Origin of the sequence: Escherichia sp. R1, from assembly GCF_003000935.1 — a bacterium.
GTDB lineage: Bacteria > Pseudomonadota > Gammaproteobacteria > Enterobacterales > Enterobacteriaceae > Escherichia > Escherichia coli.
This window is the reverse complement of sequence record NZ_PSRU01000014.1, coordinates 1-57,671: the sequence shown is the minus strand read 5'-3', so window position 1 is coordinate 57,671 and position 57,671 is coordinate 1. Positions and strand designations below refer to the sequence as shown.

Annotated in this window: 47 protein-coding genes and 5 pseudogenes (1 of these 52 running past the window's edge); 39 read left to right on the top strand and 13 right to left on the bottom strand. The window is 49.6% G+C overall.

The window, feature by feature from the left end; translation table 11 throughout:
• A protein-coding gene (gene ldhA, locus C4F37_RS17160) for a D-lactate dehydrogenase (protein ID WP_000762229.1) crosses the window boundary here: on the bottom strand, positions 1-950 show its 5' portion. It extends 40 nt beyond the left edge of the window; the window shows 950 of its 990 coding nt (coding positions 1-950); the start codon lies at positions 948-950; the stop codon falls past the left edge of the window.
• A 207-nt stretch (positions 951-1,157) separates the two neighbouring features.
• Between ldhA and C4F37_RS17155 the strand changes: the two genes are divergently transcribed.
• The 9 genes from C4F37_RS17155 to C4F37_RS17115 all read left to right on the top strand — a co-directional run bounded on the left by C4F37_RS17155 (position 1,158) and on the right by C4F37_RS17115 (position 15,954).
• Positions 1,158-3,797 (top strand): YdbH family protein, encoded by a 2,640-nt coding sequence (locus C4F37_RS17155; RefSeq protein WP_001538724.1) that lies wholly within the window; start codon positions 1,158-1,160, stop codon positions 3,795-3,797.
• Positions 3,794-3,979 carry a YnbE family lipoprotein gene (locus C4F37_RS17150; protein ID WP_000698145.1) on the top strand — a complete coding sequence of 62 codons (186 nt, stop codon included), beginning with the start codon at positions 3,794-3,796 and terminating at the stop codon, positions 3,977-3,979. The genes C4F37_RS17155 and C4F37_RS17150 overlap by 4 nt, the downstream gene beginning before the upstream one ends.
• Before the next feature lie 7 nt (positions 3,980-3,986).
• Positions 3,987-4,313: a YdbL family protein gene (locus C4F37_RS17145; protein WP_001350251.1), complete on the top strand. Its 327-nt coding sequence runs from the start codon at positions 3,987-3,989 to the stop codon at positions 4,311-4,313.
• 374 nt (positions 4,314-4,687) lie between these two features.
• Positions 4,688-10,006, top strand: coding sequence for a BigA/YdbA N-terminal beta-barrel domain-containing protein (locus C4F37_RS17140; RefSeq protein ID WP_032153976.1), 5,319 nt, complete (start codon positions 4,688-4,690; stop codon positions 10,004-10,006).
• A gap of 208 nt (positions 10,007-10,214) precedes the next feature.
• On the top strand, positions 10,215-11,075 hold the full coding sequence (gene pdxI, locus C4F37_RS17135) for a pyridoxine 4-dehydrogenase (protein WP_001538727.1): 861 nt from the start codon (positions 10,215-10,217) through the stop codon (positions 11,073-11,075).
• A gap of 298 nt (positions 11,076-11,373) precedes the next feature.
• Positions 11,374-11,979 carry a CDP-alcohol phosphatidyltransferase family protein gene (locus C4F37_RS17130; RefSeq protein ID WP_001538728.1) on the top strand — a complete coding sequence of 202 codons (606 nt, stop codon included), beginning with the start codon at positions 11,374-11,376 and terminating at the stop codon, positions 11,977-11,979.
• Positions 11,979-12,875 carry a phosphatidate cytidylyltransferase gene (locus C4F37_RS17125; protein WP_001538730.1) on the top strand — a complete coding sequence of 299 codons (897 nt, stop codon included), beginning with the start codon at positions 11,979-11,981 and terminating at the stop codon, positions 12,873-12,875. Before C4F37_RS17130 ends, C4F37_RS17125 begins: the two co-directional genes overlap by 1 nt.
• A 15-nt stretch (positions 12,876-12,890) precedes the next feature.
• Positions 12,891-14,648, top strand: coding sequence for a bifunctional alpha/beta hydrolase/class I SAM-dependent methyltransferase (locus C4F37_RS17120; protein ID WP_001773912.1), 1,758 nt, complete (start codon positions 12,891-12,893; stop codon positions 14,646-14,648).
• A 13-nt stretch (positions 14,649-14,661) separates the two neighbouring features.
• A complete protein-coding gene (locus tag C4F37_RS17115) occupies positions 14,662-15,954 on the top strand; it encodes a phosphatase PAP2/dual specificity phosphatase family protein (protein WP_024186838.1) in 1,293 nt (430 codons plus the stop codon).
• Between the two features lie 53 nt (positions 15,955-16,007).
• Here C4F37_RS17115 and azoR read toward each other — a convergent pair whose 3' ends face one another.
• Positions 16,008-16,613 (bottom strand): FMN-dependent NADH-azoreductase, encoded by a 606-nt coding sequence (gene azoR / locus C4F37_RS17110; protein ID WP_000048941.1) that lies wholly within the window; start codon positions 16,611-16,613, stop codon positions 16,008-16,010.
• A gap of 200 nt (positions 16,614-16,813) precedes the next feature.
• On the opposite strand from azoR, the gene hrpA reads away from it, so the two are divergent.
• The 3 genes from hrpA to aldA all read left to right on the top strand — a co-directional run bounded on the left by hrpA (position 16,814) and on the right by aldA (position 23,425).
• The gene (gene hrpA, locus C4F37_RS17105; protein ID WP_000139619.1) at positions 16,814-20,716 is read left to right on the top strand and encodes an ATP-dependent RNA helicase HrpA; all 3,903 of its coding nucleotides are present in this window, start codon (positions 16,814-16,816) and stop codon (positions 20,714-20,716) included.
• Positions 20,717-20,988: 272 nt separating this feature from the next.
• Positions 20,989-21,789: a DUF218 domain-containing protein YdcF gene (gene ydcF / locus C4F37_RS17100; RefSeq protein WP_001027934.1), complete on the top strand. Its 801-nt coding sequence runs from the start codon at positions 20,989-20,991 to the stop codon at positions 21,787-21,789.
• A gap of 196 nt (positions 21,790-21,985) precedes the next feature.
• On the top strand, positions 21,986-23,425 hold the full coding sequence (gene aldA, locus C4F37_RS17095; protein ID WP_000115979.1) for an aldehyde dehydrogenase: 1,440 nt from the start codon (positions 21,986-21,988) through the stop codon (positions 23,423-23,425).
• Positions 23,426-23,466: 41 nt separating this feature from the next.
• Here the strand turns inward: aldA and gap are convergent, their stop codons facing one another.
• Positions 23,467-24,468: a type I glyceraldehyde-3-phosphate dehydrogenase gene (gene gap / locus C4F37_RS17090; protein WP_000048688.1), complete on the bottom strand. Its 1,002-nt coding sequence runs from the start codon at positions 24,466-24,468 to the stop codon at positions 23,467-23,469.
• A 188-nt stretch (positions 24,469-24,656) separates the two neighbouring features.
• On the opposite strand from gap, the gene cybB reads away from it, so the two are divergent.
• The 3 genes from cybB (at position 24,657) to C4F37_RS27895 (ending at position 25,684) form a co-directional block, all read left to right on the top strand.
• Entirely contained in the window at positions 24,657-25,187 is a 531-nt protein-coding gene (cybB, locus tag C4F37_RS17085; protein ID WP_001350640.1) for a cytochrome b561, read from the top strand.
• Positions 25,188-25,431: 244 nt separating this feature from the next.
• Entirely contained in the window at positions 25,432-25,605 is a 174-nt protein-coding gene (locus C4F37_RS17080) for a hypothetical protein (protein WP_000731859.1), read from the top strand.
• 25 nt (positions 25,606-25,630) lie between these two features.
• Positions 25,631-25,684 carry a hypothetical protein gene (locus C4F37_RS27895; protein ID WP_212735803.1) on the top strand — a complete coding sequence of 18 codons (54 nt, stop codon included), beginning with the start codon at positions 25,631-25,633 and terminating at the stop codon, positions 25,682-25,684.
• On the opposite strand, the gene hokB is transcribed toward C4F37_RS27895, so the two are convergent.
• Positions 25,677-25,826: a type I toxin-antitoxin system toxin HokB gene (gene hokB / locus C4F37_RS17075; RefSeq protein ID WP_001309484.1), complete on the bottom strand. Its 150-nt coding sequence runs from the start codon at positions 25,824-25,826 to the stop codon at positions 25,677-25,679. The two genes, C4F37_RS27895 and hokB, sit on opposite strands and share 8 nt — an antisense overlap.
• 389 nt (positions 25,827-26,215) lie before the next feature.
• Here hokB and trg point away from each other — a divergent pair.
• Positions 26,216-27,855: pseudogene (gene trg / locus C4F37_RS17070) on the top strand (methyl-accepting chemotaxis protein Trg).
• 37 nt (positions 27,856-27,892) lie between these two features.
• On the opposite strand, the gene C4F37_RS17065 reads toward trg, so the two are convergent.
• Entirely contained in the window at positions 27,893-28,816 is a 924-nt protein-coding gene (locus tag C4F37_RS17065; RefSeq protein WP_000414563.1) for a LysR substrate-binding domain-containing protein, read from the bottom strand.
• A 216-nt stretch (positions 28,817-29,032) separates the two neighbouring features.
• Between C4F37_RS17065 and hglS the strand changes: the two genes are divergently transcribed.
• The 4 genes from hglS to rimL all read left to right on the top strand — a co-directional run bounded on the left by hglS (position 29,033) and on the right by rimL (position 33,222).
• Positions 29,033-30,376, top strand: coding sequence for a 2-oxoadipate dioxygenase/decarboxylase HglS (hglS, locus tag C4F37_RS17060; RefSeq protein ID WP_001538734.1), 1,344 nt, complete (start codon positions 29,033-29,035; stop codon positions 30,374-30,376).
• Between the two features lie 224 nt (positions 30,377-30,600).
• Positions 30,601-32,256, top strand: coding sequence for a glucan biosynthesis protein OpgD (gene opgD, locus C4F37_RS17050; protein ID WP_000375944.1), 1,656 nt, complete (start codon positions 30,601-30,603; stop codon positions 32,254-32,256).
• 139 nt (positions 32,257-32,395) lie between these two features.
• Complete coding sequence (locus tag C4F37_RS17040) at positions 32,396-32,620, top strand: YdcH family protein (protein WP_001296056.1); 225 nt, start codon at positions 32,396-32,398, stop codon at positions 32,618-32,620.
• Between the two features lie 62 nt (positions 32,621-32,682).
• Positions 32,683-33,222: a 50S ribosomal protein L7/L12-serine acetyltransferase gene (gene rimL, locus C4F37_RS17035; protein ID WP_001298095.1), complete on the top strand. Its 540-nt coding sequence runs from the start codon at positions 32,683-32,685 to the stop codon at positions 33,220-33,222.
• Here the strand turns inward: rimL and ydcK are convergent.
• Positions 33,214-34,194, bottom strand: coding sequence for a YdcK family protein (gene ydcK / locus C4F37_RS17030; protein WP_001538735.1), 981 nt, complete (start codon positions 34,192-34,194; stop codon positions 33,214-33,216). The genes rimL and ydcK overlap by 9 nt on opposite strands.
• 123 nt (positions 34,195-34,317) lie before the next feature.
• On the opposite strand from ydcK, the gene tehA reads away from it, so the two are divergent.
• From tehA to C4F37_RS17015, 3 genes are all read left to right on the top strand, one after another.
• Positions 34,318-35,310, top strand: coding sequence for a dicarboxylate transporter/tellurite-resistance protein TehA (gene tehA / locus C4F37_RS17025; protein ID WP_001298119.1), 993 nt, complete (start codon positions 34,318-34,320; stop codon positions 35,308-35,310).
• Entirely contained in the window at positions 35,307-35,900 is a 594-nt protein-coding gene (gene tehB, locus C4F37_RS17020) for a tellurite resistance methyltransferase TehB (protein ID WP_001538737.1), read from the top strand. Before tehA ends, tehB begins: the two co-directional genes overlap by 4 nt.
• Before the next feature lie 302 nt (positions 35,901-36,202).
• Complete coding sequence (locus tag C4F37_RS17015; RefSeq protein ID WP_001261013.1) at positions 36,203-36,871, top strand: DUF3313 domain-containing protein; 669 nt, start codon at positions 36,203-36,205, stop codon at positions 36,869-36,871.
• A 34-nt stretch (positions 36,872-36,905) separates the two neighbouring features.
• On the opposite strand, the gene ydcO is transcribed toward C4F37_RS17015, so the two are convergent.
• The gene (gene ydcO, locus C4F37_RS17010) at positions 36,906-38,096 is read right to left on the bottom strand and encodes a BenE family transporter YdcO (protein WP_224148734.1); all 1,191 of its coding nucleotides are present in this window, start codon (positions 38,094-38,096) and stop codon (positions 36,906-36,908) included.
• Between the two features lie 73 nt (positions 38,097-38,169).
• Between ydcO and sutR the strand changes: the two genes are divergently transcribed.
• Both sutR and rlhA read left to right on the top strand, forming a co-directional pair.
• Positions 38,170-38,706 (top strand): DNA-binding transcriptional regulator SutR, encoded by a 537-nt coding sequence (gene sutR, locus C4F37_RS17005; protein WP_000429165.1) that lies wholly within the window; start codon positions 38,170-38,172, stop codon positions 38,704-38,706.
• A gap of 72 nt (positions 38,707-38,778) precedes the next feature.
• Complete coding sequence (rlhA, locus tag C4F37_RS17000; RefSeq protein WP_001350247.1) at positions 38,779-40,740, top strand: 23S rRNA 5-hydroxycytidine C2501 synthase; 1,962 nt, start codon at positions 38,779-38,781, stop codon at positions 40,738-40,740.
• A 91-nt stretch (positions 40,741-40,831) separates the two neighbouring features.
• On the opposite strand, the gene C4F37_RS16995 is transcribed toward rlhA, so the two are convergent.
• A complete protein-coding gene (locus tag C4F37_RS16995; protein ID WP_000491567.1) occupies positions 40,832-41,062 on the bottom strand; it encodes a DUF2554 family protein in 231 nt (76 codons plus the stop codon).
• Positions 41,063-41,240: 178 nt separating this feature from the next.
• Between C4F37_RS16995 and hicB the strand changes: the two are divergent.
• From hicB to patD, 7 genes and pseudogenes are all read left to right on the top strand, one after another.
• Positions 41,241-41,477, top strand: a pseudogene (gene hicB / locus C4F37_RS16990) (type II toxin-antitoxin system antitoxin HicB); the annotation flags it as partial.
• 78 nt (positions 41,478-41,555) lie between these two features.
• Positions 41,556-42,962 carry an aminotransferase-like domain-containing protein gene (locus C4F37_RS16985; RefSeq protein ID WP_000760639.1) on the top strand — a complete coding sequence of 469 codons (1,407 nt, stop codon included), beginning with the start codon at positions 41,556-41,558 and terminating at the stop codon, positions 42,960-42,962.
• A 244-nt stretch (positions 42,963-43,206) separates the two neighbouring features.
• Positions 43,207-44,352, top strand: coding sequence for a putative ABC transporter substrate-binding protein YdcS (ydcS, locus tag C4F37_RS16980; RefSeq protein WP_000047434.1), 1,146 nt, complete (start codon positions 43,207-43,209; stop codon positions 44,350-44,352).
• Positions 44,353-44,369: 17 nt separating this feature from the next.
• The gene (locus C4F37_RS16975) at positions 44,370-45,383 is read left to right on the top strand and encodes an ABC transporter ATP-binding protein (RefSeq protein WP_000220417.1); all 1,014 of its coding nucleotides are present in this window, start codon (positions 44,370-44,372) and stop codon (positions 45,381-45,383) included.
• On the top strand, positions 45,384-46,325 hold the full coding sequence (locus tag C4F37_RS16970) for an ABC transporter permease (RefSeq protein WP_001251325.1): 942 nt from the start codon (positions 45,384-45,386) through the stop codon (positions 46,323-46,325).
• Entirely contained in the window at positions 46,315-47,109 is a 795-nt protein-coding gene (locus C4F37_RS16965) for an ABC transporter permease (RefSeq protein ID WP_000555458.1), read from the top strand. Before C4F37_RS16970 ends, C4F37_RS16965 begins: the two co-directional genes overlap by 11 nt.
• A gap of 21 nt (positions 47,110-47,130) precedes the next feature.
• On the top strand, positions 47,131-48,555 hold the full coding sequence (gene patD / locus C4F37_RS16960; RefSeq protein WP_001538741.1) for an aminobutyraldehyde dehydrogenase: 1,425 nt from the start codon (positions 47,131-47,133) through the stop codon (positions 48,553-48,555).
• Positions 48,556-48,651: 96 nt separating this feature from the next.
• Here the strand turns inward: patD and yncL are convergent, their stop codons facing one another.
• Positions 48,652-48,747: a stress response membrane protein YncL gene (yncL, locus tag C4F37_RS16955; RefSeq protein ID WP_001303494.1), complete on the bottom strand. Its 96-nt coding sequence runs from the start codon at positions 48,745-48,747 to the stop codon at positions 48,652-48,654.
• Positions 48,748-48,941: 194 nt separating this feature from the next.
• On the opposite strand from yncL, the gene ortT reads away from it, so the two are divergent.
• Together ortT and ydcY are read left to right on the top strand one after the other, a co-directional pair.
• Positions 48,942-49,115, top strand: a complete 174-nt coding sequence (gene ortT, locus C4F37_RS16945) for an orphan toxin OrtT (protein WP_000061178.1) — start codon at positions 48,942-48,944, stop codon at positions 49,113-49,115.
• Positions 49,116-49,200: 85 nt separating this feature from the next.
• Positions 49,201-49,434, top strand: a complete 234-nt coding sequence (gene ydcY, locus C4F37_RS16940) for a DUF2526 family protein YdcY (protein WP_000018633.1) — start codon at positions 49,201-49,203, stop codon at positions 49,432-49,434.
• On the opposite strand, the gene C4F37_RS16935 is transcribed toward ydcY, so the two are convergent.
• Both C4F37_RS16935 and C4F37_RS16930 read right to left on the bottom strand, forming a co-directional pair.
• Positions 49,435-49,884: a DMT family transporter gene (locus C4F37_RS16935; protein ID WP_001538742.1), complete on the bottom strand. Its 450-nt coding sequence runs from the start codon at positions 49,882-49,884 to the stop codon at positions 49,435-49,437.
• The gene (locus tag C4F37_RS16930; RefSeq protein WP_000027563.1) at positions 49,881-50,399 is read right to left on the bottom strand and encodes a GNAT family N-acetyltransferase; all 519 of its coding nucleotides are present in this window, start codon (positions 50,397-50,399) and stop codon (positions 49,881-49,883) included. The genes C4F37_RS16935 and C4F37_RS16930 overlap by 4 nt, the downstream gene beginning before the upstream one ends.
• 180 nt (positions 50,400-50,579) lie before the next feature.
• On the opposite strand from C4F37_RS16930, the pseudogene C4F37_RS27890 reads away from it, so the two are divergent.
• Together C4F37_RS27890 and C4F37_RS16915 are read left to right on the top strand one after the other, a co-directional pair.
• Positions 50,580-50,648 (top strand): annotated as a pseudogene (locus tag C4F37_RS27890) (hypothetical protein); the annotation flags it as partial.
• Positions 50,636-50,803 (top strand): annotated as a pseudogene (locus tag C4F37_RS16915) (GntR family transcriptional regulator); the annotation flags it as partial. The pseudogenes C4F37_RS27890 and C4F37_RS16915, both read left to right, overlap by 13 nt.
• 76 nt (positions 50,804-50,879) lie before the next feature.
• Here the strand turns inward: C4F37_RS16915 and pqqU are convergent.
• The gene (gene pqqU, locus C4F37_RS16910; RefSeq protein ID WP_001538743.1) at positions 50,880-52,982 is read right to left on the bottom strand and encodes a TonB-dependent receptor PqqU; all 2,103 of its coding nucleotides are present in this window, start codon (positions 52,980-52,982) and stop codon (positions 50,880-50,882) included.
• A gap of 241 nt (positions 52,983-53,223) precedes the next feature.
• Between pqqU and yncE the strand changes: the two genes are divergently transcribed.
• A complete protein-coding gene (gene yncE, locus C4F37_RS16895; protein ID WP_001538744.1) occupies positions 53,224-54,285 on the top strand; it encodes a 7-bladed beta-propeller protein YncE in 1,062 nt (353 codons plus the stop codon).
• 112 nt (positions 54,286-54,397) lie between these two features.
• Here yncE and ansP read toward each other — a convergent pair whose 3' ends face one another.
• Positions 54,398-55,897 (bottom strand): L-asparagine permease, encoded by a 1,500-nt coding sequence (ansP, locus tag C4F37_RS16890; RefSeq protein ID WP_001340130.1) that lies wholly within the window; start codon positions 55,895-55,897, stop codon positions 54,398-54,400.
• Between the two features lie 266 nt (positions 55,898-56,163).
• Between ansP and C4F37_RS16885 the strand changes: the two are divergent.
• Positions 56,164-56,764: pseudogene (locus tag C4F37_RS16885) on the top strand (glutathione S-transferase family protein).
• Positions 56,765-57,304: 540 nt separating this feature from the next.
• Entirely contained in the window at positions 57,305-57,589 is a 285-nt protein-coding gene (locus C4F37_RS16880) for a type VI secretion system PAAR protein (protein WP_001127493.1), read from the top strand.
• Positions 57,590-57,671: the final 82 nt, after the last annotated feature.

The window sequence follows — 57,671 nt, the reverse complement described above, 5'->3', positions numbered from 1 at the left end:
TTGCTTAAGTTTTGCAGCGTAGTCTGAGAAATACTGGTCAGAGCTTCTGCTGTCAGGAATGCCTGGTGCCCGGTAAACAGCACGTTGTGGCAGGCAGACAAGCGACGGAATACGTCATCCTGGATCACGTCGTTGGATTTATCTTCAAAGAACAGATCGCGTTCGTTCTCATACACGTCCATACCCAACGAACCAATTTTCTGATTTTTCAGCGCTTCAATTGCCGCCTGAGAATCAATCAATGCACCGCGACTGGTATTGACGATCATCACGCCATTTTTCATCTGATCGAAGGCGGCTTCGTTCAACAGATGGTAGTTTTCCGGTGTCAGCGGGCAGTGCAGAGAGATAACGTCTGATTCAGAGAACAGGGTTGGCAGATCGACATACTCCACACCGAGTTCCAGCGCCGCCGCACTTGGATACGGATCGAACGCCAGCAGACGCATACCAAAACCTTTCAGAATGCGCAGCATCGCCACACCGATTTTACCGGTACCGATAACGCCTGCCGTTTTGCCATACATAGTAAAGCCGGTCAGACCTTCCAGAGAGAAGTTAGCGTCACGGGTACGCTGATATGCGCGGTGAATACGGCGGTTCAGCGTCATCATCATACCGATGGCGTGTTCAGCAACGGCCTCTGGATCATAGGCTGGAACACGGACTACTTTGAGCCCCAGTTCTTTTGCCGCGTCAAGGTCGACGTTATTGAAACCAGCACAGCGCAAGGCGATATATTTAACGCCGTGCTTTTTCAGCTCTTCCAGCACCGGGCGGCTGCCGTCATCGTTTACGAAAATACATACCGCTTCGCAGCCATTGGCAGTTTTAGCGGTTTTTTCCGTCAGCAGAAAGTCAAAAAATTCCAGCTCAAAGCCAAAGGACTCGTTCACCTGTTGCAGGTACTTCTTGTCGTACTGTTTTGTGCTATAAACGGCGAGTTTCATAAGACTTTCTCCAGTGATGTTGAATCACATTTAAGCTACTAAAAATATTTTACAAAATTTCAAATATAATTGAAAGATATGGCGATATTGAAAAATTCATCAACAACTATGCTTAGTGTAGGCGCAACCTTCAACTGAACGGTTAAACATGCCACAATACCCGTATTGAATGCTTAATTTTTCGCTAAATCAGGATATTAACTACCCATGCTGGGTAAATATAAAGCCGTTCTCGCGCTGTTATTACTGATTATTCTTGTGCCGTTGACGCTGCTGATGACGCTCGGGCTGTGGGTTCCCACGCTGGCGGGCATCTGGCTACCGCTCGGGACACGTATTGCATTAGATGAAAGCCCACGCATTACGCGTAAAGGTTTAATCATCCCCGATCTCCGTTATCTGGTGGGAGATTGTCAGCTTGCGCATATCACCAACGCCAGCCTTTCACATCCCAGCCGCTGGTTATTGAGCGTCGGCACGGTAGAACTTGATTCTGCTTGTCTGGCGAAATTGCCGCAGACGGAGCAATCGCCAGCCGCTCCAAAAACCCTCGCGCAGTGGCAGTCCATGCTGCCTAACACCTGGATCAATATCGATAAACTGATTTTTTCTCCCTGGCAGGAATGGCAGGGAAAACTCTCTCTCGCATTAACCTCCGATATCCAGCAACTGCGTTATCAGGGCGAAAAAGTTAAATTTCAAGGCCAGCTGAAAGGGCAACAACTTACAGTCAGCGAACTGGATGTCGCCGCGTTTGAAAATCAGCCGCCGGTAAAACTGGTGGGGGAATTTACTATGCCGCTCGTGCCGGATGGACTTCCGGTAAGTGGTCATGCTACTGCGACGTTAAACTTACCGCAGGAGCCTTCACTGGTGGATGCCGAGCTGGACTGGCAGGAAAATAGCGGGCAATTGATTGTGCTGGCACGGGATAACGGCGATCCGTTGCTCGATTTGCCGTGGCAAATTACTCGTCAACAATTGACCGTAAGCGATGGTCGCTGGAGCTGGCCGTATGCAGGTTTTCCTTTAAGTGGCCGACTGGGTGTCAAAGTCGACAACTGGCAGGCAGGGCTCGAGAACGCTCTGGTCAGCGGGCGACTGAGTGTGCTGACCCAGGGGCAAGCGGGTAAAGGCAACGCGGTGTTAAATTTTGGCCCAGGAAAATTAAGCATGGATAACAGCCAGCTGCCTCTGCAGCTGACCGGTGAAGCGAAACAGGCGGACCTCATTTTATATGCCCGTTTACCTGCGCAGCTAAGTGGAAGTCTGTCTGACCCAACGCTGACCTTTGAGCCAGGCGCGTTACTTCGTTCAAAGGGAAGAGTCATTGATTCGCTGGACATCGATGAAATCCGCTGGCCTTTAGCGGGTGTAAAAGTCACCCAACGTGGTGTTGACGGACGTTTGCAGGCCATTTTGCAGGCGCATGAAAATGAACTGGGCGATTTCGTGCTGCATATGGATGGGCTGGCGAATGATTTTCTCCCTGACGCTGGCCGCTGGCAGTGGCGCTACTGGGGAAAAGGGAGTTTTACACCGATGAATGCCACCTGGGATGTCGCAGGAAAAGGTGAGTGGCATGACAGCACGATTACGCTGACCGATCTCTCCACCGGTTTCGACCAGTTACAATACGGTACGATGACGGTAGAAAAGCCGAGATTAATTCTCGACAAGCCCGTCGTCTGGGTACGTGACGCACAGCATCCCTCCTTCAGCGGCGCTCTGTCACTGGACGCCGGGCAAACGCTGTTCACTGGCGGCAGTGTGTTACCGCCATCAACCTTAAAATTTAGCGTCGATGGGCGCGATCCGACGTATTTCCTCTTTAAAGGCGATTTACATGCTGGTGAGATTGGCCCGGTTCGGGTAAATGGTCGCTGGGACGGTATTCGTCTGCGCGGTAACGCCTGGTGGCCTAAACAATCACTGACTGTATTCCAGCCGCTGGTGCCACCCGACTGGAAGATGAACTTATGCGATGGTGAACTGTATGCTCAGGTTGCATTTTCAGCTGCGCCTGAACAAGGATTCCGCGCGGGAGGGCACGGCGTGTTGAAAGGCGGTAGTGCCTGGATGCCAGATAATCAGGTTAACGGTGTCGATTTTGTCCTGCCTTTCCGTTTTGCCGATGGAGCCTGGCATCTGGGGACTCGCGGTCCCGTTACGTTGCGAATTGCCGAAGTGATTAATCTGGTGACAGCGAAAAATATTACGGCTGATTTGCAAGGTCGTTATCCGTGGACTGAAGAAGAACCATTGCTGTTGACTGATGTTAGCGTCGATGTGTTAGGCGGTAACGTGCTGATGAAACAATTACGTATGCCGCAACATGATCCGGCACTGTTGCGACTGAATAATCTTTCCTCCAGCGAACTGGTTAGCGCCGTCAATCCGAAACAATTCGCCATGTCCGGGGCATTTAGTGGTGCATTGCCGTTATGGCTAAACAACGAAAAATGGATAGTGAAAGACGGCTGGCTGGCAAATAGCGGGCCGATGACCTTGCGGCTGGATAAAGACACCGCAGATGCGGTGGTGAAAGACAATATGACCGCGGGTTCAGCAATTAACTGGTTGCGCTATATGGAAATTAGCCGTTCATCGACAAAAATTAATTTAGATAATCTCGGTTTATTAACCATGCAGGCCAATATTACAGGTACCAGTCGCGTTGATGGTAAAAGCGGTACGGTAAATCTTAATTACCATCATGAAGAGAATATTTTTACGCTGTGGCGCAGTTTACGCTTTGGCGATAATCTCCAGGCATGGCTGGAGCAGAACGCGCGTCTGCCGGGAAATGACTGTCCGCAAGGAAAAGAGTGTGAGGATAAACAATGAAAATTTTACTGGCTGCGTTGACGTCATCTTTTATGCTGGTTGGCTGTACGCCTCGCATTGAAGTCGCTGCACCTAAGGAACCGATCACTATCAATATGAACGTTAAAATTGAGCATGAGATCATCATCAAGGCAGACAAAGATGTCGAAGAGCTGCTTGAGACCCGTAGCGATCTTTTTTGAGGTGATGATGAAAAGAACATTACTTCTTTGTGCATTTCTTGTTGGCTTGGTAAGCAGCAATGTAATGGCATTGACTCTGGATGAAGCCAGAACTCAGGGGCGGGTAGGGGAAACATTTTATGGTTATCTGGTTGCGCTGAAAACAGATGCTGAAACTGAGAAATTAGTAACCGACATCAATGCCGAACGTAAAGCGAGCTATCAACAACTGGCAAAGCAGAATAATGTGTCGGTGGATGATATCGCGAAACTCGCCGGGCAAAAGCTCGTAGAACGGGCCAAACCCGGGGAATATGTACAAGGGATAAACGGTAAATGGATGCGAAAATTTTAATAGCAAAACCGCAATATCGGGATAACGCTACAGGAGAAGGCGATTAATCTATTTTCCGGAAACATTTTGCTCTTTTAATTATAAGGCTGAGTTATGTTTCGGCTCTGCTTTATTTATTCGAGTATTGGTTTATACCGTTTTTTTATTAAATAAATATCTATGTGACGCATTTGAATTTATAATTTATATAATATAGATAATTTGTATGTTTCGCAGGTTTATTTATTTCTCTGTATTATAAATCCAGATTGTCAGAAAATATGTTTGATTAGGTAACAATCTACTGGCAATATTGGACGTCCTCTATGTTTTAAATAATCAATTGGTCGGGTCAGGGTATCCGACCTTCTTTATATTCGCCAGAAGGATTTATTATGCAAAGGAAAACTCTATTGTCGGCCTGTATTGCATTAGCTCTGAGTGGTCAGGGTTGGGCGGCAGATATTACAGAAATAGAAACCACCACAGGTGAAAAGAAAAATACCAATGTGACTTGTCCAGCAGATCCTGGAAAACTCAGTCCAGAAGAGCTTAAACGCTTACCCTCTGAATGCTCCTCTGTAGTCGAACAGAACCTGATGCCATGGCTTGTCACAGGTGCTGCTACTGCGTTAATCACAACCTTAGCCATAGTGGAACTAAACGACGATGATGATCATCATCGCAATAATTCTCCACTTCCACCAACTCCACCTGATGATGATTCAGACGACACTCCAGTTCCTCCAACTCCTGGCGGAGATGAGATAATACCAGACGATGGTCCGGATGATACCCCGACGCCTCCCAAACCGATTTCGTTTAATAATGACGTTATCCTCGATAAAACAGAAAAAACGTTAACTATTCGCGATTCAGTTTTTACTTATACCGAGAATGCTGACGGGACTATTTCTCTGCAAGATAGCAATGGGCGTAAGGCGACTATTAATCTTTGGCAGATTGATGAAACGAATAACACGGTTGCCCTTGAAGGGATGAGCGCAGATGGTGCAACGAAGTGGCAATATAATCACAACGGTGAGCTCGTTATTACGGGCGACAATACCACAGTAAACAACACTGGAAAAACCATCGTCGACGGCAAAGGCACCACCGGAACTGAAATCGCGGGTAACAACGCGGTGGTGAATCAGGACGGCGAGCTGGATGTGAGCGGCGGCGGTCACGGTATTGATATCACCGGCGACAGCGCAACGGTGGACAACAAAGGCGGCATGACTGTCACCGATCCTGACTCCATCGGTATTCAGATAGACGGCGACAAGGCGGTCGTGAACAACGACGGTGACAATGCCATCAGCAACGGCGGCACCGGCACGCAGGTTAACGGCGACGAAGCCACCGTGAACAATAACGGCAACACCACCGTTGACGGCAAGGATTCCACCGGCACCGAGATCGCAGGTAATAACGCCACCGTTACTCAGGAAGGTGAACTCACGGTTAGCAGCGGCGGCCGCGGTATCGACATTACAGGCAACAATGCCAAGGTCGACACTAAAGGCAAAATGACCATCACAGGTACTGACTCGGTTGGTGTGTCCATCAATGGCGACAGTGCGACGTTGACCAATACGGGCGATATTGACGTCAGCAATTCGGCTACCGGATTCAGCCTCGTTACCAATGAGGGGATTATCTCGCTGGCTGGCAGCATGAAAGTGGGCGATTTTTCAACGGGCATGGCGCTTAGCGGCGACAACAACAGCGTGACGCTGGCGGCGAAAGATATCAATGTCACCGGGCAGAAAGCGACAGGCGTTAACATCTCAGGCGAGAGTAATACCGTTGATATCACCGGTAATATTCTGGTGGATAAAGATCAAACCGCAGATAACGCGGTAGATTATTTCTACGACCCATCCGTTGGTGTGAATATCAGCGGCAACAGTAACACGGTATCACTGGACGGTAAGCTAACCGTTATTGCAGATAGTGAGTTAACCTCACGCAAATACATGGAGTTTGATGGTAGCCAGGAGAATATTTCTGGGCTTACCGTGTCTGGCGATGGTAACACCGTCAATTTGAATGGCGGCATTCAGTTTGTGGGCGAGAAAAACGCGCTGGCAGACGGTTCAACTATTGCCGATAAGCGCAGCTACTTTGGTAAGACACCTCTTGTTAGTGTCGATGGACAATCCAAAGTTTATCTGAACGGTGATTCTACTATCAGCGGCTCTTTGCCGTTAGGCTATGCCAACATTCTTCAGCTAAGCAATAAGGCGGCGCTTGAAATTGGTAGTGACGCTACGTTCAGTATGCAGGACATTAGTGTTTACGAGCACTATTTCGCGCAAACTCCGCAAATTATCAAGGTTGATACGGGTTCACAGGTCGTCAACAATGGTGATGTGGATATCTGGAATATCAGTTTTGCAGGCATTTGGGGCGAAAACTCTACCGGTATTAACAACGGAAATATTACGCTTTCTCAATATGACTATTCTTCTCCGGAGACATCGTTCTCAGAACCTGACCACATGGCCTTTTTAAGCTCCAGTGGCGGTAGTGCTGTGAACAACGGAACGATCACTGCAAAAGTGATGGAACAGCACAGTGTTCTCAATCTGGGCTCTACAGCCGGTGTTGCAGACCCGAGGGTATTCAATAATAGCGTGTCGAGTATGATGGGAATGGAGGCCTACGGTAAAGGCACTGTTCTTAACAGCGAAAGCGGCGTTATTGACATGTACGGGCGCGGCAACATTGGTATGTTGGCAGTTGATGACTCCGCAGCGGATAACGCCGGGAAAATCACGCTGGATACGCTTTGGGTCGATCAAAACGACACCACGACGCTGCGTACTGACCTCCCTTCCAGCACGGCTATAGATTACGGTGTTGGTATGGCCACCGGAACGAATAGTGGTGGTGGCGCAAGAAGCAACGGTGTTGCGACTAACCAACAAGGCGGTGTAATCACTGTTTATAATGCCGGTGCTGCTATGGCTGCTTACGGTGCCAGCAACATGGTTATTAACCAGGGCATTATCAATCTGGAGAAAAACGGAAATTACGATGGCAGCTTGGGCGCGAATATGCTCGTGGGAATGGCGGTCTATAACAGAGGCACCGCTATCAACGATAAAACAGGCGTGATCAATATTAACGTCGATACGGGGCAGGCGTTTTATAACGACGGTACAGGGACAATTCTGAACTATGGTGAGATAAACCTTCTCGGCTCGCCAATGGACAGTGCAGACTCTCACATGGGGGCTATTCCGGAGAATCTGGATCTGCTGACAGCACTGACAGGCAGCGGCGAAACGGATATGCGAACTGCTTCAAGTGGCGGGTTTGTGACGACCAAAGCGCTGGCAAACTACGGCAATGAAACGCTGAATAGCAATGTGGCTGCCAAAGCGTGGCTTTATAACCAGGATAAGGCCAACCTGACAATTAACGGAGAGCTATCCATCGGGCAAGGGCTGGAAAACAGCGGCTTACTCAATTCTGACACCATTAGCGCAGCCGCGAATGTCTATAACCGAGCATCGGGTAGCATTATCACTGATCAGTTATCGCTAACGGGTAGCAACTCGTTTTTCAATGAGGGCAACTTCAGCGGTTCGGTTGCTGGCTCAAGCTATAAGCAAAATGTGGTTAACACGGGAACGATGGCTGTAATGGCTGACGGTAAGTCGCTTATCAGTGGCAGCTTCCTGCTTTATAACGAAGCAGGCGCAACACTCAGCAACAGCAGCAGCGCCGTTTCGGGTGGAGAAAATGCCATTGTTAACGTAACCCGCACCGGCGATTCACTCGCGCAAGTTAACCGTGGCACCATTACTGCGGTCAACGGCTACAGTGCAATTAAAACGGCAAGTACGGGTTCTAACAGCAACGGAAAATGGATCTGGAATACCGACACGGGTGTAATTAGCGGCGTGAATCCAAATGCACCGTTAATTGATCTTGGTCGCGGCTATAACTTTGCCAACGCCGGCACTATTAATGTGCAGGGTGATGGTGCAGTCGCTATCAGCGGGGGAACCACCAGCTATACGGTTCAACTGGTGAATAGTGGGACCATCAATGTCGGTACGGCGCAAGGTCAAGCGGACGGCACTAACGGTACAGGGTTAATTGGTATCAAGGGGAATGGCAGTGATACGACAATTAATAACGCACAAAGCGGTGTAATTAACGTTTACGCAGATAATTCCTGGGCCTTCGGTGGAAAGACCAAAGCGATCATTAACAATGGTGAAATTAACCTGCTGTGTGATACGGGATGTGATATCTATGCACCGGGTACCACCGGTACGCTGAACGATCATAACAGTACTACTGATATTATCGTTCCTGCAGCAACGAGCACACCTACGCAGGGGTCAGTACCCACAGTACCTGCGGACTCCAGTGCACAGCAAAAACTGACTAACTACACTATTGGTACCAATAGCGATGGCACCTCTGGTATGTTGAAAGCCAATAACCTTGTCATCAGCGACAACGTCAAGGTAAATACCGGGTTCAGTGCAGGTACTGCCGATACGACTGTTGTGATTAATGATGTTTTCAAAGGTGAAAATATTTCCGGGGCTGAGAATATTTCTTCTTCCACGGTAATGTGGAATGCTCAGGGCAGCACTGATGCCAGCGGCAACGTAGACGTCACGATGACCAAAAACGCCTATACGGATGTTGTGACGGATTCTTCAGTTAATAATGTCGCTCAGGTACTGGATTCGGGTTACACCAATAACGACCTGTACACTAGTCTGAACGTAGGAACGACTGCTGAACTGAACAGTGCGCTGAAACAAATTAGCGGCAGCCAGGCAACAACGGTATTTAATGAAGCACGAGTGTTAAGTAACCGCTTCAGCATGCTGTCCGATGCAGCACCGGAAGTTGCAAACGGTCTGGCCTTCAACGTGGTAGCGAAAGGCGACCCGCGTGCTGAACTGGGAAATAATACACAGTACGACATGATGGCGCTGCGTAAATCCATGACACTGACTGAATATCAGAATCTGAGTCTGGAATACGGTATTGCGCGTCTGGAGGGTAATGGTTCAGATACCGTAGGCGATAATGGTGTGACTGGCGGTTACAGCCAGTTCTTCGGTCTGAAACACCAGATGGCGTTTGACAACGGTATGAGCTGGAATAACGCCCTGCGTTATGATGTGCATAATCTCGATAGCAGTCGCTCGATAGCTTACGGCGACGTCAACAAAACCGCTGATGCTAATGTGAAACAGCAGTATCTGGAATTCCGTAGTGAAGGGGCAAAAACCTTTGAACTGCGTGAAGGTCTGAATGTGACGCCTTATGCGGGTGTGAAACTGCGTCATACGCTGGAAGGTGGCTATCAGGAACGCAATGCGGGTGACTTTAACCTGAGCATGAACAGCGGCAGCGAAACGGCGGTGGACAGCATCGTTGGGCTGAAACTGGACTATGCAGGGAAAGAAGGCTGGAGTGCGAACGCCACGCTGGAAGGTGGGCCGAATCTGAGCTATGTGAAAAGTCAACGTACTGCGAGTATTTCGGGCGCTGGAAGCCAACGTTTCAACATTGACGATGGTCAGAGTGGCGGTGGTTTCAACAGCCTGGCGACGATGGGTGTGAAATACAGTAGCCAGGAGAGTGCATTGCAGTTAGATGCCTTCCACTGGAAAGAAGACGGCATCAGTGATAAAGGTGTGATGCTAAACTTCAAGAAAACATTCTAATTTTTAGCATGTAATACATAAACCGCAACGCTGATACAGGTTGCGGTTTTTTTATTGCCGGATGCGGTGCTTGACGCGTTTTGTTTTGGTGTCTTTCAGGATATTAGAGCTACTCATCCAGTAATCTTGTTTACGCCTTCGCATTATTTATCTCTATTCATTTCTATACTGATTTTTCTTAATCCGTTTTATTACAGGGCAGGGTACGATGAGCAGCAACACATTTACTCTCGGTACAAAATCCGTTAACCGTCTTGGTTATGGCGCGATGCAACTGGCTGGTCCTGGGGTTTTTGGCCCGCCCAGAGATCGCCACGTCGCTATAACCGTGCTGCGCGAGGCGCTGGCATTGGGCGTCAATCATATTGATACCAGCGACTTTTATGGTCCGCACGTCACCAATCAGATTATCCGCGAAGCGCTTTATCCGTACTCTGACGACCTGACAATTGTCACTAAAATTGGTGCGCGGCGTGGAGAGGACGCTTCCTGGTTACCCGCATTTTCTCCGGCAGAGCTGCAAAAAGCGGTACACGATAATCTACGTAATCTCGGCCTGGACGTACTGGATGTGGTTAACCTGCGCGTTATGATGGGGGATGGTCATGGCCCGACGGAAGGATCGATTGAGGCCAGCCTGACAGTGCTGGCGGAGATGCAACAACAAGGCCTGGTAAAACATATTGGCCTGAGTAACGTCACACCGACGCAGGTTGCAGAGGCGCGAAAGATTGCCGAAATCGTCTGCGTGCAGAACGAATACAACATTGCCCACCGTGCTGATGACGCAATGATTGATGCTTTGGCTCGTGATGGCATTGCCTACGTGCCGTTCTTCCCGCTCGGGGGCTTTACGCCGCTGCAATCCTCCACGCTTTCCGATGTTGCTGCGAGCCTTAATGCGACACCAATGCAGGTGGCGCTGGCGTGGCTGTTACAGCGTTCACCGAATATTTTGCTGATTCCTGGAACATCTTCTGTTGCGCATTTACGGGAGAATATGGCTGCTGAAAAATTGCATCTTTCTGAGAAAGTGTTGTCTACGTTGGATGGTATTTCGCGAGAATAACGAATATACAAAAGGGAAAGATGCATTTCCCTTTTGTTTCTTTTTTAATGGCATGGAGTGCATATGTTTAAGGCCAGGATTTGCGGCTGGATAATCAGGGAAAAGGCGATGGATTCATTGATTCGTACAGTGATAGATGGTATCTCACTGATATCCAGACGGTAATCAAACAGATGTGTAGGGCATTCATCCACCACATCTTGATATATTCCGAATTTACGTTGATGCTGCGCGTTGTGATATCTCCGCCGTCGGAATTGATGCACCATAGAGCAAACTGAATATCACGGAATGATAAATGACGCTCTACCAGATAAAACCGCTCTTTCAGCCGCTGTTAAGACCGACGATGTTTTGGCTTTATAAGCACCATGTTACAGCGAATCACATCACTCTTGCTGCACTGGCGCTTTCTCTTATTACAGGATTGCTGTTGATGTTGGTCGCACAACCCATCCTCTTTTTGCTATTGCCCATCGTGCTTTTTGTCCGTATGGCACTCAATGCGCTGGATGGCATGATGGCGCGTGAGTGCAATCAGCAAACACGTCTTGGGGCGATTTTGAATGAAACTGGCGATGTTATTTCCGATATTGCGCTTTATTTACCGTTTTTATTTTTACCGGTAAGTAACGCATCACTCGTAATACTCATGTTATTTTGCACCATATTGACTGAGTTTTGCGGTTTACTCGCGCAGACGATTAACGGTATTCGCAGTTATGCCGGTCCATTTGGCAAAAGCGATCGCGCGTTAATATTTGGATTGTGGGGGCTGGCCGTTGCCATTTATCCACAGTGGATGCAATGGAATAATCTTTTATGGAGCATTGCTTCAATTCTGCTTCTCTGGACTGCGATTAATCGTTGTCGGAGTGTGCTTTTTATGAGTGCTGAAAGATAATGCTGGAAAAATCTCTGGCAACACTTTTCGCGTTGTTAATTTTAGCAACGCTGATAAACCGTTTTCTGGTATGGCGGTTACCGGAGAGAAAAGGGGGTGAGGTTACATTACGTATTCGTACCTGGTGGGGCATCGTCATTTGTTTTTCACTGGTGATTTCAGGTCCACGCTGGATGACGTTGACGTTTTTTGCGCTGATAAGTTTTCTGGCATTGAAAGAATATTGTACGCTTATATCTGTACATTTTCCGCGTTGGTTATATTGGGGTATTCCTCTTAACTATTTGCTTATCGGTTTTAATTGCTTTGAGCTGTTTCTGTTATTTATACCTTTGGCTGGGTTTCTGATATTAGCCACCTGGCGAGTTTTAGTGGGTGACCCCTCCGGTTTTCTGCATACCGTGAGCGCCATTTTTTGTGGCTGGATAATGACCGTTTTCGCCTTGAGTCATGCCGCCTGGTTATTAATGTTGCCAACCACAAATATCCAGGGCGGGGCGTTACTGGTGTTATTTCTTTTGGCATTAACCGAGTCAAACGATATTGCACAGTATTTATGGGGAAAATCCTGCGGCAGAAGAAAAGTGGTCCCTAAAGTCAGCCCGGGAAAAACATTGGAAGGTCTGATGGGCGGCGTAATCACCACCATGATTGCGTCACTGATTATTGGACCGTTGCTTACACCGCTAGATACATTACAGGCATTATTAGCGGGTTTGTTAATCGGTATTAGTGGTTTTTGCGGCGATGTAGTGATGTCAGCCATCAAACGAGATATTGGTGTTAAAGATAGTGGAAAACTATTACCAGGACATGGCGGACTCCTTGACAGGATTGACTCATTAATTTTCACCGCTCCGGTATTTTTTTATTTTATTCGCTACTGCTGTTACTGAAGGAAAATAGAGAAAATGGAAAATTCACGCATCCCTGGGGAGCATTTTTTTACCACCAGTGATAATACAGCGTTGTTTTATCGGCACTGGCCCACTTTACTGCCAGGGGCGAAAAAGGTCATCGTCTTATTTCATCGCGGTCATGAACATTCTGGTCGTCTACAACATATCGTTGATGAACTGGCGATGCCAGATACTGCTTTTTATGCATGGGATGCCCGAGGGCATGGACAAACTTCGGGGCCGCGTGGTTATAGTCCGTCTCTTGCGCGTTCAGTGCAGGATGTTGATGAATTTGTCCGTTTTGCTGCCAGCGACAGCCAGGTCGGACTGGAAGAGGTGGTTGTGATCGCGCAAAGCGTCGGCGCAGTGATGGTTGCCACATGGGTTCATGATTATGCGCCTGCTATTCGCGGACTAGTGCTGGTATCTCCGGCCTTTAAGGTTAAATTGTATGTGCCGCTGGCACGTCCTGGGCTGGCGTTATGGCATCGTCTGCGTGGTCTGTTTTTTATTAATTCCTATGTGAAAGGGCGTTATCTGACCCACGATCGGCAACGGGTGGCGAGTTTCAATAATGATCCGCTGATCACACGGGCGATTGCCGTCAATATCTTGCTCGATCTCTATAAAACGTCTGAACGTATTGTTAGCGATGCGGCGGCGATTACGCTCCCCACGCAACTTCTGATATCAGGCGATGACTATGTGGTGCATCGCCAACCGCAGATTGATTTTTATCAGCGTTTACGTAGTCCTCTGAAAGAGCTGCATCTGCTGCCAGGCTTTTATCACGACACGTTGGGTGAAGAGAACAGGGAGCAGGCATTTGAAAAAATGCAAAGCTTTATCAGCCGTTTATATGCTAACAAGTCACAAAAATTTGATTATCAGCATGAAGACCGCACTGGACCATCAGCGGATCGATGGCGGCTCCTTTCTGGTGGACCCGTGCCGTTATCGCCGGTTGATTTGGCGTATCGCTTTATGCGAAAGGCGATGAAACTGTTCGGGGCGCACTCTGCGGGCCTGCATCTCGGAATGAGTACCGGCTTTGATTCAGGCAGTTCGCTGGATTATGTCTATCAAAATCAACCGCAAGGCAGTAACGCATTCGGGCGCTTTATCGACAAAATCTACCTGAACAGTGTTGGCTGGCGCGGTATTCGCCAGCGCAAAACCCATTTACAAATGCTGATTAAACAAGCCGTTGCCCATCTCCACGCCAAAGGTTTAGCCGTCCGCGTGGTTGACATTGCCGCAGGGCATGGGCGCTATGTACTGGATGCGCTGGCAAACGAGCCCGCCATAAGCGAAATTTTGTTACGTGATTACAGTGAGGTAAATGTTGCACAAGGGCAAGAGATGATTGCCCAACGGGGAATGTCTGGGCGGGCGCGTTTTGAACAGGGCGATGCGTTTAATCCGGCAGAACTCAGCACGTTAACTCCGCGGCCTACGCTGGCGATTGTCTCTGGCCTGTATGAGCTTTTTCCCGAAAATGAGCAGGTAAAAAACTCACTCGCAGGTCTTGCCAATGCCATCGATCCGGGTGGCATTCTCATCTACACCGGGCAGCCGTGGCACCCACAACTGGAGCTGATTGCCGGGGTGTTAACCAGTCATAAAGATGGTAAACCGTGGGTAATGCGCGTGCGTTCTCAAGGGGAGATGGATTCGCTCGTGCATGATACCGGATTTGATAAATGCACACAACGGATTGATGAGTGGGGCATTTTTACGGTTTCGATGGCGGTGCGTCGTGATAACTGAACGCCGGAACGTATTGCTACAAGGAGCTGGCTGGTTATTGTTGCTGGCCCCGTTTTTCTTCTTTACATATGGATTTCTTAATCAGTTCACCGCGACTCAGGATCTTAACAACCATGATATCCCCAGTCAGGTATTCGGTTGGGAAACGGCGATCCCTTTTCTTCCCTGGACTATTGTTCCTTACTGGAGTCTGGATCTTTTATATGGATTTTCGCTGTTCATTTGTAGCTCGACATTCGAACAGCGCCGACTGGTTCACCGGCTTATTCTGGCAACGGTAATGGCCTGCTGCGGTTTTTTTCTCTATCCGCTGAAGTTTAGTTTTATCCGTCCTGAAGTGAGTGGGGTGACAGGATGGCTATTTTCGCAACTTGAACTGTTTGATCTGCCTTATAACCAGTCTCCTTCGCTGCATATTATTCTCTGCTGGCTACTTTGGCGTCACTTTCGTCAGCATCTGGCTGTGAGGTGGCGTAAAGTCTGCGGCGGATGGTTTTTACTCATCGCCATTTCGACGCTGACGACCTGGCAGCATCATTTTATTGATGTCATCACGGGGCTGGCGGTAGGTATGTTAATTGACTGGATAGTGCCCGTCGACCGTCGTTGGAATTATCAGAAACCTGATCAACGTCGAATCAAAATAGCACTGCCATATGTCGTAGGCGCGTGCTCGTGCATTGTGTTGATGGAGCTAATGATAATGCTTCAGTTATGGTGGTCAGTCTGGTTATGTTGGCCAGTATTATCGCTATTCATCATTGGCCGTGGGTACGGTGGGCTTGGCGCGATAACAACAGGGAAAGATAGTCAGGGGAAACTCCCGCCCGCCGTTTACTGGCTGACATTGCCCTGGCGTATCGGGATGTGGCTGTCTATGCGTTGGTTTTGTCTTCGCCTGGAGCCGGTGAGCAAAATTACTGCTGGTGTTTATTTAGGGGCGTTTCCACGACATATTCCGGCACAGAATGCGGTTCTGGACGTCACCTTTGAATTCCCTCGCGGACGAGCGACAAAAGATCGACTCTATTTTTGTGTACCGATGTTGGATCTGGTGGTTCCGGAAGAGGGGGAGCTCCGACAGGCCGTGGCGATGCTGGAAACATTACGCGAAGAGCAAGGCAGCGTTCTGGTCCATTGCGCGTTGGGATTATCGCGCAGTGCGCTGGTGGTGGCGGCATGGCTGTTATGTTACGGACATTGTAAAACCGTTGATGAAGCGATTAGTTATATTCGAGCCAGACGCTCGCGGATTGTGCTTAAGGAAGAGCACAAAGCGATGCTGAAATTATGGGAAAACAGGTAAGCGGATTGAGATGTGGACTGAATATCTACAGTCCACATCAAGATCGTGTCCGGTTATTCAGCAACAATACTGTCGATGGCTGCTTTCGCGTCAGACTGTGCTTTCGCTGCCATTTCCGGGCCGTACGCGATCCCTTCGGCGAAGACAAATTTCACATCGGTAATGCCGATAAAGCCCAGGAATGTGGACAGATACGGCGTCACCAGATCCGTTGGGCCATCTTTATGGATCCCACCGCGGCTGGTGATAACGATGGCTTTTTTACCGGTGACCAGGCCTTCCGGACCCTTCTCGGTATAGCGGAAAGTAACGCCTGCACGTGCAACCAGGTCAAAATAGTTTTTCAACTGGGTCGAGATATTGAAGTTATACATCGGTGCCGCAATAACGATAACGTCGTGGGCTTTCAGCTCGGCAATCAGCTCATCGGAAAGCGCCAGAGCTTCCTGCTGACGCGGAGTCAGCGGCGCATCGCTCGGACGCAGTGCACCAACCAGTTCGCCATCCAGGACCGGAATCGGATTTGCAGCCAGGTCACGCACGGTGATTTCATCAGCGGAGTGCTTTTCGCGCCATTGTTCAACAAAATAATCGGACAACTGATTAGACTGAGAGTACCCTGCCAGGATGCTGGATTTAAGAACTAATACCTTGCTCATGGTGTTTCCTTATAGATATTTGAATGGGCAATGCCCCGTTGCTTGTTGACACTTTATTCACAATTCTGCCACAGAGATAGCGCAATAAATCGAAGCCTATGTTCGAATTTATTGAACAACGCATAGAAAGCCGCGATGTGGTACTCTATATCTATCATTTAAAAGAAAATTAATCAGGCAGACTACTGCCCACTAACGTTATGACAGAACAACAAAAATTGACCTTTACTGCCTTGCAGCAGCGGCTGGATTCGATGATGCTGCGTGACAGACTGCGTTTTTCTCGCCGTCTGCACGGCGTGAAGAAGGTTAAAAATCCTGATGCACAACAGGCCATTTTCCAGGAGATGGCGAAAGAGATTGACCATGCGGCAGGGAAAGTCCTGCTGCGTGAAGCGGCACGACCGGAGATTACTTACCCGGACAATTTGCCGGTTAGTCAGAAAAAGCAGGACATTCTCGAAGCGATTCGTGACCACCAGGTGGTGATCGTCGCCGGGGAAACGGGTTCCGGTAAAACGACTCAGCTACCGAAAATCTGTATGGAGCTGGGTCGCGGGATTAAAGGGCTGATCGGCCATACCCAGCCGCGTCGGCTGGCGGCGCGAACGGTGGCGAACCGTATTGCGGAAGAGCTAAAAACGGAGCCGGGCGGTTGCATCGGTTACAAAGTGCGTTTCAGCGATCACGTTAGTGATAACACGATGGTCAAGCTGATGACCGACGGCATCCTGCTGGCAGAGATCCAGCAAGACCGCCTGCTGATGCAGTACGACACCATCATTATTGACGAAGCGCACGAACGCAGCCTGAATATCGATTTTCTTCTCGGCTATTTGAAAGAGTTGCTGCCGCGGCGTCCTGACCTAAAAATTATTATCACTTCCGCGACTATCGACCCGGAACGCTTTTCGCGCCACTTTAATAATGCGCCGATTATCGAAGTCTCCGGTCGGACCTATCCGGTGGAAGTGCGCTATCGCCCGATTGTTGAAGAAGCCGATGACACCGAGCGCGACCAGTTGCAGGCGATTTTTGACGCCGTAGATGAACTGAGCCAGGAAAGCCCTGGCGACATTCTGATCTTTATGAGCGGCGAGCGAGAAATTCGCGATACCGCCGATGCGCTGAACAAGCTGAACTTACGCCATACCGAAATCTTGCCGCTTTATGCACGGCTTTCCAACAGCGAACAGAACCGCGTGTTCCAGTCGCACAGCGGGCGACGCATTGTACTGGCGACCAACGTCGCGGAAACCTCGCTGACCGTACCGGGTATTAAATACGTTATCGACCCAGGTACGGCGCGTATCAGCCGCTACAGCTATCGCACCAAAGTGCAGCGTTTGCCGATTGAGCCAATTTCGCAGGCTTCAGCTAATCAGCGTAAAGGCCGCTGCGGCCGTGTGTCAGAAGGGATCTGTATTCGTCTCTATTCCGAAGACGATTTCCTCTCGCGCCCGGAGTTTACCGACCCAGAAATTCTGCGTACTAACCTGGCCTCGGTTATTTTGCAGATGACCGCACTGGGCTTGGGCGATATCGCCGCATTCCCGTTTGTCGAAGCACCGGATAAACGCAATATCCAGGATGGCGTGCGTCTGCTCGAAGAGCTGGGCGCGATCACCACTGATGAACAGGCCAGCGCCTATAAACTGACGCCGCTCGGTCGCCAGCTCTCGCAGTTGCCTGTCGACCCACGTCTGGCGCGTATGGTGCTGGAAGCGCAAAAACATGGCTGCGTGCGTGAGGCGATGATTATCACGTCCGCGCTCTCTATTCAGGACCCGCGTGAGCGGCCAATGGACAAGCAGCAGGCATCGGACGAAAAACATCGTCGCTTCCACGACAAAGAGTCTGACTTCCTCGCGTTTGTAAATCTGTGGAATTATCTTGGCGAGCAGCAAAAGGCGCTTTCTTCTAACGCCTTCCGTCGCCTGTGTCGTACTGATTATCTCAACTATCTGCGCGTGCGCGAATGGCAGGATATCTACACCCAGTTGCGCCAGGTGGTGAAAGAACTTGGCATTCCGGTTAACAGCGAACCGGCGGATTATCGCGAAATTCACATTGCGTTGCTGACCGGTTTGCTTTCGCATATCGGCATGAAAGATGCCGATAAACAAGAATATACCGGCGCACGTAACGCGCGTTTCTCCATCTTCCCCGGTTCTGGTTTATTCAAAAAGCCGCCGAAATGGGTAATGGTGGCGGAACTGGTAGAAACCAGCCGCCTGTGGGGGCGCATTGCGGCACGCATCGATCCAGAATGGGTGGAACCTGTCGCTCAGCATTTAATCAAACGCACCTACAGCGAACCGCACTGGGAACGGGCGCAGGGCGCGGTGATGGCAACGGAAAAAGTCACCGTTTACGGGTTGCCGATTGTTGCTGCGCGTAAGGTCAACTACAGCCAGATCGATCCGGCGTTATGTCGTGAACTCTTTATTCGCCACGCGCTGGTGGAAGGTGACTGGCAGACGCGTCACGCATTCTTCCGTGAAAACCTGAAACTACGGGCCGAAGTGGAAGAACTGGAACACAAAACTCGTCGCCGCGATATTCTGGTGGATGACGAAACGTTGTTTGAGTTCTACGACCAGCGCATCAGCCACGATGTGATTTCCGCACGCCATTTCGACAGTTGGTGGAAAAAAGTCAGCCGCGAAACGCCTGATTTGCTCAACTTTGAAAAGAGCATGTTGATCAAAGAAGGGGCGGAAAAAATCAGCAAACTGGATTACCCGAACTTCTGGCATCAGGGCAATCTCAAACTGCGTTTGAGCTATCAGTTTGAGCCCGGCGCGGATGCTGACGGTGTGACCGTGCATATCCCGCTGCCGCTACTTAACCAGGTTGAGGAGAGTGGGTTTGAGTGGCAGATCCCCGGTCTGCGTCGTGAGCTGATCATCGCCCTGATTAAATCGCTGCCGAAGCCGGTACGCCGTAATTTTGTGCCCGCGCCAAACTACGCCGAAGCGTTTTTAGGCCGCGTCACACCGCTGGAATTGCCGTTGCTCGACAGCCTTGAACGAGAGTTACGGCGGATGACTGGCGTCACCGTTGACCGCGAAGACTGGCACTGGGATCAGGTGCCCGATCACCTGAAAATCACTTTCCGCGTGGTGGATGACAAAAACAAGAAGCTAAAAGAAGGGCGCTCATTACAGGATCTGAAAGACGCCCTGAAAGGCAAAGTGCAGGAAACGCTGTCTGCCGTGGCGGATGACGGTATCGAGCAGAGCGGGCTGCATATCTGGAGTTTTGGTCAACTTCCGGAAAGTTACGAGCAGAAGCGCGGCAACTACAAAGTGAAGGCGTGGCCGGCGCTGGTGGATGAGCGTGACAGCGTAGCGATCAAACTGTTTGATAACCCGCTGGAACAGAAGCAGGCAATGTGGAACGGTCTTCGCCGTTTACTGCTGCTAAATATTCCATCGCCGATCAAGTACTTGCACGAAAAGCTGCCAAACAAAGCCAAGCTGGGGCTGTACTTTAATCCGTATGGCAAAGTGCTGGAGCTGATCGATGACTGTATCTCCTGCGGTGTGGATCAACTGATCGACGCCAATGGTGGCCCGGTCTGGACGGAAGAAGGCTTTGCTGCGCTGCATGAAAAAGTCCGCGCTGAACTGAACGACACGGTGGTGGATATTGCGAAGCAGGTCGAGCAAATCCTCACTGCGGTGTTCAATATCAACAAACGTCTGAAAGGGCGGGTGGATATGACCATGGCGCTGGGGCTTTCTGACATTAAAGCGCAGATGGGCGGGCTGGTGTATCGCGGTTTTGTCACTGGCAACGGTTTTAAACGGTTGGGCGACACGTTACGGTATTTGCAGGCGATTGAAAAACGACTGGAAAAACTGGCGATTGATCCGCATCGTGACCGTGCTCAGATGCTGAAAGTCGAAAACGTCCAGCAGGCATGGCAGCAATGGATCAACAAACTGCCGCCTGCACGTCGTGAGGATGAAGACGTGAAAGAGGTCCGCTGGATGATAGAAGAGCTGCGCGTTAGTTACTTCGCTCAACAACTTGGTACGCCTTATCCGATTTCGGATAAGCGTATTTTGCAGGCGATGGAGCAGATTAGCGGTTAACACTGCTATTTGCCTGATAAATCTAAAACCCGGTAAGCATTTAGCGCCGGGTTTTTTATTAATTCTAAAAACGATAAGGGAAAAAATTCAGGAGTTCAGAAAAATACAATTCTCTGCTGCAAGATGAATAATGTTTATCTACAGCATTTCCTTAAAAAATATGTCAGGCTTGCGGAGTGGCAGTTAAGGAAATACGACTTCCTCCTTTCAGAGTGCTCCGCTTCTCACTATTATCTCACGCAGTATTCTTAAGGGAACGATAAGGAGGAACCATGAATATTACCCCGTTTCCGACGCTTTCGCCGGCAACCATAGATGCCATAAATGTTATCGGACAGTGGCTGGCGCAGGATGATTTCTCCGGTGAGGTGCCGTATCAGGCCGATTGCGTGATCCTTGCAGGCAATGCGGTTATGCCGACTATCGATGCGGCATGTAAGATTGCCCGCGATCAGCAAATTCCTTTACTGATTAGTGGTGGTATCGGTCACTCGACAACTTTTTTGTATAGCGCCATCGCACAGCATCCACACTACAACACTATCCGCACCACTGGCAGAGCTGAAGCTACCATCCTGGCGGATATCGCTCATCAGTTCTGGCATATTCCGCATGAAAAAATCTGGATTGAAGACCAGTCAACAAACTGCGGTGAAAACGCACGCTTTAGCATCGCGCTATTGAATCAGGCCGTAGAACGAGTTCATACGGCTATCGTTGTTCAGGACCCCACCATGCAGCGGCGCACGATGGCGACGTTCCGCCGTATAACCGGGGATAATCCCGATGCACCACGCTGGTTAAGTTATCCCGGATTCGTTCCTCAGTTAGGAAATAACGCAGACAGTGTAATCTTTGTTAATCCGTTGCAAGGATTATGGCCGGTTGAGCGTTATCTATCGCTACTCACTGGCGAGCTGCCGCGTTTACGCGATGATAGCGATGGCTACGGCCCCCGCGGGCGAGATTTTATCGTTCACGTTGATTTTCCGGCAGAAGTCATCCAGGCATGGCAAACGCTGAAACACGATGCGGTGCTCATCGAGGCGATGGAAAGTCGCTCGTTACGTTAAAAATTGCCCGTTCGTGAACCAATTGTTTGCAAACGGGCATGACTTCTGACTTTTATTTCTGCCTTTAATTCCTTTTACACTTGTTTTTATGAAGCCCTTCACAGAATTGTCCTTTCACGATGCCGTCTCTCTGATAATTGATGTTAATTAACAATAAATTTACCAAAAACAAACATGCAAATCACAGGAGTCGCCCATGTCAGTACCCGTTCAACATCCTATGTATATCGATGGACAGTTTGTTACCTGGCGTGGAGACGCATGGATTGATGTGGTAAACCCTGCTACAGAGGTTGTCATTTCCCGCATTCCCGATGGTCAGGCCGAGGATGCCCGTAAGGCAATCGATGCAGCAGAACGTGCACAACCAGAATGGGAAGCGTTGCCTGCTATTGAACGCGCCAGTTGGTTGCGCAAAATCTCCGCCGGGATCCGGGAACGTGCCAGTGAAATCAGTGCGCTGATTGTCGAAGAAGGGGGCAAGATCCAGCAGTTGGCTGAAGTCGAAGTGGCTTTTACTGCGGACTATATCGATTATATGGCGGAGTGGGCACGGCGTTACGAGGGCGAGATTATTCAAAGCGATCGTCCAGGAGAAAATATCCTTCTGTTTAAACGTGCGCTTGGCGTGACTACCGGCATTCTGCCGTGGAACTTTCCGTTCTTCCTCATTGCCCGCAAAATGGCTCCCGCTCTTTTGACCGGTAATACCATCGTCATTAAACCCAGTGAATTTACGCCAAACAATGCGATTGCATTCGCCAAAATCGTTGATGAAATAGGCCTTCCGCGCGGCGTGTTTAACCTTGTACTCGGGCGTGGTGAAACCGTTGGGCAAGAACTGGCGGGTAACCCAAAGGTCGCAATGGTCAGTATGACAGGCAGCGTCTCTGCAGGTGAAAAGATTATGGCGACTGCGGCGAAAAACATCACCAAAGTGTGCCTGGAATTGGGGGGTAAAGCACCGGCTATCGTAATGGACGATGCCGATCTTGAACTGGCAGTCAAAGCCATCGTTGATTCACGCGTCATTAATAGTGGGCAAGTGTGTAACTGTGCAGAACGTGTTTATGTACAGAAAAGCATTTATGATCAGTTCGTCAATCGGCTGGGGGAAGCGATGCAGGCGGTTCAATTTGGTAACCCCGCTGAACGCAACGACATTGCGATGGGACCGTTGATTAACGCCGCGGCGCTGGAAAGGGTTGAGCAAAAAGTGGCGCGCGCAGTAGAAGAAGGGGCGAGAGTGGCGTTGGGTGGCAAAGCGGTAGAGGGGAAAGGATATTATTATCCGCCGACATTGCTGCTGGATGTTCGCCAGGAAATGTCGATTATGCATGAGGAAACCTTTGGCCCGGTTCTGCCGGTGGTCGCATTTGACACGCTGGAAGAGGCTATCTCAATGGCTAATGACAGTGATTACGGCCTGACCTCATCAATCTATACCCAAAATCTGAACGTCGCGATGAAAGCCATTAAAGGGCTGAAGTTTGGTGAAACTTACATCAACCGTGAAAACTTCGAAGCTATGCAAGGCTTCCACGCTGGATGGCGTAAATCCGGTATTGGCGGCGCAGATGGTAAACATGGCTTGCATGAATATCTGCAGACCCAGGTGGTTTATTTACAGTCGTAATGAGTGAAAGAGGCGGAGGTTTTTTCCTCCGCCTGTGCGCGTCAGAGTTTAGCGAATTTTTCGAGGGTGCGAATAAGCTGCGTGACGAAGCCATATTCGTTATCGTACCAGGCGACCGTTTTCACCAGTTGTAAATCGCCCACGGCGGTAATTTCCGTTTGCGTGGCATCAAACACCGAACCGAAATGGCTGCCAATGATATCGGAAGAGACTATTTCTTCATCAGTATAACCAAATGACTCGTTATTGTTTGTCGCCTTTTTAAGCGCGTTGTTCACCTCTTCGGCAGTCACTTTCTTTCCGAGAATTGACACCAGTTCAGTGACCGAACCTGTTTTCACCGGCACGCGTTGCGCATGACCTTTCAGTTTGCCGCTCAGTTCCGGGATCACCAGACCAATGGCTTTTGCCGCCCCCGTAGTGTGGGGAATGATATTTTCTGCCGCTGCGCGTGAAGCACGTAAATCTTTACCACGTGGGCCATCCACCAGTGACTGGGTGCCGGTATAGGCATGAATGGTTGTCATCGTGCCGACTTCTATCCCGAAACTGTCATGCAAGGCTTTGGCCATCGGCGCAAGGCAGTTAGTGGTGCATGACGCCACGGAAACAATGGTGTCGTTGCCATCCAGAGTGTCGTCATTGACGTTATAAACGATGGTTTTCATTTCACCGGCAGGGGCGGAAATCAACACCTTCTTCGCGCCAGCATCAAGATGCGCCTGCGATTTCTCGGCGGAGGTATAAAAGCCTGTACATTCGACAATGATTTCTGCGCCTTTCGCTTTCCACGGAATATTTTTAGCCTCTTTTTCGGCGTAAACCGCGATACTTTTCCCATCAACGATAAGTGAATCTTCCGTATAATCAACGCTCCAGGGGAACGGTCCGTAGTTTGAATCATGTTTCAGCAGGTAGGCGAGAATTTTTGGGGAAGTGAGATCATTAATAGCGACAACGTCTATGTTGCTTTTGACTTCAAGTAATCGACGCAACACCAGTCGACCGATACGACCAAAACCATTAATACCAACTTTACTCATGGTCTTCTCCTGTCAGGAACGTTCGGATGAAAATTGATCCTTTCCAGGCTTAGACCAGGATGGCGGGATGGGCAATCTACATTCTTGCAGTGAAACGTAACGTACTGAAAACGGGTGAACAATATTTAATGAAATTTTAAGAAAAGCCCGTTATGTTAACGGCAAATTATGTTAAAGCAGGAAATGTTATGGGAAATAAATACTCAAGGTTACAAATCAGCATTCACTGGCTGGTCTTTTTGCTGGTTATCGTAGCGTATTGCGCAATGGAGTTTCGTGGTTTCTTCCCACGTAGCGATCGGCCCCTCATCAACATGATTCATGTTTCCTGTGGCATCTCAATTCTCGTACTGATGGTGGTTCGTCTTTTGTTAAGGCTGAAATGCCCAACCCCGCCGATTATACCTAAGCCAAAACCGATGATGACGGGACTGGCGCATTTGGGCCATTTGGTGATTTATCTCCTGTTTATTGCGCTGCCAGTGATTGGTTTGGTGATGATGTATAACCGGGGCAACCCGTGGTTTGCGTTTGGTTTGACGATGCCTTACGCTTCAGAGGCCAATTTCGAGCGGGTTGATAGCTTAAAGTCGTGGCATGAAACGCTGGCGAATCTGGGATATTTTGTCATCGGGTTGCACGCTGCGGCTGCACTGGCACACCACTATTTCTGGAAGGACAACACACTTCTACGCATGATGCCGCGTAAACGTTCCTGAAGGATATTTAAAGAAAACGCCTGTACTAAAACCGACCCGTGGTACAGGCGAAGAATACGGGCCTACATCGGAAGCGCCTATTATATTTATTTGTATGACAAATAAAACCATAATTCTTGTCTATACGTCCATCTGGCTTATCTTTAATCAATTCACCCGATCTTTGATCTCATCAACGGTATCAAAATAAACCAGCGTATAACGTTCAAATCGAACATAAGATTCGATAAATCATGGAGGTTATATGAAAAAACTGGCACTTATCCTGGTTATGGGAACGCTTGTTTCCTTTTATGCCGATGCCGGGCGCAAACCCTGTTCTGGTTCGAAAGGGGGGATCTCACACTGTACGGCAGGCGGCAAATTTGTCTGTAATGATGGTTCTATTAGTGCATCGAAAAAAACATGCACTAACTGAAGTGTAAAAGGGGTGCCATGAGAAAATGAATCTGCTAGTCAGATGCGCGGGGAAAATCCCCGCGCTTGCCCTTACCTAGACGTGCAGGCCATGAGCGCAGCAACCTCCTTATCACCGTCCCGGAACCGCAGTTCGTAGAGCGTTTGTCGGGTCAGGAGTGTGAATGTCAGAATCGTAATGCAGATAATGAGCAGACACACCACCAGAGGGTTGCGCTTCATAGCCTTTCTCCTTGCCGGATGGCGGGTAAGAGGCTAACATCTGAATTGCTTGGTTCATTCGTTGGCCTCGGTTGATAGAAATATCGGTCGGGGCCTTCGTCTTTCTGATTCCCGGTTAGCCTGAAAACAGAAAGTCTCAGGCACCCGCAGGCATCCTATGAGGTTTCCTTAGGGACGAAAATAATCACTTGACGAAATTGCGTGCTGTTTTCCAGAATTTTTCGTCATTCGGTTTAGCCGTTCGTTACTCTCTTCATTCCAATGGCATTATTTTTCTCTGCCATAATTGTTGTAAAAATGTGACGCAAAGAGGTTTTTGGTCATAAGTAATTACCGTCAAGTGCCGATGACTTTCTATCAGGAGTAAACCTGGACGAGAGACAACGGTAATGAATACAACTCCCTCACAGCGATTAGGTTTTTTGCATCACATCAGGCTGGTTCCGTTATTTGCCTGCATTCTTGGCGGTATCTTAGTTCTATTCGCATTAAGTTCTGCTCTGGCTGGCTATTTCCTCTGGCAGGCCGATCGCGATCAGCGTGATGTTACTGCGGAGATTGAGATTCGGACCGGTTAGCGAACAGTTCAGATTTTTTGCGTTCAGCCCGGATCAATATGATTCAGGCCGGGGCAGCGAGTCGTATTGCGGAAATGGAAGCAATGAAGCGAAATATTGCGCAAGCCGAATCGGAGATTAAACAGTCGCAGCAAGGTTATCGTGCTTATCAGAATCGATCGGTGAAAACACCTGCTGATGAAGCCCTCGACACTGAATTAAATCAACGCTTCCAGGCTTATATCACGGGTATGCAACCCATGCTGAAATATGCCAAAAATGGCATGTTTGAGGCGATTATCAATCATGAAAGTGAGCAGATCCGACCGCTGGATAATGCTTATACCGATATTTTGAACAAAGCCGTTAAGATACGTAGCACCAGAGCCAACCAACTGGCGGAACAGGCCCATCAGCGCACCCGCCTGGGTGGGATGTTCATGATTGGCGCGTTTGTGCTTGCCCTGGTCATGACGCTGATAACATTTATGGTGCTACGTCGGATCGTCATTCGTCCACTGCAACATGCCGCACAACGGATTGAAAAAATTGCCAGTGGCGATCTGACGATGAATGATGAACCGGCGGGTCGTAATGAAATCGGTCGCTTAAGTCGTCATTTACAGCAAATGCAGCATTCACTGGGGATGACAGTAGGGACTGTTCGACAGGGTGCGGAAGAGATTTATCGTGGCACCAGCGAAATTTCAGCTGGCAATGCGGACCTGTCATCTCGCACCGAAGAACAAGCGGCGGCTATCGAACAAACTGCCGCCAGCATGGAGCAACTCACTGCGACGGTGAAACAGAATGCGGATAACGCGCATCATGCCAGCAAACTGGCGCAAGAGGCTTCTATTAAAGCCAGCGATGGCGGGCAGATGGTTTCCGGTGTAGTAAAAACGATGGGCGCTATCTCCACGAGTTCGAAGAAAATTTCTGAGATCACCGCCGTCATCAACAGTATTGCTTTCCAGACGAATATTCTGGCACTGAATGCTGCCGTTGAAGCCGCGCGAGCGGGTGAGCAAGGCCCTGGATTTGCCGTTGTCGCCAGCGAAGTACGGACACTCGCAAGCCGCAGCGCTCAGGCGGCGAAAGAGATTGAAGGCTTGATCAGTGAATCAGTCAGGTTAATTGACCTGGGAGCGGATGAGGTGGCCACGGCCGGGAAAACCATGAGCACTATTGTTGATGCCGTCGCGAGTGTCACACATATCATGCAGGAAATCGCCGCCGCCTCGGATGAACAAAGCAGAGGCATAACACAGGTTAGCCAGGCGATTTCTGAAATGGATAAGGTGACGCAACAGAATGCTTCTCTGGTAGAAGAGGCCTCAGCGGCGGCGGTGTCCCTTGAAGAACAGGCGGCACGATTAACTGAGGCGGTGGACGTATTCCGTCTGAACAAACATTCTGTGTCGGCAGAACCTCGCGGAGCTGGTGAACCAGTTAGTTTCGCTACAGTGTGAAAATGTTAAAGGAGGGATCGACAGATCCCTTCACCTTTCAGAACGGCATTGATTTTCGAATAGCGTTAATCATCAACTGGCAACCAGAAGAGAACGTCGCATCTACGCGGGTCAGTATTCCAATCGGTTCGCCTGCACCATGTCCCGGAACAGGCAGGGCTACCAGCGTGGCATGACGCAGGTCGTCTTTTACAGCGCCAGAAGGGACAAACCACACGTAATCGTATTCAACCGTAAGTTGACGAGATAGCGAAGCAGACAGCGTTTCGATACAACCCGAAGGAATTTTACATCCCTGGCTCTGCACTAATGCATCTGAATGCTGGCGTGGCGCAGTGCCTTCTGGTGATACAACGACCGGCCATTCCAGCACCCGGCTTAGCGTTACGTTCTCCTGAAGTAGCGGGTGATTGGGGCGGACAACCAGCTTCAGCGATTCAAGAAACAGCAGTTCATAATTAAGCCCGTTCATCAGTTCAGGATCTGACATCCGACCAATGCCGATATCGATTTCCCCGGTTTTTAAACCCGCCAGAATCATAGGGTTACTCATTGTCGCAACTTGCAAGGTCGTCTCTTTTTGTTGCTGATGAAACTGACCTATAACCGAAGGTAATATCCCTAGTGCCGCAGTAGGTAGCGCACCAACCCTGACGACATCATTATTAAGACCTTCTTTACGATGAAGCGACTGTCCGGCAGTGTTGATGGCGTCAAGAACTCTGACTGCATGCGTTAAAAATTGTTCGCCGGGTAAGGTAAGTTGCGCCCCCTGACGACCACGCTCAAACAAGCGAGCGCCCGTCAGCTGCTCCAGTTCATTCAATGTCTTAGAGAGCGCAGGTTGACTCAAATTAAGGGTTTCAGCCGCGCGCCCCAAAGTTCCTTGTTGTGCGACAGCTACGAATGTATGAAGGTGGCGCAAACGGATGCGCTGACTAAACAGACTATTTTTTTCCATAAGCGATGTTAAAAACGAAGCGGTGTCGCTGACAAGTGAAGTTGTTTTATTATGATAACTTGATTGCAAAATATTATTAACAATTAAAGCAACTATGTTACAGCAAAATGGATAATATTGATGTTTTCGCGGCGAGATCACAGTTTGTAAATTCTTCCAGCCGGAGTGAATGCGGTTACCTACACTCCAGATTACTGACCACTGGAGGCAGACACTATGGCGAACAGCATCACGGCGGATGAGATTCGGGAACAGTTTTCGCAGGCAATGTCAGTCATGTACCAGCAAGAAGTTCCGCAGTACGGCACGCTGCTGGAACTGGTAGCTGATGTAAATCTGGCGGTGCTGGAAAACAATCCTCAACTGCACGAAAAAATGGTAAATGCAGACGAGCTGGCGCGACTGAATGTTGAACGTCATGGGGCGATTCGCGTTGGGACTGCACAAGAGCTTGCTACTCTTCGGCGGATGTTTGCCATTATGGGGATGTACCCGGTGAGCTATTACGATCTCTCGCAGGCAGGGGTGCCGGTACATTCGACAGCATTTCGGCCCATTGATGATGCTTCTCTGGCGCGTAATCCCTTCCGCGTTTTTACCTCGTTACTCCGTCTTGAGCTTATCGAGAACGAAATTTTGCGCCAGAAAGCGGCGGAGATTCTGCGTCAGCGCGATATCTTCACCCCACGTTGTCGACAACTGTTAGAGGAATATGAGCAGCAGGGCGGTTTTAACGAAACACAGGCACAGGAGTTTGTGCAGGAAGCCCTGGAAACGTTTCGCTGGCACCAGTCAGCAACGGTAGATGAAGAAACCTATCGCGCCTTGCACAACGAACATCGGTTGATTGCTGATGTGGTCTGTTTTCCTGGATGCCATATCAACCATCTGACGCCACGTACGCTGGATATTGACCGGGTGCAGTCGATGATGCCTGAATGCGGAATTGAACCCAAAGTTCTGATCGAAGGGCCGCCGCGCCGCGAGGTGCCGATTTTACTACGCCAGACCAGCTTTAAAGCACTGGAAGAGACGGTGTTGTTTGCGGGGCAGAAACAGGGCACACATACCGCGCGCTTTGGTGAAATTGAGCAGCGTGGTGTGGCATTAACGCCGAAAGGGCGACAACTGTATGATGATCTTCTGCGGAGCGCTGGAACCGGGCAGGATAATCTCACTCACCAAATGCATTTACAGGAAACCTTCCGCACTTTTCCTGACAGTGAGTTTTTAATGCGTCAGCAAGGGCTGGGATGGTTCCGGTACCGTCTGACGCCTTCGGGTGAGGCGCATCGTCAGGCGATTCATCCCGGAGACGATCCACAGCCCTTAATAGAACGTGGTTGGGTAGTGGCGCAACCCATTACCTATGAAGATTTCTTGCCCGTTAGCGCGGCGGGGATCTTCCAGTCAAATCTGGGTAATGAAACGCAGGCATGCAATCACGGTGATGCCAGTCGCGAAGCATTTGAGCAGGCGTTGGGGGGTCCGGTTTTGGATGAGTTCCAGCTTTATCAGGAAGCGGAAGAACGCAGTAAACGTCGCTGTGGTTTGCTTTAAATTCTGACCATCCGCCTTTGCAAAAATTTGCCTGATTTTACAAACGAATCAGGCTCATCCCATCGACATAAAAAAAATGCCAATTTATGCATATTCTCTGATTTCAACAATTGGATTATTAATAAATATTGTCTAGAGTGAGCGGTCATAAATAAGCACTTTCTTGCCGCTGAAAATGACCAGCGCGGGACCATTCACAACACCAGAAGGACTCACTTTCAGGTATGGATCGTAGACGATTTATTAAAGGTTCAATGGCTATGGCCGCCGTGTGCGGTACCAGCGGCATTGCTTCTCTTTTTTCTCAGGCGGCATTCGCGGCCGATTCTGATATTGCCGACGGGCAAACCCAGCGTTTTGACTTCTCCATTCTACAGTCAATGGCGCACGACTTAGCGCAAACAGCATGGCGTGGTGCACCACGTCCGTTACCTGATACTCTGGCGACAATGACGCCGCAGGCTTATAACAGTATTCAATACGACGCCGAAAAATCGCTCTGGCATAACGTTGAAAACCGTCAACTGGACGCTCAGTTTTTCCATATGGGAATGGGATTCCGTCGCCGCGTTCGTATGTTTTCTGTAGATCCAGCAACACATCTGGCGCGTGAAATTCACTTTCGCCCGGAGTTGTTCAAATACAACGATGCGGGTGTGGATACCAAACAATTAGAAGGGCAAAGCGATCTCGGTTTTGCCGGTTTTCGCGTGTTTAAAGCCCCCGAACTGGCGCGCCGTGATGTAGTATCATTCCTCGGCGCGAGTTATTTCCGCGCCGTTGATGACACATATCAATACGGTTTGTCGGCCCGCGGCCTGGCGATCGACACTTACACCGACAGCAAAGAAGAGTTCCCCGACTTTACCGCCTTCTGGTTTGATACGGTAAAACCAGGGGCAACCACCTTTACCGTTTATGCGTTGCTCGATAGCGCCAGCATTACTGGTGCCTATAAGTTCACTATCCATTGTGAGAAAAATCAGGTGATTATGGATGTGGAAAATCACCTGTATGCGCGCAAAGACATTAAACAGCTGGGCATTGCACCGATGACCAGTATGTTCAGCTGCGGTACTAATGAACGTCGGATGTGCGACACCATTCATCCGCAAATCCATGACTCTGATCGTCTGTCCATGTGGCGGGGCAACGGCGAGTGGATTTGCCGTCCGCTGAACAATCCGCAAAAATTGCAGTTCAATGCTTACACCGACAACAACCCGAAAGGGTTTGGTTTATTGCAACTGGATCGTGATTTCTCCCATTATCAGGACATTATGGGCTGGTATAACAAACGCCCAAGTCTGTGGGTGGAACCGCGTAACAAGTGGGGTAAGGGCACCATCGGCCTGATGGAAATCCCAACAACGGGCGAAACGCTGGATAACATTGTCTGCTTCTGGCAGCCAGAAAAAGCGGTAAAAGCGGGTGATGAGTTTGCATTCCAGTATCGTCTGTACTGGAGTGCGCAACCGCCTGTTCATTGCCCATTAGCGCGCGTTATGGCGACGCGTACCGGCATGGGCGGTTTCCCGGAAGGTTGGGCGCCAGGTGAACACTATCCCGAAAAATGGGCGCGACGTTTTGCCGTCGATTTCGTTGGTGGTGATCTGAAAGCTGCCGCGCCAAAAGGCATTGAGCCGGTGATTACGCTTTCCAGTGGGGAAGCGAAACAAATCGAAATTCTCTATATTGAACCCATTGATGGTTATCGTATTCAGTTTGACTGGTATCCGACTTCGGACTCCACTGATCCGGTCGATATGCGGATGTATCTGCGTTGTCAGGGCGACGCTATCAGTGAAACATGGCTGTATCAGTATTTCCCGCCAGCGCCGGATAAACGTCAGTATGTTGATGACCGCGTGATGAGTTAATCGTTTTTTCTTCGGCATCTTCTTCGGGAGGTGCCGTCTGGTTAAACACGATCCCGCTCGCATTTTTCCCTAAGTTAAATGAGTAATCTGATGGTGTGTATTTCAGATACACCTTGTCAGCCACTAACAGGGAGTGCGTATGTTTCCAGAATACCGAGATTTAATATCCCGTCTGAAAAACGAAAATCCTCGCTTTATGTCCTTGTTCGATAAACACAATAAACTTGATCATGAAATTGCCAGAAAGGAAGGTTCCGACGGTCGAGGGTACAATGCGGAAGTGGTCCGCATGAAAAAACAAAAGCTACAGTTAAAAGATGAGATGCTCAAAATCCTGCAGCAGGTGAGCGTCAAAGAGGTGTAAACTTTCCTAAGCCGCCAGCCAGGCGGCTTTTTTAACAGCTGCATGGATTGACTGGAGATAAGATGACTGAAACGATAAAAGTAAGCGAATCACTTGAATTACATGCTGTTGCGGAAAGTCATGTCACACCTCTTTATCAGTTAATCTGTAAAAATAAAACCTGGTTACAGCAGTCGCTAAACTGGCCGCAGTTTGTTCAAAGTGAAGAGGACACGCGAAAAACGGTGCAGGGTAATGTGATGTTGCATCAACGCGGCTATGCCAAAATGTTCATGATTTTCAAAGAAGATGAACTTATCGGCGTTATCTCTTTTAATCGTATTGAACCACTGAATAAAACCGCTGAAATCGGCTACTGGCTCGACGAATCTCATCAGGGGCAGGGGATCATTTCTCAGGCGCTGCAGGCATTGATTCATCATTACGCTCAGTCTGGTGAACTTAGACGCTTCGTGATCAAATGTCGGGTGGACAATGCGCAAAGCAACCAGGTCGCTTTGCGCAATGGTTTTATCCTTGAAGGTTGCCTGAAACAGGCTGAGTTCCTGAATGATGCCTATGATGATGTGAACTTATACGCGCGTATTATCGATTCACAATAACCCTGCCAACGGCGTTCGAGTAATGCGCTCCTCGCCGTTAATGACTTTTGGACCACGGACATGAATCGTGTCGCCATCAAAGGCTTCAACGACGGCGTGGTCGGTTAACTCCACATGGTTTTCAATTATCACCGCACCAGTAATACGGCTCTCACCTTGTATGACAACGTGCTCGTCGAGCAGAATCGGTCCGCCACGTACCACGGCATTTCCGCCAATCAAGACATGATGTTTTAACACACAATTACCTTCCACAATGGCATATTCCGCCACCTGTGAACTGTAATGAATCGTCGGAATGGCATCTTCTTCTATGCCAGCTTTCACCTGTGCGTGACCGTAAACTTTAGCGCAATCGCATAGCCAGACGTTGTTCTCTTCATTACCTTCAATACTGGCAAAATCAAAAACTTCGGCGCGATGTTCAATAAAAGCATACCGGACGACGGCATCGCCATAAATTTGTGCCTGGTGGACAATACGCGAGGCGCTAACCCTCGCGCGATCATAAATTTGTAGCAGGAGTTGATGGTCGGGCGTTAAGCCTTGTGCGGCGACGATCATAGAATGTTGATCAATTAAGGCGTGACCAAATATTCTACATTGACCGCAAACTAATGAGTCACTAATGGTGACGCTGTCACTTATATATGCCCCCTGGCTGATTTCACTATTATCGATCCAGACATTATCCGTTGCGTAAACCTCTCCCCACAGCACGCTGGTGCCGGTGATACGCGTATTCCCGGAAATCACCGTTCCGCCGAACGCAATAGCATTCTGGTCGTAAATCCAGCAATTTCCTTCCTGTGCTAACACCGTTTCGCGATCGATCCAGCCGCCAGCGCTTCCTGCTATCACATCGTTAAAATCGCTCATGGCGATAATTTGCCGTAATAACACACTTTTTTTAGTGCCATCTTCCTGATAACTAAAGGCTCGCTGTTCTTCACTTAGACGATATTTACGCATAGCGTTTTCCCACAGGTGACTTACTATAACCGTAGCAAATTCTGCGGCTCTGGCTATGCTCGAGAAAATTCCATAAAATGCATTTCAAATATACTTTATAAATTAAACAAAATGAGTAAGAAGATGCAGAGCGATAAAGTGCTCAATTTGCCGGCAGGCTACTTTGGTATTGTGTTGGGGACGATAGGGATGGGATTTGCCTGGCGCTATGCCAGCCAGGTTTGGCAGGTCAGCCACTGGTTGGGGGATGGGCTGGTGATTCTGGCGATGATCATCTGGGGATTATTGACTGGCGCATTTATTACCCGACTCATACGCTTTCCGCATAGCGTGCTGGCAGAAGTGCGCCATCCAGTGCTGAGCAGTTTTGTGAGTTTGTTTCCGGCAACGACGATGCTGGTGGCGATTGGTTTTGTTCCGTGGTTTCGCCCACTGGCGGTGTGCCTGTTCAGTTTTGGTGTCGTGGTTCAGTTGGCTTATGCCGCCTGGCAAACTGCGGGATTATGGCGCGGATCTCACCCTGAAGAAGCTACCACGCCTGGACTGTATCTGCCGACAGTTGCCAACAACTTTATCAGCGCAATGGCCTGTGGTGCGTTGGGCTACACCGACGCCGGTCTGGTGTTTTTAGGCGCAGGCGTTTTCTCATGGCTAAGCCTGGAACCGGTGATCTTGCAGCGTCTGCGCAGTTCGGGAGAATTACCCACGGCACTGCGGACATCACTCGGCATTCAGCTCGCTCCTGCGCTGGTGGCCTGTAGTGCCTGGCTGAGCGTCAACGGCGGCGAGGGTGACACGCTGGCGAAAATGCTTTTCGGTTATGGACTGCTGCAACTGCTGTTTATGCTACGTCTGATGCCATGGTATCTCTCCCAGCCATTTAATGCTTCATTCTGGAGTTTCTCGTTCGGTGTATCTGCACTGGCAACCACCGGTTTGCATCTGGGGAGTGGCAGCGATAATGGATTTTTCCATACGCTGGCGGTGCCGCTGTTTATCTTTACCAATTTTATTATTGCAATACTGCTCATCCGTACTTTTGCGCTTCTGATGCAGGGAAAATTGTTAGTCAGAACCGAGCGCGCCGTTTTAATGAAAGCAGAGGACAAAGAATGATCATTCGTGATGAAAACTATTTTACTGATAAATATGAATTAACCCGCACACACTCTGAAGTGCTGGAAGCGGTGAAAGTGGTTAAACCGGGTAAAACGCTGGATCTGGGCTGTGGCAATGGTCGTAACAGTCTTTACCTGGCAGCCAATGGTTATGATGTTGACGCATGGGATAAAAATACCATGAGTATCGCCAACGTCGAGCGCATTAAGTCCATTGAAAATCTGGATAATTTACACACCCGGGTCGTTGATCTGAATAACCTCACATTTGATGGACAGTACGATTTTATTCTTTCGACTGTGGTGCTGATGTTCCTTGAGGCTAAAACCATCCCAGGGCTGATTGCCAATATGCAACGTTGCACTAAACCTGGCGGTTACAACCTGATTGTGGCGGCGATGGATACCGCTGATTATCCATGTACCGTCGGCTTCCCGTTTGCCTTCAAAGAGGGGGAATTACGTCGATATTACGAAGGCTGGGAGAGGGTGAAATACAATGAAGACGTCGGCGAGCTGCACCGCACCGACGCCAACGGTAATCGTATTAAACTGCGTTTCGCCACGATGCTGGCACGTAAAAAATGATCCGGTAAGAACAAAGCGCGTGAAAATTCCCCACGCTGAGATGGTTTACTGTTCTTCTTTTCGGTAAGCATATTTTTTATCGAAGGGATGTGAAATTAATCACAGTAGTCGAAGTTTTTTAGCCGCTTAACTTACTGAAATTTAACTACTGATGATTGACTTAGCCCCTTTTTCGGCATTGACTATGTCGTCTGAAAAGGGGCTAAAAAATTTATTTTCACCAACACTTTTTTTGCCACAACACGAAGCGGCGCTTTTTGCTATAACTTAGAAAGTAATATAATCATCTCAGGAAACTATTCATGCGTACCACATCATTTGCGAAAGTTGCAGCTTTATGCGGCTTGTTGGCTCTGTCTGGTTGTGCCTCTAAAATCACCCAGCCAGATAAATATTCTGGTTTTTTAAACAATTACTCTGATTTAAAAGAAACAACCTCGGCAACAGGTAAACCTGTTTTACGTTGGGTAGACCCGAGTTTTGATCAAAGCAAATATGACAGCATCGTCTGGAACCCAATCACTTATTATCCGGTACCGAAACCTTCTACCCAGGTAGGGCAGAAAGTTCTGGATAAAATTTTGAACTATACCAACACCGAAATGAAAGAAGCGATAGCGCAGCGTAAACCACTGGTTACCACCGCTGGGCCGCGTAGTCTGATTTTCCGTGGGGCCATTACCGGTGTAGATACCAGTAAAGAAGGGCTGCAATTCTATGAAGTGGTTCCTGTTGCATTAGTGGTTGCGGGGACGCAAATGGCTACAGGCCACCGTACCATGGATACTCGCTTGTATTTTGAAGGTGAGCTGATTGATGCAGCGACTAATAAACCGGTTATCAAGGTCGTTCGTCAGGGCGAAGGTAAAGACCTGAATAACGAAAGTACGCCAATGGCTTTCGAAAATATTAAACAAGTTATTGATGACATGGCGACCGATGCCACCATGTTTGACGTTAACAAAAAGTAGTTCCAGACGCGCCATCGTTAGATGGCGCTTTTTATTATCGGTTTCTGTCAGCGATTAAATTCAACACCACGTAACAAACGCCTCCGGCAATTAATCCCCAAAACGCAGAACCAATCCCGAACAGCGTCAATCCACTTGCCGTTACCAGAAATGCCACCACCGCCGCGTCGCGCTCACGCTCATTATGCAGCGCCTGATACAAACTGCCGCCAATGGTACTCAACAGCGCAAGACCTGCCAGCATCTGGATCCAACTTACGGGCAGGGCAGCCATCATCCCGGTAATGGCACTACCAAACAGACCTGCGATCAAATAAAAAATGCCGGCAACGGCAGCGGCCAGCCAACGTTGATCTTTATCCGGATGCGCTTCCGGGCTTTGGCAAATAGCCGCGGTGATTGCCGCAATACCGACGGAATAAACGCCGAAAGGGGAAAAAACAAGCGCCAGCAATCCAGTAAACACAATCAACGGCGAAACAGGAGCCGAATACCCGGCTGCTTTCATTGCTGCGATACCCGGTGCGTTTTGCGATGCCATCGTCACCAGAAAAAGGGGGAGTGCAACGCTCAGACTGTGAGCAAACGAAAAATCAGGGGGAATATAAGTGGGGAGAACGGGTTTAAAGACAACATCAGTTGTGACAACGTCACCTTGCGCGATAACGATCACGATCCCAATAATCATCGCGGCAATTACCGCATAGCGCGGCGCAACGGCCCTGGTTGCCAGCCATGCCAGCAACATACTGCCACACAACGTAAATTGACCATCCAGACTGGCAAACGCCTGTAAACCAAAACGTAATAAAATCCCGGCAAGCATTGCCGCCGCAAGCGAGTGCGGAATAATGCGCATCAGACGAGCAAAGAGTCCCGTTATGCCGCAGAGGACTATTAACACGTTGGTGACAATAAAAACGCCGATGGCTTCGTTAAGTGTTAGTCCCTGTAATCCGGTGACCAACAAAGCCGCGCCAGGCGTTGACCATGCGGTGAGAACAGGTACGCGATACCATAATGTCAGAGTCAGCGTACTGACGCCCATTGCCAGCCCCAGCGCCGTCATCCAGCCAGAGATTTGTGCAGTGGTGGCTCCGGCGACAATCGCTGCTTGCCAGATTATTGCCGCTGAACTGGCGTAGCCAATTAATACCGCCAGAAACCCCGCCAGTAGCGTGGGTGGAGGAATAGAAAACAGACGCATAGTCACCTCGTGCGTTATAACGTACGGCTAACGTAGCATTTGTCCGTTATAACGCACAAGTGATAAACTTCCGTTTTGCCGGAGGAGTCGCATGGAAAATCTCGCTCGCTTTTTATCCACCACACTTAAACAACTACGTCAGCAGCGCGGCTGGAGTCTTTCGCGACTGGCAGAAGCGACGGGCGTTTCTAAAGCGATGTTAGGGCAGATTGAGCGTAATGAATCCAGCCCGACGGTCGCGACATTATGGAAAATTGCCACCGGGTTGAACGTGCCATTTTCAACATTTATTTCTCCGCCGCAGTCCTCTACACCTTCAGTTTATGATCCACAACGGCAGGCGATGGTGATCACTTCGCTGTTTCCTTATGATCCACAACTCTGCTTTGAACACTTCTCGATTCAGATGGCACCCGGTGCAATAAGCGAATCGACGCCCCATGAAAAGGGGGTAATCGAACATGTCTTCGTCATTGATGGACAACTTGATCTGTGTGTTGATGGTGAATGGCAGAGCCTTAATTGTGGGGAAGGCGTTCGATTTGCTGCAGACGTCACGCATGTCTATCGTAATGGTGGGGAGCAAACCGTACATTTTCATTCCCTCATCCATTACCCGCGCAGTTAAGCGGGAAAACTATTTCGCAACGTCGCGCTTGTGGCTAAAATAGCCGCCATTTTTCAGCTACTGGATAAGAAAGTGACCGTATCTTCTCATCGTCTTGAACTGTTAAGCCCGGCACGCGATGCCGCCATTGCCCGCGAAGCTATTTTGCACGGTGCCGATGCTGTTTATATCGGCGGCCCTGGTTTTGGTGCCCGTCATAATGCCAGTAATAGCCTGAAAGATATTGCCGAGTTGGTGCCGTTTGCCCATCGTTATGGTGCAAAAATTTTCGTCACGCTTAACACCATTTTGCATGATGATGAGCTGGAACCCGCGCAACGGCTGATTACTGACCTCTACCAGACCGGTGTCGATGCGCTGATTGTTCAGGATATGGGGATTCTGGAACTTGATATTCCGCCGATTGAACTGCACGCCAGTACGCAGTGCGATATTCGTACAGTAGAAAAAGCGAAGTTCCTCTCTGATGTTGGCTTCACGCAGATTGTGCTGGCGCGAGAGCTGAATCTTGAGCAGATCCGCGCGATTCACCAGGCTACGGACGCGACCATTGAATTCTTTATTCATGGCGCATTGTGCGTGGCCTATTCGGGTCAGTGCTACATTTCTCATGCGCAAACAGGGCGTAGCGCCAACCGTGGCGATTGCTCGCAGGCGTGCCGTTTGCCATACACATTGAAAGACGATCAGGGGCGTGTGGTTTCCTATGAAAAACATCTGCTGTCGATGAAAGATAACGATCAGACTGCCAACCTCGGCGCGCTGATTGATGCTGGCGTACGCTCCTTCAAGATTGAAGGGCGTTACAAAGATATGAGCTACGTGAAGAATATCACCGCCCATTATCGTCAGATGCTGGATGCCATTATTGAAGAACGTGGCGATCTGGCGCGCGCTTCATCAGGTCGTACTGAACATTTCTTTGTTCCATCGACGGAAAAGACTTTCCACCGTGGTAGCACAGATTATTTTGTGAATGCCCGTAAAGGCGATATTGGCGCGTTCGATTCGCCGAAATTTATCGGCCTGCCGGTGGGCGAAGTATTGAAAGTAGCGAAAGATCATCTCGATGTTGCCGTTACCGAGCCACTGGCAAATGGCGATGGCCTGAACGTGATGATTAAACGTGAAGTCGTCGGTTTTCGTGCCAATACGGTAGAGAAAACCGGAGAAAATCAGTACCGCGTCTGGCCCAATGAAATGCCAGCAGATTTGCACAAAATTCGCCCGCATCACCCACTAAACCGAAATCTTGATCATAACTGGCAGCAGGCACTGACAAAAACCTCCAGCGAACGCCGGGTGGCGGTAGACATTGAACTGGGCGGCTGGCAGGAACAACTGATTCTGACCCTCACCAGTGAAGAGGGTGTCAGCATCACACATACGCTGGACGGGCAGTTCGACGAAGCCAATAACGCCGAAAAAGCAATGAACAATCTGAAGGATGGTCTGGCAAAACTGGGGCAAACCATCTATTACGCCCGCAATGTGCAAATTAATTTGCCTGGCGCGCTGTTTGTACCAAACAGTCTGTTAAACCAGTTCCGCCGTGAAGCCGCCGATATGCTTGATGCTGCGCGTCTTGCCAGTTACCAGCGCGGCAGCCGTAAACCGGTTGCTGATCCTGCGCCGGTTTATCCGCAAACGCATCTGAGTTTCCTCGCGAACGTATACAACCAGAAAGCGCGTGAATTTTATCATCGCTATGGTGTGCAACTGATTGACGCGGCGTATGAGGCACATGAAGAGAAGGGCGAAGTCCCGGTGATGATCACCAAGCATTGTCTGCGCTTTGCCTTCAATCTGTGCCCGAAACAGGCGAAAGGCAATATCAAAAGCTGGAAGGCGACGCCAATGCAACTGGTTAACGGCGATGAAGTATTAACGCTAAAGTTTGATTGCCGCCCATGCGAGATGCACGTCATTGGCAAAATCAAAAATCACATACTGAAAATGCCGTTACCGGGAAGCGTAGTGGCATCCGTAAGTCCGGATGATCTGCTGAAAACATTGCCGAAGCGAAAAGGGTAAAACGCCAGTTTTCGGGTTACTCACCACTCATCAAATCTGCATGATATTGCCTGCCGGGTAAGGCGTCATGCCGCATCCGGCAACACACGACTCAACGCTGTCCCGCTTCTGGTTTGCGCGATTTTTGCCAGTAAAAATGCTCGCGCAAACCTTCCGCCGACTCTTCCGCCACAGCACGCAATTCATCGCTGTCCGCTTCATGACGCAGCTGATGATCCACATTCTTTACCCACATAAATTCATGTCCTTTGTGCCCTGCCATGAGTTGTCCTGAGAACAGTGCACACGTTAATAAGACAACCGATAACGCCTTCGAAAACATCCCGCCACCTTTTTCTAACCTTTTGCCGCTATGATGCCGATCGTTTCTTGAGGTTATTATTCAGTTTTGCAAATTAGAGCAAAGAAATTCTGGAATCTTCCTTCCTGATTTTGCATTGCATTCTGCCGTTGCGGCGATTTAGTGCTATTTTCGAGCACATTACACACGGAGGTAAACTTCGCCATTAAATAGTCACGATCACTTTATTGAAGTGCCTTTGAGCGTCGCCTCTAAGGTATTGCTGTTAAATGCTTTTTTACAGTCAGAAATCACTCAGCAAGAGTTAGCCAGGCGAATTGGCAAACATAAACAGGAGATTACTCGCCTATTTAATTTGCACCATGCGACAAAAATCGACGCCGTCCAGCTCGCGGCTAATGCGCTAGGCAAAGAGTTATCGCTGGTGATGGTTTGATAACAGTTAATGAAAAGTTGTCATTTTTAACAACTGATATAGACTGCCGAATCACCTGCACATAATAACGATTCGATAATGAAAAAATACCAGCAGCTTGCAGAACAATTACGCGAGCAGATTGCGTCGGGTATCTGGCAACCCGGCGATCGTTTGCCTTCGTTGCGTGACCAGGTGGCGCTTTCTGGCATGAGCTTTATGACTGTCAGCCATGCCTATCAGTTGCTCGAAAGTCAGGGATATATTATCGCGCGACCGCAATCGGGTTATTACGTTGCGCCACAGGCAATAAAAATGCCGAAAGCGACAGTCATTCCAGTCACACGAGATGAAGCCGTCGATATCAACACCTATATTTTTGATATGTTGCAGGCCAGTCGTGATCCGTCGGTAGTTCCGTTTGCCTCGGCCTTTCCCGACCCGCGACTTTTCCCCCTCCAACAACTAAACCGCTCGCTGGCGCAGGTAAGCAAAACCGCCACGGCGATGAGCGTGATTGAAAACTTACCGCCAGGAAACGCAGAACTGCGTCAGGCTATTGCTCGTCGCTATGCCTTACAGGGCATCACCATTTCTCCTGATGAAATTGTCATTACCGCCGGGGCGTTAGAGGCATTAAACCTCAGTTTGCAAGCGGTAACTGAACCGGGCGATTGGGTGATAGTAGAGAATCCTTGTTTCTACGGCGCGTTGCAGGCGCTGGAGCGGTTACGGCTGAAGGCGTTATCGGTAGCGACGGATATTAAAGAAGGGATCGATCTTCAGGCGCTGGAACTGGCGTTGCAGGAGTATCCGGTGAAAGCGTGCTGGCTGATGACTAATAGCCAGAACCCACTTGGATTTACCTTAACGCCGCAGAAAAAAGTGCGGCTGGTAGCGTTGCTCAATCAGTACAACGTAACGCTGATTGAAGATGACGTTTATAGCGAACTTTATTTTGGACGGGAAAAACCGCTGCCTGCGAAAGCGTGGGATCGCCACGATGGTGTTTTGCATTGCTCTTCGTTTTCGAAATGTCTGGTGCCTGGTTTTCGTATTGGTTGGGTCGCCGCCGGAAAACATGCACGTAAAATTCAACGCTTGCAGTTGATGAGTACGCTTTCCACCAGCTCACCGATGCAGCTTGCGCTGGTGGATTACCTTTCTACTCGCCGATACGATGCTCATCTTCGTCGCCTGCGTCGCCAGCTTGCGGAACGTAAACAACGCGCCTGGCAGGCTTTGCTGCGTTATCTGCCTGCGGAAGTCAAAATTCATCACAATGACAGCGGTTATTTTCTCTGGCTGGAGCTCCCCGAGCCGTTAGATGCAGGAGAATTAAGCCTGGTGGCACTGACGCATCATATCAGTATTGCGCCGGGTAATATGTTTTCTACCGGTGAAAACTGGTCACGTTTTTTTCGTTTTAATACCGCGTGGCAGTGGGGAGAACGTGAAGAACAGGCGGTAAAACAATTAGGCAAACTTATTCAAGAACGGCTGTAATAGCGTTTAATTTAATTCCTCTCAGGTTGGGTAATATGAATTTCGAATAGCAGTCATATATTCTAACTCCTTGTCTATACTCCAGAAGATAACCTTACAGACGGCATAATGCGCGGTAGCTCACAACCTGATTAAATTTTCTCAGGGCCGAAGGTGTGCCTGCAAGCTGCCGTCTATGGTTAAACAAGGAGATATTTTTACGGCACGGCGGCTGAACAATTAATTACGACAGGAGTAAGACCTTATGAGCAAGACATTTGCCCGCAGCAGCCTGTGTGCGCTCAGCATGACAATAATGACCGCTCACGCCGCCGAACCGCCTACCAATTTAGAGAATCCGGAAGGGCGACTGGATATTATCGCCTGGCCGGGATACATCGAACGCGGACAAACTGATAAACAGTACGACTGGGTAACGCAATTCGAAAAAGAGACAGGCTGCGCGGTGAATGTTAAAACCGCCGCGACTTCCGATGAAATGGTCAGTCTGATGGCCAAAGGGGGTTACGATCTGGTTACGGCATCCGGCGATGCCTCGCTGCGTTTGATTATGGGCAAACGCGTGCAGCCAATTAATACCGCCTTGATTCCCAACTGGAAAGCGCTCGATCCGCGCGTGGTTAAAGGCGACTGGTTTAACGTTGGTGGCAAAGTTTACGGCACACCTTACCAATGGGGGCCGAACCTGCTGATGTACAACACTAAAACCTTCCCGACGCCGCCGGATAGCTGGCAAGTGGTTTTTGTTGAGCAGAATCTGCCGGACGGCAAGAGCAATAAAGGCCGGGTACAGGCTTATGATGGCCCTATCTACATTGCGGATGCCGCGTTGTTCGTCAAAGCCACGCAGCCACAGTTGGGCATCAGTGATCCGTATCAACTCACCGAAGAACAGTATCAGGCGGTGCTGAAAGTGCTGCGCGATCAACATAATTTGATCCATCGCTACTGGCATGACACTACCGTGCAAATGAGCGATTTCAAAAACGAGGGTGTGGTTGCTTCCAGTGCATGGCCCTATCAGGCCAACGCCCTGAAAGCCGAAGGCCAGCCTGTCGCTACCGTTTTCCCGAAGGAGGGCGTTACCGGTTGGGCTGACACCACCATGCTACATAGCGAAGCGAAACATCCGGTTTGCGCCTACAAATGGATGAACTGGTCATTAACCCCAAAAGTGCAGGGCGATGTGGCGGCCTGGTTTGGCTCGTTACCAGTAGTGCCGCAAGGGTGTAAAGCCAGTCCGTTATTAGGCGAGAAAGGTTGTGAAACAAACGGTTTTAACTATTTCGATAAAATCGCCTTCTGGAAAACGCCTATAGCAGAAGGGGGCAAGTTTGTTCCCTACAGTCGCTGGACGCAGGATTACATTGCCATTATGGGCGGTCGCTAACTTCGCTGGGGTGTTTTATGACGTACGCAGTGGAGTTTGACAACGTCTCACGGTTGTACGGTGACGTGCGCGCAGTAGATGGCGTCAGTATTGCGATAAAAGATGGTGAGTTCTTCTCTATGCTGGGGCCGTCCGGCTCCGGCAAAACCACTTGCCTGCGCCTGATTGCTGGATTCGAACAGCTTTCCGGCGGGGCTATCTCTATTTTTGGTACGCCCGCCAGCAATCTGCCACCGTGGGAGCGGGACGTGAATACTGTCTTCCAGGACTACGCGCTATTTCCGCATATGTCGATTCTTGACAACGTAGCCTACGGGCTGATGGTCAAAGGCGTGAATAAAAAGCAGCGGCATGCAATGGCGCAAGAGGCGCTTGAGAAAGTGGCGTTGGGGTTTGTACAGCAACGTAAACCGTCACAACTTTCTGGTGGTCAGCGCCAGCGAGTCGCCATCGCCAGAGCACTGGTGAACGAACCGCGTGTGTTGTTGCTGGATGAACCGCTCGGCGCGCTGGATCTCAAATTGCGAGAGCAAATGCAGCTTGAGCTGAAAAAGCTGCAACAGTCTCTCGGTATCACTTTTATCTTCGTTACCCACGATCAGGGCGAAGCGTTATCGATGTCCGATCGGGTGGCGGTTTTCAATAATGGACGCATTGAACAGGTCGATTCTCCGCGCGATCTCTATATGCGCCCGCGCACGCCGTTTGTTGCGGGATTCGTTGGGACATCGAATGTTTTTGATGGACTGATGGCAGAGAAACTTTGTGGCATGACGGGAAGCTTCGCACTACGACCGGAACATATCCGCCTCAACACCCCTGGCGAAATGCAGGCTAATGGCACGATCCAGGCGGTGCAATATCAGGGCGCAGCGACCCGTTTTGAACTGACACTGAGCGGCGGTGAAAAACTGCTGGTGAGTCAGGCCAATATGACAGGCGAAGAACTGCCTGCCACGCTCACGCCCGGACAACAGGTGATGGTTTCCTGGTCGCGTGATGTGATGGTGGCGCTGGTTGAGGAGAGGTGAATGGCGATGAACGTATTGCAATCACCTTCACGTCCAGGTCTGGGTAAGGTGTCCGGTTTCTTCTGGCGTAATCCGGGGCTGGGGCTGTTTTTGCTGCTGCTTGGCCCGCTAATGTGGTTTGGCATTGTCTATTTCGGCTCGCTGCTGACGCTGTTATGGCAGGGCTTTTATACCTTTGACGATTTCACCATGTCGGTAACGCCGGAACTGACGCTGGCGAATATCCGTGCGCTGTTTAATCCGGCGAATTACGACATCATTGTCCGCACGCTGACCATGGCTGTGGCAGTCACTATCGCCAGCGCCATTCTGGCTTTTCCAATGGCGTGGTATATGGCGCGCTATACCAGCGGAAAAATGAAAGCGTTTTTTTATATTGCGGTAATGTTGCCGATGTGGGCGAGCTACATTGTTAAAGCCTATGCCTGGACGTTATTGCTGGCAAAAGATGGCGTGGCTCAGTGGTTTTTACAACATCTTGGGCTGGAACCACTGCTGACTGCGTTCCTCACGCTACCGGCGGTGGGAGGTAATACGCTGTCAACTTCCGGGCTGGGGCGCTTTCTGGTGTTTCTCTATATCTGGCTGCCGTTCATGATCCTGCCCGTGCAGGCGGCGCTTGAGCGTTTGCCGCCGTCATTGTTGCAGGCGTCGGCTGATCTTGGCGCACGTCCACGACAAACCTTTCGCTATGTGGTGTTGCCGCTGGCAATCCCGGGTATTGCCGCTGGCTCTATCTTTACCTTCTCACTCACGCTGGGCGATTTTATTGTCCCGCAGCTGGTTGGCCCTCCAGGATATTTTATCGGCAATATGGTTTATTCCCAGCAGGGGGCGATTGGCAATATGCCGATGGCGGCGGCATTCACCCTGGTGCCGATTGTTCTCATCGCACTTTACCTGGCGTTCGTGAAACGTCTGGGAGCGTTCGATGCACTCTGAACGCGCACCGTTTTTCCTCAAACTGGCGGCCTGGGGCGGCGTGGTTTTCCTACATTTTCCCATCCTGATTATCGCTGCCTATGCGTTTAACACTGAAGATGCGGCGTTTAGTTTTCCACCGCAAGGCCTGACGCTGCGCTGGTTTAGCGTGGCAGCACAGCGTAGTGATATTCTTGATGCCGTGACGCTGTCACTTAAAGTGGCGGCGCTGGCGACATTAATCGCGCTGGTGTTAGGGACGCTGGCCGCTGCCGCGCTGTGGCGACGAGACTTTTTCGGCAAAAACGCCATTTCGCTGTTACTGTTGCTGCCCATTGCGCTGCCGGGCATTGTCACTGGTCTGGCGCTATTAACCGCCTTTAAAACCATCAATCTGGAGCCGGGATTTTTCACCATCGTGGTCGGTCATGCGACTTTTTGCGTAGTGGTGGTGTTTAACAATGTCATCGCCCGTTTTCGCCGCACCTCGTGGAGTCTGGTTGAGGCGTCAATGGATCTTGGGGCCAATGGCTGGCAAACCTTCCGCTACGTAGTGTTGCCGAATCTCAGTTCGGCGTTACTGGCTGGAGGAATGCTGGCGTTTGCCTTGTCGTTCGATGAAATCATCGTGACGACTTTTACGGCAGGTCATGAACGAACGTTACCGTTGTGGTTGCTCAATCAGCTTGGGCGACCGCGTGATGTACCGGTAACCAACGTGGTGGCACTGCTGGTTATGTTGGTAACAACCTTGCCGATCCTGGGGGCCTGGTGGCTAACCCGCGAAGGCGACAATGGTCAATAACCACTGATACAGGAATATGCTATGCAACATAAGTTACTGATTAACGGAGAACTGGTTAGCGGCGAAGGGGAAAAACAGCCTGTCTATAATCCGGCAACGGGGGACGTTTTACTGGAGATTGCCGAGGCATCCGCAGAGCAGGTCAATGCTGCTGTTCGCGCGGCAGATGCAGCATTTGCCGAATGGGGGCAAACCACGCCAAAAGCGCGTGCGGAATGCCTGCTGAAACTGGCTGATGTTATCGAAGAAAATGGTCAGGTTTTTGCCGAACTGGAGTCCCGTAATTGTGGCAAACCGCTGCATAGTGCGTTCAATGATGAAATTCCGGCGATTGTCGATGTCTTTCGCTTTTTCGCCGGTGCGGCGCGCTGCCCGAATGGTCTGGCGGCAGGTGAATATCTTGAAGGTCATACTTCGATGATCCGTCGCGATCCGTTGGGGGTCGTGGCTTCTATCGCACCGTGGAATTATCCGCTGATGATGGCTGCGTGGAAACTGGCTCCGGCGCTGGCGGCAGGGAACTGCGTAGTGCTAAAACCATCAGAAATTACCCCGCTGACCGCGTTGAAGTTGGCAGAGCTGGCGAAAGATATCTTCCCGGCTGGCGTGATTAATGTGCTGTTTGGCAGAGGCAAAACGGTGGGAGATCCGCTGACCGGACATCCCAAAGTGCGGATGGTGTCGCTGACGGGTTCTATCGCCACTGGGGAACACATCATCAGCCATACCGCGCCGTCCATTAAGCGTACTCATATGGAACTTGGTGGCAAAGCGCCAGTGATTGTTTTTGATGATGCGGATATTGAAGTAGTGGTCGAAGGTGTACGTACTTTTGGCTATTACAATGCCGGACAGGATTGTACTGCGGCTTGTCGGATCTACGCGCAAAAAGGCATTTACGATACGCTGGTGGAAAAACTCGGTGCTGCGGTGGCAACGTTAAAATCGGGTTCGCCGGATGACGAGTCTACGGAGCTTGGACCTTTAAGCTCGCTGGCGCATCTCGAACGCGTCAGCAAGGCGGTAGAAGAGGCGAAAGCGACAGGGCACATCAAAGTGATCACTGGCGGTGAAAAGCGCAAGGGTAATGGCTATTACTATGCGCCGACGCTGCTGGCTGGAGCATTACAGGACGATGCCATCGTGCAAAAAGAGGTATTTGGTCCGGTAGTGAGTGTTACGCTCTTCGACAACGAAGAACAGGTGGTGAACTGGGCGAATGACAGTCAGTACGGACTTGCATCTTCGGTATGGACGAAGGATGTGGGCAGGGCGCATCGCGTCAGCGCGCGGCTGCAATATGGTTGTACCTGGGTCAATACCCATTTCATGCTGGTAAGTGAAATGCCGCACGGTGGGCAGAAACTTTCTGGTTACGGCAAGGATATGTCACTTTATGGGCTGGAGGATTACACCGTCGTCCGCCACGTCATGGTTAAACATTAAGGATAATATTGCAGATCGTAAGAGTATGAGATGATCTTGCGTACTGTCAGAGCACTGATTTCTCTGACAGTACGTGCTGCGTGCAAAATCACAACATCAAATAAACCAGCCAAATCTCATAGAGATAAGAGTAAACAAACCAACAGCAGCAAAGACATTTATCAGTACTACAGTTCTACTGGAAACATTCATTTTTGCCACCTTTTATCATTGTCCCTATGTGTATAGTACGGGTTAAGAAAATCCGCAATAATACTCATTCTGAAGATAGATAAGGGCAAGTTGCTGTTTGATGATTTTTTCTCTAACTGGTGAAAAAACTTGATGCACGTCAAAAAATGACGCATATTTGCGCGCGTTTTATTCATCTGGCTGGACGCTCGTACATGTCTCTCTATCAACATATGCTTGTTTTTTATGCGGTTATGGCAGCAATCGCATTTCTTATCACCTGGTTTCTTTCTCACGATAAGAAACGCATCCGTTTCTTAAGCGCCTTTCTGGTGGGGGCAACATGGCCGATGAGTTTCCCGGTGGCGCTGTTGTTTTCTCTGTTTTAAATCTTATGCACTGGCTTGACGGCACCACGCAGACTTATATCATTTGGATGAATCGATAAATTTCACAAGTGGCTAAGGAGAAAGTATGTCGCATCTGGATGAAGTCATCGCGCGCGTGGATGCCGCGATTGAAGAGAGCGTCATTGCCCATATGAACGAATTATTAATCGCCCTGAGCGATGACGCGGAGTTAAGTCGGGAAGATCGCTACACCCAGCAGCAGCGTTTGCGCACCGCTATTGCTCATCACGGTCGCAAACATAAAGAAGATATGGAAGCGCGCCACGAACAGTTAACCAAAGGCGGTACCATCCTCTGATTAAAATGAGCGTCTGGCCACCAGCCAGGCGCCAACCACAAGTAAAATTGCGCCACAAATTGGGCCGATCAACGCCCGAAGTGGTACGCCATGGCTGCGGAAGATATCCAGCACCAGACCGCCAATCAGCTGGCTGGCGACCAGTACTGCAATAGTTGTCGCCGCTCCCACATTCTGATATCCGCTGATACTGGCGAAGACAAAAAACGATCCCAGCAAGCCAGGTATAAGTGTCCACCAGCGCACGCTGGACACCAGTTCGCCAAACCCCGCCATGCCTTGTTTAAACCATAAAATAGAAACAAAGAGCACAATCCCCACCAGTGAGTTCAGCAACATGGCGATGAGAATGGTAGAGGAGGTCTGGGTGATGCGCACCATCAGCGTGTTCTGGACTACCAGACCAATCCCGGCTGCAATCAAAAAGGCAAGGGTAAGTGACTGACTCATCCAATCGCGTCCGGTTCAGTGCGCTCGTCGAGTTGCAACTGCATAAATGTCAGATCCAGCCAGCGCCCAAATTTAGTGCCTACCTGCGGCATTTGCGCGGTGACGACAAATCCCAGCGACTGGTGCAGATGCAGCGAGGCCTGATTTTGCGATTCGATCCCGGCGACCATGACATGCTTCCCGCAATCCCGCGCTTCATCAATCAATCGGCTTAACAATTTACGCCCCAGACCTTTCCCCTGATGATCGGGATGGACATAAACCGAATGTTCCACGGTATGGCGAAAACCATCAAAACTACGCCAGTCGCCAAACGAGGCATATCCCGTCACTACGCCATCTTCTTCACTCACCAGCACCGGATAACCTGCTATGGTCCGCGCTTCAAACCAGGCAATGCGGTTATCCGCATCCACCGTCTGGTCATTCCAGATAGCCGCCGTATACAACACGGCGTGGTTATAAATTTCCGCAATTGCAGCACAGTCGGCTTTGCGGGCAAAACGGATGGACATGTCTGGCCTCGATTAAATAATGATGATGATGTTATCAATACTATCGAAAACAGCCCGAAGCAACGGATTCCTCTATGAAATTATTGCGTGTTGCAGAGGGGATGTGACGGCTGCAAACAAAACCAATCCTGTGAGCCTGCTACTATTGATGGATTCATGCCAAAAGCACAGGAGAGCATTATGGGGCAACAAACGCAGCGTAACCGATGTTGGGTTCTGGCCTCGCGTCCGCATGGCGCGCCGGTTCCTTACGTCTGGTTTCGATAAATGCGCTCTTTGTCGCACCAGCGCAAGCAATTACAGTTCCGGAAGTGGGAAAACGTCAATTAAATGAAATCAATCGGATCCGCTACGAACTGGAATTAATGGCAGTTGCTCTGGCTGTCGAAAACCTCACTATGCAAAAAAACGTTGCTATGTTGTGCCAGCAATACAGCCGATAAATAAAATACGCCCGGCAAATACCGGGCTTAAAGATAATTACTCAAATCGCCACGCAATATTTATGCCGACACCATAATTTTGTCCGGGCGCAGGTTCGTAATATCGCCCGTTTGACTCATTGACAATGACAGAACCAACGTATTCTTTATCGAATAAATTATCGACACGACCAAATAAATCCACGGTTAAATTGTGGTAATTGTATTTATACCCGGTGAATAAGCCGACGAGTGTATAAGAAGGCGCTTTGGCCGTATTTTCATCATCTGCCATAATATCGCCCATATAACGCGCTTCCGTGCCTGCATACCAACCATCTTCCGGTATATAACCTATCGACGCAAAGCCCATATTACGGGCGATCCCTGGCATCCGGTTACCGTTACAATCCTGTTCATTGCAAACATTGCTGCGATAGGTCGCATCAAGCCAGGTCCAGGACGCTTTTACGCGAAAATCTCCCGCGAAACGTTGATCCCATGCCAGTTCAGCGCCTTGACGACGGGTCTTTCCGGCATTTTTGTAAGTCGTACGCCCACCGCTACTGCTATCGACAACAATTTCATCATCGGTGTCGGTCTGGAACAATGCGAGACTAAGCAGCCCATCACCAATACGCGTTTTACTGCCGATCTCAATTGTATCGTTGGTGGAGGGTTTTAAACCAAAGTTCATACCGCTTTGCCCATCAGCGCGATAAGACAGCTCATTAATCGTCGGCGTTTCAAAATCGCGCCCGGCTGCCAGATAGACATTCCAGGCATCGGTCATTGCATATTTTAACGATCCGGCTGGTAGCCATTTGTGATAACTGGCATCACCGCTGTCGTCGCTGTTACCCGGAGTAACGTAATGATCATTGGAATCAAACCACACGGAGCTGTAGCGCACGCCAGCATCCAGCGAAAGTTTGTCGGTCAGTTGCCACTGGGTTTGTAAATAGGGATCGACGTTCCACATCAAATTGCGTTCGTCGCGGCGCAACTCACCTTTTTGCCCGTATTCCGGCACGCCGCGATTCAGGCGGAAGTTATTGTAACCCTTGCGGTTTTCACTCATGTTTTCGTAGTTCAGGCCGGTTGTGAACGTGACTGGAACGCCCAGTTCACCACGGTGTGTCCAGCGGCTGTCTATCCCCTGATAATGGCGTTGCAGAGTAATCACGCCGCCCGCATGTGACGGGTTAAGTTGGGGAGCCATCGGGATTGACTGGTACTGGGTCGTTTCTCGCTCTCCGGCATACATCATCACACTCATATCATCTTGCGCGCTCAGGCTACGCTCATAGCGCAACCCAGCCTGAGTTTGCTTGATGGTTTTTCGCGTGTCGTACTGTTCTGCACGAGGCGCTTGTTGTGGATTCGCCTTCCATTCTGCTTTGGTTAGCCCACCTGGGTCATCTGCTTTGATATCCACACTATTGAAAATCAGGCTTAATTTGCTGGCGTCATCAATGCGTACGCCCAGTTTGGCATTGGCTAAATTTTTCTGTGCGCCGCTATGGTCACGATAGCCGTGGGTCGTAAAACGTGTGGTTGAGACGGTGTAATCGACATCGCCAGGCTGTGTGCCGTCGCCCGTTGCGCCTGTTGCTTTCAGCCCATAGCGCCAGCTGCCAAAACTGCCGTAGTAACTACTGGCTTCAATGGTTGGTGGCTGTTGTCCGGTCTGGGTGATGACATTCATTACACCGCCAGACGCGTTGCCATACAGAGCAGAGAAGGGGCCACGCAGCACTTCCACATTTTGCACACTGCTTAAATCGATGTTGGATGTCTGCCCTTGTCCGTCGGGCATGGTGGCGGGAATACCGTCCACATACAGGCGAATACCACGAATTCCGTAAGTGGAGCGGGAGCCAAATCCGCGAATCGACAGCTGTAAATCTTGCGCATAGTTCTGCCGGTTTTGTACCTGTAAACCAGGCACGCCGGTCAGTGATTCAGACAAGTTAATGCGCGGTGTTGCCAGGCGCATCTCCTCGCCATCCACCACGCTCACGGCTGCTGGGGTATCCAGTTCTGAAACCACCTGCGGTGCGGCACTGACAATCATGGTCTGTTCATCAGCGGCAAAAACAACGGGGGAAAGGACAAGCAGTGCGGGCAAAACGGTCTGTCGGACGGAAAAAATCTTCATGAAAAAAGCCAGGTTAAGAATGGGAAAACACCGTCATGGTAATGAAATTGTAAATTTATGGAAAACGAAACGGCACAATACGTTAAGTAATTGAGAAAATTGTAGTCGTAACGGTAAGAAATGCTCCACATTTGAGAAAATAATGATTACCATTCCCATTTATAACAAGAGCGTAACGATGATTACGCTTAGCGAAGCATTGTGAAGCAGCAAAAATATCGGTTCATCAAAGGGAGTCGTCATGCATTTACGTCATCTGTTTTCATCGCGCCTGCGTGGTTCATTACTGTTAGGTTCATTGCTTGTTGCTTCATCATTCAGTACGCAGGCCGCAGAAGAAATGCTGCGTAAAGCGGTAGGTAAAGGTGCCTACGAAATGGCTTATAGCCAGCAAGAAAACGCGCTGTGGCTTGCCACTTCGCAAAGCCGCAAACTGGATAAAGGCGGCGTGGTTTATCGTCTTGATCCGGTTACTCTGGAAGTGACGCAGGCGATCCATAACGATCTCAAGCCGTTTGGTGCCACCATCAATAACACGACTCAGACGTTGTGGTTTGGTAACACCGTAAATAGTGCGGTCACGGCGATAGATGCCAAAACGGGCGAAGTGAAAGGTCGTCTGGTGCTGGATGATCGTAAGCGCACGGAAGAGGTACGCCCGTTGCAACCACGTGAGCTGGTAGCTGATGATGCCACGAACACCGTTTACATCAGTGGTATTGGTAAAGAGAGCGTGATTTGGGTCGTTGATGGCGAGAATATCAAACTGAAAACCGCCATCCAGAACACCGGTAAAATGAGTACCGGTCTGGCGCTGGATAGCAAAGGCAAACGTCTTTACACTACTAACGCTGACGGCGAATTGATTACCATCGACACCGCCGACAATAAAATCCTCAGCCGTAAAAAGCTGCTGGATGACGGCAAAGAGCACTTCTTTATCAACATCAGCCTTGATACCAACAATCAGCGTGCATTTATCACCGATTCTAAAGCGGCAGAAGTGTTAGTGGTCGATACCCGTAATGGCAATATTCTGGCGAAGGTTGCGGCACCGGAATCACTGGCTGTGCTGTTTAACCCAGCGCGTAATGAAGCCTACGTGACGCATCGTCAGGCAGGTAAAGTCAGTGTGATTGACGCGAAAAGCTATAAAGTGGTGAAAACGTTCGATACGCCGACTCATCCGAACAGCCTGGCGCTGTCTGCCGATGGCAAAACGCTGTATGTCAGTGTGAAACAAAAATCCACTAAACAGCAGGAAGCTACCCAGCCGGACGATGTGATTCGTATTGCGCTGTAATAGATATGGCGAGGGTGAAAACGGAAAGAATTGCCTGACTTTTATCACGCCGCATCCGGCACCTTCGTCAGTAGTCTGAATTTGCCCGGCACGTAGCCGGGCAATTTTGCAATTAACTCGACGTTTCAGGCTTAAACACAATTTCCTGTTTTTCTTCATCTTCCTCGACGACTGGCGCAGTGCTGTGAATTTCAGCAACGCGTTTGCGCACACCAAACCAGCCTATAACCAGCAGAATACCGATAATCGGCAGTGCCGCGATGGTATAAGTCCCGTTCGGGTAATCGAACGCCATCAGCACCAGGACACTCAGTAAAAACAGTAATGTCAGCCAGGAAGTGAAGGGCGCGCCAGGCAGTTTAAAACTGACATCCGCTGCTTTGCCTTCTTTAATCGCTTTACGCAGGCGCATCTGGCAAACGATGATAAACGCCCATGAAGCGATGATTCCCAGCGACGCGAAGTTCAACACAATCTCAAATACGCGTGACGGCACCAGATAGTTGAGGAATACGCCGACGACATACACAACCAGTGTCGCCAGAATCCCGGCATACGGCACATGCTGACGACTCATTTTCGCCATAAAACTCGGTGCGGAACCGCCCATCGCCATCGAGCGCAGAATACGCCCGGTGCAGTACAGACCTGAATTCAGGCTGGAGAGGGCAGCGGTCAGCACCACAATGTTCATAATGCTGCCGATGTACGGCACACCCAGTTTAGAGAAAAACGTCACGAACGGACTTTGCCCCGCCTGATACGCGCTCCACGGCAATAACATAACCAGCAACACCACGGAGCCGACGTAAAACAGACCAATACGCCAAATCACACTGTTAATCGCTTTAGGCACCATGGTCTGGGGATCTTTACATTCTCCGGCCGCTGTACCCACCATTTCAATGGAGGCAAAAGCAAACACTACGCCCTGAATCAACACCAGCGCAGGCAGCAAACCGTGGGGGAAGAAGCCGCCATTATCGGTGATTAAATGAAAGCCAGTGGTGTTGCCATCCAGCGGCTGACCACTACCGAGGAACACTGTACCCACGACCAAAAAGGTTACAATGGCGAGCACTTTAATAAGCGCAAACCAGAACTCCATCTCCGCAAACCATTTCACACCGATCATATTCATGGTGCCAACGATGGTCAGTGCAGCGAGCGCAAAGACCCACTGCGGCACGCCGCCAAACGCGCCCCAGTAATGCATATACAGAGCGACGGCGGTAATATCAACAATCCCCGTCATCGCCCAGTTGATGAAGTACATCCAGCCAGCAACATAAGCGGCCTTCTCACCCAAAAACTCACGGGCATAAGAGACAAAACTGCCACTGGAAGGGCGGTGTAACACCAGCTCACCCAATGCACGCAGAATAAAAAACGAAAACAGGCCGCAGATCAAATAGACCAGTGCCAGTGCGGGCCCCGCCATTTGCAGTCGCGCCCCCGCGCCTAAAAACAAACCCGTACCAATCGCGCCGCCAATGGCGATCATCTGTACCTGGCGATTGCCCATCGCTTTGTGATACCCCTCTTCGTGGGCATTAAGCCAGCGACGTTTCGCGGCGTGTTGATCTGAAGTGTCGGTGTTGTGTTTACTCATTGCTCTCCCTGATTGCTTTAATGAAAAAGTCATATAAGTTGCCATGAACAATGTTTATTCATCCTGGCGATGATAGTTATCACCATTATTCTTTATGGGTATAAAACTATCGGCGCAGCATCCTACCCGTTATCGATAAACGATGCAAAACATCCCCTTACAATCCTGAAGGGGATTTATACAACTGACGAAAAAATGATAAATCCTTTTGCTGGATAACCTGTGTGCTGTCCTACACTTAATCTTTAAAAGATTGTGAGGGGCATATGATTAAGGTGTATGGCGTACCCGGCTGGGGCTCTACAATCAGTGAGCTGATGCTAACACTGGCTGATATTCCTTATCAGTTCGTTGATGTCAGTGGTTTTGACCACGAGGGAACTTCACGCGATTTATTAAAAACCCTGAATCCGTTGTGTCAGGTCCCGACACTGGCGCTGTAAAAATAACGAGATTATGACGGAGACAGCGGCGATTGCATTGATGGTTCTCGATCGTCGCCCGGATCTTGCGCCACCTCTTGGGCGCGCCGAACGTCAACAGTTTCAACGGCTATTGGTCTGGCTGGTTGCTAATGTCTATCCAACGTTCACTTTCGCCGATTACCCTAAGCGTTGGGCATCTGACGCACCTGTAATTGAATATCGCAAATCGCTTTATATCTGGCTGAATTCGCAATTGACTGCTGAACCGTATGTGTTTGGAGTGCAACTAACGCTGGTGGACTGTTATCTCTGCACCATGCGCACATGGGGACCGGGACACGAATGGTTTCAGGATAATGCCCCGAACATTAATGCGATTGCTGATGCTGTATGTCAGATACCGAAATTACAAGAAGTATTAAAAAGGAATGTCATTATTTAACAATAATGCCGGAGGTTAATGTTAATGAATCACTGGCGTAGTTAACTGGACGTCCATTTGTTTGCTATGAATAGCAATTAATGTTGGCACAACTATTCATATGGTTGATGTGATTTCGTTTTTTATATTAAATATCAATTTAATATAATCTGAAAATAAAACATCTTTTCGCATGTAGAGAAACATGTCGATATGATAGCGCAGTGCAGATCATGTTATCAGGGCTGGGCGGTAGCGTATTTAATCAGGGAAAGATTACGTAACACTGCTTTTTTGTACTGGACGATTCTCATTTTATGTTTAAAAATTGAGATACTCCTTATTTCCTGAAACTGTTTTTCATTGCTTATACATGATCAAATACTCCTTACATAATTAAGGAGAACAAAATGAAACTTAATACACGCCAACAATTTGTATTACTTAAATAGACCAGTGAAGGTACGTATCAGAATATCCGGTGAAGTGATTAATATTTCGTTGAATATTTCTCCGGATTTTTGAAACCTGCTGCTGTAGAAATTCTGAACAGGAGGAATTATGCCTTTAGCAGCCAAACTTACCGACAAAGGCACCCAGCACGACGGTTATTACGAGACCGTCATCACCGCCGGGTCATCCACCGTTTTTATCGATGGTCTCCCCGCAGCCCGTCAGGGAGATCCGCTGACGCCGCATGCTAAACCGAAGCATCCACCTCATCCCCGAAAAATCGCCAGAGGCTCGTCAACCGTCTTTATTGACGGCCTGCCCGCCGCCAGAACCGGTGATGCTATTGACTGCGGCGGCGTGGTTATTGGTGGCGGCACGGTAAATATAGGCTGATATGTCTGAGAGGTATTTATGTCCTTAAAAGGTCTTCGCTTTACGCTGGAGGTTGACGGCCAGGAGCCGGACACCTTTGCAG

Coding starts and splice junctions, on each gene's coding strand:
- C4F37_RS16995 (WP_000491567.1), bottom strand. CDS start 41,062: ATGTTTTCGAAGGCGTTATCGGTTGTCTTATTAACGTGTGCACTGTTC.
- C4F37_RS17130 (WP_001538728.1), top strand. CDS start 11,374: ATGACGCTCTACCAGATAAAACCGCTCTTTCAGCCGCTGTTAAGACCG.
- ydcS (WP_000047434.1), top strand. CDS start 43,207: ATGAGCAAGACATTTGCCCGCAGCAGCCTGTGTGCGCTCAGCATGACA.
- C4F37_RS17140 (WP_032153976.1), top strand. CDS start 4,688: ATGCAAAGGAAAACTCTATTGTCGGCCTGTATTGCATTAGCTCTGAGT.
- pdxI (WP_001538727.1), top strand. CDS start 10,215: ATGAGCAGCAACACATTTACTCTCGGTACAAAATCCGTTAACCGTCTT.
- C4F37_RS16970 (WP_001251325.1), top strand. CDS start 45,384: ATGGCGATGAACGTATTGCAATCACCTTCACGTCCAGGTCTGGGTAAG.
- ydcY (WP_000018633.1), top strand. CDS start 49,201: ATGTCGCATCTGGATGAAGTCATCGCGCGCGTGGATGCCGCGATTGAA.
- C4F37_RS16880 (WP_001127493.1), top strand. CDS start 57,305: ATGCCTTTAGCAGCCAAACTTACCGACAAAGGCACCCAGCACGACGGT.
- opgD (WP_000375944.1), top strand. CDS start 30,601: ATGGATCGTAGACGATTTATTAAAGGTTCAATGGCTATGGCCGCCGTG.
- tehB (WP_001538737.1), top strand. CDS start 35,307: ATGATCATTCGTGATGAAAACTATTTTACTGATAAATATGAATTAACC.
- C4F37_RS17155 (WP_001538724.1), top strand. CDS start 1,158: ATGCTGGGTAAATATAAAGCCGTTCTCGCGCTGTTATTACTGATTATT.
- C4F37_RS16985 (WP_000760639.1), top strand. CDS start 41,556: ATGAAAAAATACCAGCAGCTTGCAGAACAATTACGCGAGCAGATTGCG.
- yncL (WP_001303494.1), bottom strand. CDS start 48,747: ATGAATGTTTCCAGTAGAACTGTAGTACTGATAAATGTCTTTGCTGCT.
- C4F37_RS16965 (WP_000555458.1), top strand. CDS start 46,315: ATGCACTCTGAACGCGCACCGTTTTTCCTCAAACTGGCGGCCTGGGGC.
- cybB (WP_001350640.1), top strand. CDS start 24,657: ATGGGAAATAAATACTCAAGGTTACAAATCAGCATTCACTGGCTGGTC.
- C4F37_RS16930 (WP_000027563.1), bottom strand. CDS start 50,399: ATGTCCATCCGTTTTGCCCGCAAAGCCGACTGTGCTGCAATTGCGGAA.
- C4F37_RS17150 (WP_000698145.1), top strand. CDS start 3,794: ATGAAAATTTTACTGGCTGCGTTGACGTCATCTTTTATGCTGGTTGGC.
- ydcF (WP_001027934.1), top strand. CDS start 20,989: ATGAATATTACCCCGTTTCCGACGCTTTCGCCGGCAACCATAGATGCC.
- ydcK (WP_001538735.1), bottom strand. CDS start 34,194: ATGCGTAAATATCGTCTAAGTGAAGAACAGCGAGCCTTTAGTTATCAG.
- C4F37_RS17080 (WP_000731859.1), top strand. CDS start 25,432: ATGAAAAAACTGGCACTTATCCTGGTTATGGGAACGCTTGTTTCCTTT.
- C4F37_RS17040 (WP_001296056.1), top strand. CDS start 32,396: ATGTTTCCAGAATACCGAGATTTAATATCCCGTCTGAAAAACGAAAAT.
- C4F37_RS17065 (WP_000414563.1), bottom strand. CDS start 28,816: ATGGAAAAAAATAGTCTGTTTAGTCAGCGCATCCGTTTGCGCCACCTT.
- sutR (WP_000429165.1), top strand. CDS start 38,170: ATGGAAAATCTCGCTCGCTTTTTATCCACCACACTTAAACAACTACGT.
- yncE (WP_001538744.1), top strand. CDS start 53,224: ATGCATTTACGTCATCTGTTTTCATCGCGCCTGCGTGGTTCATTACTG.
- patD (WP_001538741.1), top strand. CDS start 47,131: ATGCAACATAAGTTACTGATTAACGGAGAACTGGTTAGCGGCGAAGGG.
- C4F37_RS17015 (WP_001261013.1), top strand. CDS start 36,203: ATGCGTACCACATCATTTGCGAAAGTTGCAGCTTTATGCGGCTTGTTG.
- C4F37_RS16935 (WP_001538742.1), bottom strand. CDS start 49,884: ATGAGTCAGTCACTTACCCTTGCCTTTTTGATTGCAGCCGGGATTGGT.
- C4F37_RS17125 (WP_001538730.1), top strand. CDS start 11,979: ATGCTGGAAAAATCTCTGGCAACACTTTTCGCGTTGTTAATTTTAGCA.
- hokB (WP_001309484.1), bottom strand. CDS start 25,826: ATGAAGCGCAACCCTCTGGTGGTGTGTCTGCTCATTATCTGCATTACG.
- hglS (WP_001538734.1), top strand. CDS start 29,033: ATGGCGAACAGCATCACGGCGGATGAGATTCGGGAACAGTTTTCGCAG.
- hrpA (WP_000139619.1), top strand. CDS start 16,814: ATGACAGAACAACAAAAATTGACCTTTACTGCCTTGCAGCAGCGGCTG.
- ortT (WP_000061178.1), top strand. CDS start 48,942: ATGTCTCTCTATCAACATATGCTTGTTTTTTATGCGGTTATGGCAGCA.
- azoR (WP_000048941.1), bottom strand. CDS start 16,613: ATGAGCAAGGTATTAGTTCTTAAATCCAGCATCCTGGCAGGGTACTCT.
- gap (WP_000048688.1), bottom strand. CDS start 24,468: ATGAGTAAAGTTGGTATTAATGGTTTTGGTCGTATCGGTCGACTGGTG.
- rimL (WP_001298095.1), top strand. CDS start 32,683: ATGACTGAAACGATAAAAGTAAGCGAATCACTTGAATTACATGCTGTT.
- C4F37_RS17145 (WP_001350251.1), top strand. CDS start 3,987: ATGAAAAGAACATTACTTCTTTGTGCATTTCTTGTTGGCTTGGTAAGC.
- pqqU (WP_001538743.1), bottom strand. CDS start 52,982: ATGAAGATTTTTTCCGTCCGACAGACCGTTTTGCCCGCACTGCTTGTC.
- aldA (WP_000115979.1), top strand. CDS start 21,986: ATGTCAGTACCCGTTCAACATCCTATGTATATCGATGGACAGTTTGTT.
- ansP (WP_001340130.1), bottom strand. CDS start 55,897: ATGAGTAAACACAACACCGACACTTCAGATCAACACGCCGCGAAACGT.
- C4F37_RS16975 (WP_000220417.1), top strand. CDS start 44,370: ATGACGTACGCAGTGGAGTTTGACAACGTCTCACGGTTGTACGGTGAC.
- C4F37_RS17120 (WP_001773912.1), top strand. CDS start 12,891: ATGGAAAATTCACGCATCCCTGGGGAGCATTTTTTTACCACCAGTGAT.
- tehA (WP_001298119.1), top strand. CDS start 34,318: ATGCAGAGCGATAAAGTGCTCAATTTGCCGGCAGGCTACTTTGGTATT.